Origin of the sequence: Mesorhizobium sp. CAU 1732 (genome assembly GCF_039888675.1) — a bacterium.
Taxonomy (GTDB): domain Bacteria; phylum Pseudomonadota; class Alphaproteobacteria; order Rhizobiales; family Rhizobiaceae; genus Aerobium.
This window is the reverse complement of record NZ_JBDQQR010000001.1, coordinates 1688173-1744455: the sequence shown is the minus strand read 5'-3', so window position 1 is coordinate 1744455 and position 56283 is coordinate 1688173. Positions and strand designations below refer to the sequence as shown.

58 protein-coding genes (2 of these 58 cut by a window edge) are annotated in these 56283 nt (G+C 63.8%); 28 read left to right on the top strand and 30 right to left on the bottom strand.

Annotation, left to right across the window (positions count from 1 at the left end):
- The 4 genes from fabF to fabD form a co-directional block, all read right to left on the bottom strand.
- Positions 1-624, bottom strand: partial view of a beta-ketoacyl-ACP synthase II gene (gene fabF / locus AAFN55_RS08535; protein WP_347798424.1) — the 5' portion only. Its footprint begins 636 nt before the window's first position; only the first 624 of its 1260 coding nucleotides appear in the window; the start codon lies at positions 622-624; its stop codon lies off the left edge, out of view.
- A 51-nt stretch (positions 625-675) separates the two neighbouring features.
- Positions 676-912 (bottom strand): acyl carrier protein, encoded by a 237-nt coding sequence (locus AAFN55_RS08530; protein ID WP_047143752.1) that lies wholly within the window; start codon positions 910-912, stop codon positions 676-678.
- A 235-nt stretch (positions 913-1147) separates the two neighbouring features.
- Positions 1148-1885 (bottom strand): 3-oxoacyl-[acyl-carrier-protein] reductase, encoded by a 738-nt coding sequence (gene fabG / locus AAFN55_RS08525; protein WP_347800222.1) that lies wholly within the window; start codon positions 1883-1885, stop codon positions 1148-1150.
- Positions 1886-1945: 60 nt separating this feature from the next.
- Complete coding sequence (gene fabD / locus AAFN55_RS08520) at positions 1946-2887, bottom strand: ACP S-malonyltransferase (RefSeq protein ID WP_347798423.1); 942 nt, start codon at positions 2885-2887, stop codon at positions 1946-1948.
- 187 nt (positions 2888-3074) lie between these two features.
- Here fabD and AAFN55_RS08515 point away from each other — a divergent pair, with 187 nt between their 5' ends.
- A complete protein-coding gene (locus AAFN55_RS08515) occupies positions 3075-5024 on the top strand; it encodes an LTA synthase family protein (RefSeq protein WP_347798422.1) in 1950 nt (649 codons plus the stop codon).
- A gap of 12 nt (positions 5025-5036) precedes the next feature.
- Here the strand turns inward: AAFN55_RS08515 and AAFN55_RS08510 are convergent, their stop codons facing one another.
- On the bottom strand, positions 5037-6590 hold the full coding sequence (locus tag AAFN55_RS08510) for a pilus assembly protein (protein WP_347798421.1): 1554 nt from the start codon (positions 6588-6590) through the stop codon (positions 5037-5039).
- Positions 6591-6992: 402 nt separating this feature from the next.
- Between AAFN55_RS08510 and rpsF the strand changes: the two genes are divergently transcribed.
- The 14 genes from rpsF (at position 6993) to AAFN55_RS08440 (ending at position 19752) form a co-directional block, all read left to right on the top strand.
- Positions 6993-7463 carry a 30S ribosomal protein S6 gene (gene rpsF, locus AAFN55_RS08505; protein WP_347798420.1) on the top strand — a complete coding sequence of 157 codons (471 nt, stop codon included), beginning with the start codon at positions 6993-6995 and terminating at the stop codon, positions 7461-7463.
- Complete coding sequence (rpsR, locus tag AAFN55_RS08500) at positions 7463-7711, top strand: 30S ribosomal protein S18 (protein WP_173190471.1); 249 nt, start codon at positions 7463-7465, stop codon at positions 7709-7711. The genes rpsF and rpsR overlap by 1 nt, the downstream gene beginning before the upstream one ends.
- Positions 7712-7915: 204 nt before the next feature.
- Positions 7916-8506 (top strand): 50S ribosomal protein L9, encoded by a 591-nt coding sequence (gene rplI, locus AAFN55_RS08495; protein ID WP_347798419.1) that lies wholly within the window; start codon positions 7916-7918, stop codon positions 8504-8506.
- 151 nt (positions 8507-8657) lie between these two features.
- Positions 8658-9938: a cyclopropane-fatty-acyl-phospholipid synthase family protein gene (locus AAFN55_RS08490; protein WP_347798418.1), complete on the top strand. Its 1281-nt coding sequence runs from the start codon at positions 8658-8660 to the stop codon at positions 9936-9938.
- 88 nt (positions 9939-10026) lie between these two features.
- A complete protein-coding gene (locus tag AAFN55_RS08485; RefSeq protein ID WP_347798417.1) occupies positions 10027-10350 on the top strand; it encodes a YnfA family protein in 324 nt (107 codons plus the stop codon).
- 1 nt (position 10351) lies between these two features.
- Positions 10352-11320 carry a small ribosomal subunit Rsm22 family protein gene (locus AAFN55_RS08480; RefSeq protein WP_347798416.1) on the top strand — a complete coding sequence of 323 codons (969 nt, stop codon included), beginning with the start codon at positions 10352-10354 and terminating at the stop codon, positions 11318-11320.
- A 259-nt stretch (positions 11321-11579) separates the two neighbouring features.
- Positions 11580-13070, top strand: coding sequence for a replicative DNA helicase (locus tag AAFN55_RS08475; protein ID WP_347798415.1), 1491 nt, complete (start codon positions 11580-11582; stop codon positions 13068-13070).
- A 1-nt stretch (position 13071) separates the two neighbouring features.
- Positions 13072-14256 (top strand): alanine racemase, encoded by a 1185-nt coding sequence (alr, locus tag AAFN55_RS08470; RefSeq protein ID WP_347798414.1) that lies wholly within the window; start codon positions 13072-13074, stop codon positions 14254-14256.
- 14 nt (positions 14257-14270) lie between these two features.
- The gene (locus AAFN55_RS08465; RefSeq protein ID WP_347798413.1) at positions 14271-14876 is read left to right on the top strand and encodes a hypothetical protein; all 606 of its coding nucleotides are present in this window, start codon (positions 14271-14273) and stop codon (positions 14874-14876) included.
- 18 nt (positions 14877-14894) lie between these two features.
- Positions 14895-16292 carry a DNA repair protein RadA gene (radA, locus tag AAFN55_RS08460; RefSeq protein WP_347798412.1) on the top strand — a complete coding sequence of 466 codons (1398 nt, stop codon included), beginning with the start codon at positions 14895-14897 and terminating at the stop codon, positions 16290-16292.
- 68 nt (positions 16293-16360) lie between these two features.
- Positions 16361-16900, top strand: coding sequence for a CvpA family protein (locus tag AAFN55_RS08455; RefSeq protein WP_347798411.1), 540 nt, complete (start codon positions 16361-16363; stop codon positions 16898-16900).
- A gap of 56 nt (positions 16901-16956) precedes the next feature.
- Positions 16957-18429 carry an amidophosphoribosyltransferase gene (purF, locus tag AAFN55_RS08450; RefSeq protein WP_347798410.1) on the top strand — a complete coding sequence of 491 codons (1473 nt, stop codon included), beginning with the start codon at positions 16957-16959 and terminating at the stop codon, positions 18427-18429.
- 21 nt (positions 18430-18450) lie between these two features.
- Positions 18451-19212 carry an SDR family NAD(P)-dependent oxidoreductase gene (locus AAFN55_RS08445; RefSeq protein ID WP_347798409.1) on the top strand — a complete coding sequence of 254 codons (762 nt, stop codon included), beginning with the start codon at positions 18451-18453 and terminating at the stop codon, positions 19210-19212.
- Between the two features lie 150 nt (positions 19213-19362).
- Entirely contained in the window at positions 19363-19752 is a 390-nt protein-coding gene (locus AAFN55_RS08440; RefSeq protein ID WP_347798408.1) for a hypothetical protein, read from the top strand.
- 25 nt (positions 19753-19777) lie between these two features.
- Here AAFN55_RS08440 and AAFN55_RS08435 read toward each other — a convergent pair whose 3' ends face one another.
- Positions 19778-20287, bottom strand: coding sequence for an OsmC family protein (locus tag AAFN55_RS08435; RefSeq protein WP_347798407.1), 510 nt, complete (start codon positions 20285-20287; stop codon positions 19778-19780).
- Positions 20288-20469: 182 nt separating this feature from the next.
- On the opposite strand from AAFN55_RS08435, the gene AAFN55_RS08430 reads away from it, so the two are divergent.
- Together AAFN55_RS08430 and AAFN55_RS08425 are read left to right on the top strand one after the other, a co-directional pair.
- Complete coding sequence (locus AAFN55_RS08430) at positions 20470-21357, top strand: DMT family transporter (protein WP_347798406.1); 888 nt, start codon at positions 20470-20472, stop codon at positions 21355-21357.
- A gap of 112 nt (positions 21358-21469) precedes the next feature.
- Entirely contained in the window at positions 21470-23692 is a 2223-nt protein-coding gene (locus AAFN55_RS08425) for an AMP-binding protein (protein ID WP_347798405.1), read from the top strand.
- Between the two features lie 3 nt (positions 23693-23695).
- Here AAFN55_RS08425 and pssA read toward each other — a convergent pair whose 3' ends face one another.
- From pssA to AAFN55_RS08400, 5 genes are all read right to left on the bottom strand, one after another.
- Positions 23696-24517 carry a CDP-diacylglycerol--serine O-phosphatidyltransferase gene (gene pssA, locus AAFN55_RS08420; RefSeq protein ID WP_347798404.1) on the bottom strand — a complete coding sequence of 274 codons (822 nt, stop codon included), beginning with the start codon at positions 24515-24517 and terminating at the stop codon, positions 23696-23698.
- Positions 24518-24521: 4 nt separating this feature from the next.
- Entirely contained in the window at positions 24522-25220 is a 699-nt protein-coding gene (locus AAFN55_RS08415) for a phosphatidylserine decarboxylase (RefSeq protein ID WP_347798403.1), read from the bottom strand.
- 97 nt (positions 25221-25317) lie between these two features.
- Entirely contained in the window at positions 25318-27204 is a 1887-nt protein-coding gene (locus AAFN55_RS08410; protein ID WP_347798402.1) for an ABC transporter ATP-binding protein/permease, read from the bottom strand.
- A gap of 24 nt (positions 27205-27228) precedes the next feature.
- Positions 27229-27582, bottom strand: a complete 354-nt coding sequence (locus AAFN55_RS08405; protein WP_347798401.1) for a metalloregulator ArsR/SmtB family transcription factor — start codon at positions 27580-27582, stop codon at positions 27229-27231.
- A 63-nt stretch (positions 27583-27645) separates the two neighbouring features.
- Entirely contained in the window at positions 27646-29343 is a 1698-nt protein-coding gene (locus AAFN55_RS08400; protein WP_347798400.1) for a LysM peptidoglycan-binding domain-containing protein, read from the bottom strand.
- A 111-nt stretch (positions 29344-29454) separates the two neighbouring features.
- Here AAFN55_RS08400 and AAFN55_RS08395 point away from each other — a divergent pair, with 111 nt between their 5' ends.
- Positions 29455-30066 (top strand): TIGR00730 family Rossman fold protein, encoded by a 612-nt coding sequence (locus tag AAFN55_RS08395; protein WP_347798399.1) that lies wholly within the window; start codon positions 29455-29457, stop codon positions 30064-30066.
- Positions 30067-30083: 17 nt separating this feature from the next.
- Here AAFN55_RS08395 and rarD read toward each other — a convergent pair whose 3' ends face one another.
- The 6 genes from rarD to cysS all read right to left on the bottom strand — a co-directional run bounded on the left by rarD (position 30084) and on the right by cysS (position 36196).
- A complete protein-coding gene (gene rarD, locus AAFN55_RS08390) occupies positions 30084-31007 on the bottom strand; it encodes an EamA family transporter RarD (RefSeq protein ID WP_347798398.1) in 924 nt (307 codons plus the stop codon).
- Between the two features lie 121 nt (positions 31008-31128).
- Entirely contained in the window at positions 31129-32742 is a 1614-nt protein-coding gene (cimA, locus tag AAFN55_RS08385) for a citramalate synthase (protein WP_347800221.1), read from the bottom strand.
- Positions 32736-33695 (bottom strand): prolyl aminopeptidase, encoded by a 960-nt coding sequence (gene pip, locus AAFN55_RS08380; RefSeq protein WP_347798397.1) that lies wholly within the window; start codon positions 33693-33695, stop codon positions 32736-32738. The genes cimA and pip overlap by 7 nt, the downstream gene beginning before the upstream one ends.
- Positions 33692-34183, bottom strand: a complete 492-nt coding sequence (locus tag AAFN55_RS08375) for a GFA family protein (RefSeq protein WP_347798396.1) — start codon at positions 34181-34183, stop codon at positions 33692-33694. Before AAFN55_RS08375 ends, pip begins: the two co-directional genes overlap by 4 nt.
- 95 nt (positions 34184-34278) lie before the next feature.
- Positions 34279-34662, bottom strand: a complete 384-nt coding sequence (locus AAFN55_RS08370) for a VOC family protein (protein ID WP_347798395.1) — start codon at positions 34660-34662, stop codon at positions 34279-34281.
- 100 nt (positions 34663-34762) lie between these two features.
- The gene (gene cysS, locus AAFN55_RS08365; RefSeq protein WP_347798394.1) at positions 34763-36196 is read right to left on the bottom strand and encodes a cysteine--tRNA ligase; all 1434 of its coding nucleotides are present in this window, start codon (positions 36194-36196) and stop codon (positions 34763-34765) included.
- Positions 36197-36463: 267 nt separating this feature from the next.
- Here cysS and AAFN55_RS08360 point away from each other — a divergent pair, with 267 nt between their 5' ends.
- Positions 36464-36739 carry a hypothetical protein gene (locus tag AAFN55_RS08360; protein ID WP_347798393.1) on the top strand — a complete coding sequence of 92 codons (276 nt, stop codon included), beginning with the start codon at positions 36464-36466 and terminating at the stop codon, positions 36737-36739.
- On the opposite strand, the gene AAFN55_RS08355 is transcribed toward AAFN55_RS08360, so the two are convergent.
- Both AAFN55_RS08355 and AAFN55_RS08350 read right to left on the bottom strand, forming a co-directional pair.
- Entirely contained in the window at positions 36725-37339 is a 615-nt protein-coding gene (locus AAFN55_RS08355; RefSeq protein ID WP_347798392.1) for a LysE/ArgO family amino acid transporter, read from the bottom strand. The genes AAFN55_RS08360 and AAFN55_RS08355 overlap by 15 nt on opposite strands.
- 76 nt (positions 37340-37415) lie before the next feature.
- A complete protein-coding gene (locus AAFN55_RS08350) occupies positions 37416-38171 on the bottom strand; it encodes an SOS response-associated peptidase (protein ID WP_347800220.1) in 756 nt (251 codons plus the stop codon).
- Positions 38172-38295: 124 nt separating this feature from the next.
- On the opposite strand from AAFN55_RS08350, the gene AAFN55_RS08345 reads away from it, so the two are divergent.
- From AAFN55_RS08345 to AAFN55_RS08330, 4 genes are all read left to right on the top strand, one after another.
- Positions 38296-38709: an NUDIX domain-containing protein gene (locus AAFN55_RS08345; protein WP_347798391.1), complete on the top strand. Its 414-nt coding sequence runs from the start codon at positions 38296-38298 to the stop codon at positions 38707-38709.
- Positions 38710-38761: 52 nt separating this feature from the next.
- A complete protein-coding gene (locus tag AAFN55_RS08340) occupies positions 38762-39142 on the top strand; it encodes a TIGR02301 family protein (protein ID WP_347798390.1) in 381 nt (126 codons plus the stop codon).
- Between the two features lie 164 nt (positions 39143-39306).
- The gene (locus AAFN55_RS08335) at positions 39307-39564 is read left to right on the top strand and encodes a hypothetical protein (RefSeq protein ID WP_347798389.1); all 258 of its coding nucleotides are present in this window, start codon (positions 39307-39309) and stop codon (positions 39562-39564) included.
- 105 nt (positions 39565-39669) lie between these two features.
- On the top strand, positions 39670-40536 hold the full coding sequence (locus AAFN55_RS08330; protein ID WP_347798388.1) for a hypothetical protein: 867 nt from the start codon (positions 39670-39672) through the stop codon (positions 40534-40536).
- A 135-nt stretch (positions 40537-40671) separates the two neighbouring features.
- On the opposite strand, the gene AAFN55_RS08325 is transcribed toward AAFN55_RS08330, so the two are convergent.
- Complete coding sequence (locus AAFN55_RS08325) at positions 40672-42003, bottom strand: dihydroorotase (protein ID WP_347798387.1); 1332 nt, start codon at positions 42001-42003, stop codon at positions 40672-40674.
- Positions 42004-42096: 93 nt separating this feature from the next.
- Here AAFN55_RS08325 and AAFN55_RS08320 point away from each other — a divergent pair, with 93 nt between their 5' ends.
- The 3 genes from AAFN55_RS08320 to AAFN55_RS08310 are packed head-to-tail and all read left to right on the top strand — an operon-like array spanning position 42097 to position 44370.
- A complete protein-coding gene (locus AAFN55_RS08320) occupies positions 42097-42963 on the top strand; it encodes a folate-binding protein YgfZ (protein ID WP_347798386.1) in 867 nt (288 codons plus the stop codon).
- Positions 42963-43574 carry an HD family hydrolase gene (locus tag AAFN55_RS08315; protein WP_347798385.1) on the top strand — a complete coding sequence of 204 codons (612 nt, stop codon included), beginning with the start codon at positions 42963-42965 and terminating at the stop codon, positions 43572-43574. The genes AAFN55_RS08320 and AAFN55_RS08315 overlap by 1 nt, the downstream gene beginning before the upstream one ends.
- A gap of 19 nt (positions 43575-43593) precedes the next feature.
- The gene (locus AAFN55_RS08310; protein WP_347798384.1) at positions 43594-44370 is read left to right on the top strand and encodes an SDR family oxidoreductase; all 777 of its coding nucleotides are present in this window, start codon (positions 43594-43596) and stop codon (positions 44368-44370) included.
- 10 nt (positions 44371-44380) lie between these two features.
- Here AAFN55_RS08310 and AAFN55_RS08305 read toward each other — a convergent pair whose 3' ends face one another.
- Complete coding sequence (locus AAFN55_RS08305; protein WP_347798383.1) at positions 44381-45844, bottom strand: RimK family protein; 1464 nt, start codon at positions 45842-45844, stop codon at positions 44381-44383.
- A complete protein-coding gene (locus AAFN55_RS08300) occupies positions 45841-46947 on the bottom strand; it encodes a GNAT family N-acetyltransferase/peptidase C39 family protein (RefSeq protein WP_347798382.1) in 1107 nt (368 codons plus the stop codon). The genes AAFN55_RS08305 and AAFN55_RS08300 overlap by 4 nt, the downstream gene beginning before the upstream one ends.
- 193 nt (positions 46948-47140) lie before the next feature.
- Between AAFN55_RS08300 and AAFN55_RS08295 the strand changes: the two genes are divergently transcribed.
- Both AAFN55_RS08295 and AAFN55_RS08290 read left to right on the top strand, forming a co-directional pair.
- Positions 47141-47593: a LysM domain-containing protein gene (locus AAFN55_RS08295; RefSeq protein WP_347798381.1), complete on the top strand. Its 453-nt coding sequence runs from the start codon at positions 47141-47143 to the stop codon at positions 47591-47593.
- 121 nt (positions 47594-47714) lie between these two features.
- Complete coding sequence (locus AAFN55_RS08290) at positions 47715-48947, top strand: MFS transporter (protein ID WP_347798380.1); 1233 nt, start codon at positions 47715-47717, stop codon at positions 48945-48947.
- Here AAFN55_RS08290 and AAFN55_RS08285 read toward each other — a convergent pair.
- The 8 genes from AAFN55_RS08285 to AAFN55_RS08250 form a co-directional block, all read right to left on the bottom strand.
- Entirely contained in the window at positions 48925-51672 is a 2748-nt protein-coding gene (locus AAFN55_RS08285; protein ID WP_347798379.1) for a DUF2339 domain-containing protein, read from the bottom strand. The two genes, AAFN55_RS08290 and AAFN55_RS08285, sit on opposite strands and share 23 nt — an antisense overlap.
- Before the next feature lie 63 nt (positions 51673-51735).
- A complete protein-coding gene (locus AAFN55_RS08280) occupies positions 51736-52251 on the bottom strand; it encodes a PaaI family thioesterase (protein WP_347798378.1) in 516 nt (171 codons plus the stop codon).
- The gene (recO, locus tag AAFN55_RS08275; RefSeq protein WP_347798377.1) at positions 52248-53003 is read right to left on the bottom strand and encodes a DNA repair protein RecO; all 756 of its coding nucleotides are present in this window, start codon (positions 53001-53003) and stop codon (positions 52248-52250) included. Before recO ends, AAFN55_RS08280 begins: the two co-directional genes overlap by 4 nt.
- A gap of 18 nt (positions 53004-53021) precedes the next feature.
- Positions 53022-53936 carry a GTPase Era gene (gene era / locus AAFN55_RS08270; protein ID WP_347798376.1) on the bottom strand — a complete coding sequence of 305 codons (915 nt, stop codon included), beginning with the start codon at positions 53934-53936 and terminating at the stop codon, positions 53022-53024.
- Complete coding sequence (rnc, locus tag AAFN55_RS08265; protein WP_347798375.1) at positions 53933-54652, bottom strand: ribonuclease III; 720 nt, start codon at positions 54650-54652, stop codon at positions 53933-53935. The genes era and rnc overlap by 4 nt, the downstream gene beginning before the upstream one ends.
- Before the next feature lie 76 nt (positions 54653-54728).
- Positions 54729-55475, bottom strand: a complete 747-nt coding sequence (gene lepB, locus AAFN55_RS08260) for a signal peptidase I (RefSeq protein ID WP_347798374.1) — start codon at positions 55473-55475, stop codon at positions 54729-54731.
- Between the two features lie 112 nt (positions 55476-55587).
- Positions 55588-55989, bottom strand: coding sequence for a holo-ACP synthase (gene acpS / locus AAFN55_RS08255; RefSeq protein WP_347798373.1), 402 nt, complete (start codon positions 55987-55989; stop codon positions 55588-55590).
- Between the two features lie 16 nt (positions 55990-56005).
- On the bottom strand, positions 56006-56283 hold the 3' end of the coding sequence (locus AAFN55_RS08250) for a bifunctional (p)ppGpp synthetase/guanosine-3',5'-bis(diphosphate) 3'-pyrophosphohydrolase (protein WP_347798372.1). 1951 nt of this gene lie beyond the right edge of the window; the window shows 278 of its 2229 coding nt (coding positions 1952-2229); its start codon lies off the right edge, out of view; the stop codon is at positions 56006-56008.

Genomic DNA, 56283 nt, shown 5'->3' with positions numbered 1-56283 from the left:
GAAACCCGCCATCGACAGCCGGGTGATCGGTGATTCCGCGCCGCCGGCAACCATGACGTCGGCATCGCCGAATATGATCAGGCGAGCGGCATCGCCGATGGCGTGCGCGCCCGTCGAACACGCAGTCACGACCGCATGGTTCGGACCCTTGAGCCCGTGCCGGATCGACACCTGCCCCGATACGAGATTGATGATGTTGCCTGGAATGAAGAAGGGACTGATCCGACGAGGACCTTTCTCCTTCAGGATGATCGCGTTTTCCGCGATCCCGTCGATGCCGCCGATGCCGGAGCCGATCATCACGCCGGTGGCGTTCTGGTCTTCTGCGGTGGTCGGATGCCAGCCGGCATCCTCAAGCGCCATTTCGGCGGCGGCGACGCCATAGATGATGTAGTCGCCAACCTTACGCTGATCCTTCGGCTCCATGAAGCGGTCCGGATCGAAGGCGTTTTCCCCGCCATCACGGGGAATGACGTTGGCGATCTTCGCGGGAAGATCGTCAACCTCGAATGTGCCGATGCGCCGCGCGGCGCTCTCCCCGGCCAACAGTTTGCTCCAGGCATGCTCGACGCCAACGCCGAAAGGCGAAAGCAGTCCCATGCCGGTCACGACGACACGTCTCATGGATTGCATCTTGGTTTTGCTGCTGTTCTAGGGATGCCGCGCGGCCAAAGATCAGGCCGACGCCTTGTCGATGTACTTGACCGCGTCACCAACGGTCAGGATCGTCTCGGCAGCATCGTCAGGGATCTCGACGCCGAATTCTTCTTCGAACGCCATGACGAGCTCGACGGTGTCGAGGCTGTCTGCGCCCAGGTCGTCGATAAAGCTCGCGCCTTCGGTGACCTTGTCGGCATCAACGCCCAGATGCTCGACAACGATTTTCTTGACGCGTTCTGCGGTATCGCTCATTTGCAAACCCTCGACTTAATGTTGTTCGATCTTCGTTAGCGGCCCGATTGCCGCTAATCAAGCTGAAAGATGGCGGTGTCGGCGCTGAGAAACCGGTGAATACCGCATTGGTTCCGACCGTTGCCGGCCACACGAAGAAACCGGCGAAAACTTCACGAAATCTCCGTTTCGCGGGCCGGATTACACGAAAAGCTGCCGCGCTCCAAGGCGAAAAAGCCTTTGATGCGCATCATCCTCAGATCATGGCCATACCGCCATTGACGTGCAAGGTCTGTCCCGTGACGTAACCGGCACCATTGGACGACAGATACACGACTGCCGCGGCAATGTCGTCGCTGGTGCCCATTTTCTTCATCGGGATGGCGCCCATGATCGCCTCCTTCTGCTTGTCGTTGAGTTTTTCGGTCATGGCCGATTCGATAAATCCGGGCGCGACACAATTCACCGTGATGTTGCGCGTGGCGATTTCCTGGGCAAGCGACTTCGACAAGCCGATCATGCCGGCCTTCGAGGCGCAGTAGTTCGCCTGGCCGGGGTTGCCCGTCACGCCGACGACCGACGTGATGTTGACGATACGGCCGAAACGGCGGCGCATCATCGGATGCGTCAGCTCGCGCGTGAGCCTGAACACCGCGCCCAGATTGACTTCCAGCACGGAATCCCAGTCCTCGTCTGACATGCGGACGAACAGCCCGTCGCGGGTGATGCCCGCATTGTTGACGAGGATGTCGACGCCCTCGAGATCGGCCTCGGCCTTCTGACCGAGCGCCTTGACCTCGGCGCGGTCGGACAGATTGGCGGGAAACAGCTTCACGCGATCGCCGAGCTCGCCGGCAAGCGTTTCCAGCTTCTCGACCCGCGTGCCGTGCAGGCCGACAGTCGCGCCAGCGGCATGAAGCGCGCGCGCTACCGCCTCGCCGATGCCACCTGTCGCGCCGGTCACGAGCGCCTTGCGGCCAGTCAGATCAAACATTGTCATTGTCCCTTCCGGAAAGAGAACGCCCTTCACACGGGCGGGGTCGGAAACCGCCCTTTATACAAGAGCAGCAAGCGCAGCGTCGATGTCCGCCGGCGTGCCGACATTCATGGTCGCGATGTTGCGATCGATACGCCGGGCCAGACCCGACAGGACCTTGCCCGAACCCACTTCGTACAGTGTGGTCACGCCATTGGCGCCGAACCATTCGACCGTCTCGCGCCAACGCACGCGGCCTGTCACCTGCTCGACCAGCCGCGCCGCGATCTCCTCGGGATCGGTCACGGGTGCGACGGTGACGTTGGCGACGACCGGCACGATGGGTGCGTGCTTGGCGACATTGGCCAGCGCCTCGCGCATGGCGTCGGCTGCCGGCTGCATCAACGCGGAATGGAAGGGGGCGGATACGGACAGCATCAGCGCGCGCTTCGCGCCTTTTTCGGTGCAGATGCGGGCGGCATGCTCGACGGCGGGTTTCGCGCCGGAAATCACGAGCTGGCCGCCGCCATTGTCGTTCGCGATCTGGCAGACCGAGCCCTTGCCGGCCTCGGCACATGCCTCTTCCACGTCCGCCTGCTCCAGCCCGATGATTGCCGCCATGGCGCCCTCGCCGACAGGAACCGCAGCCTGCATGGCGTTGCCGCGAATCCGCAGGAGGCGCGCCGTGTCAGCGATGGAGAACGTGCCGGCTGCGGCCAGCGCGGAATATTCGCCGAGCGAATGGCCGGCCACGTAGGCGACCTTGTCCTTGAGCGAGAAATCCCGGGCCTCCAGAACGCGGATCGCGGCAAGCGACACCGCCATCAGCGCCGGCTGGGCGTTGGCCGTGAGCGTGAGTTCGTCCTCGGGACCATCCCACATGAGGGCGGAAAGCTTCTGGCCGAGGGCGTCATCGACCTCGGAAAAGACCGCGCGAGCCTCGGGAAACGCGTCCGCGAGGTCCTTGCCCATTCCCACGGCCTGGCTGCCCTGACCGGGAAAGGTGAAAGCGATCGACATGGCTCACTCCGTGTTTCTCGTAGCGGGCAGCGTTTGGCGCAAGCACGGCTGGAGGTCAAGCCCGGGGCGATGACGCAACGTGGACGACTGCAACGCAATATCATTATGCGGCAAAGCAACCTTCTGGCCTTGATGACAGTTATATGACAGTTAGACGACAACCCATCATCAAATCCGGAACGCGGCATTGAACGATCTGGCAGTCGCATCTACGACGGTCGTGAAGACCGGTAACGTCGCCCAAAGCGAGGCCCGATCCGTCGATCGATGGTTCCGCGCGCCGGTTCTCTATATTGCCGTCATGGTCACCGCATCCGCGCTGATCGTGTTTCTCGCGGAGTGCGTGCTTCGCGGCTCGGTCGGTCAGGCAACGGCATTCATGGTCGATATCAGCCGTCCCGGACTGACGACCGTCGCACTTCTGTCGCTTGCCATGATTGCGATCGATGCCCTGATGCGCAGGTCGTTCCAGGCTATTTTGGTGGTCGCTCCGATCATCATCGCGCTGGCCTGGGTCGGGCGCGAAAAGGCGTTCTACCTCGGCGATCCGCCCTACCCGACAGATTTCCTCTATGCCCGCCAGATCGTGGAACTGCTGCCGTTGATGCTGGTCGAGCGGCCGCTGACGGCTGTCCTGATCGTCCTGGCGGCTCTTCTTCTGGGTGGCGCGCTCTTTCTTCTATGGCGTTGGTCGAAGCGCCTCCAGCGCATCACGCTCAGCGGCCGTGCAGCAAGACTGGCGATCTCCATCCCGGCGCTGGCGTTTTTCGCCGCCGAGATGGACTATGCGAGCCATTCGAACCTGCGCGACAGCCTGAAAATCTCGCCGATGATGTGGGACCAGAAGGCGAATTATCGTCACAACGGCCTCGTCATGGCGTTCGCGCTCAACGTGCCGATGGCCTATGTCGCGCCGCCGGTGGGATATGCCGCAAGCACCATGAACCGCATCGATACGCCGGTATCGGGAACCTATGTGCCGTATACGCAGCCGGACATCATCATGGTGATGAGCGAATCCTTCTGGGATCCGACGCGCCTTCCCGGCGTGACGCTGACGCCCGATCCGATCGCCTTCACGCGCTCGATCCAGTCCGGCCACGTCTTTTCACCGGAGTTCGGCGGCATGACCGCGAATGTCGAGTTCGAGGCGCTGACCGGTTTTTCGAACGCGCTGCTGCCGTATGGCAGCATTCCGTACCAGCAATATGTGCGGCGCGACACGCCTTCGCTCGCGAGCTTCCTGAAAGAGGAAGGCTATTCGACGCTGGCCGTTCATCCGTTCCAGAGCTGGTTCTGGAATCGCGGACCGGTCTACAAATCATTCGGCTTCGACCGCTTCGTGTCGGAAGAGAACATGCCGGCGCTGGACAAGCGCGGGCGGCTGGCATCCGACGCTGCCCTGACGGAACTGATCATCGAGGAGGTCGAGGCATCGACCGACCCGATGTTCCTCTTCGCCGTGACGCTGCAGAACCACGGGCCGTATGAGGCGGGCCGCTATCCCGATGAGCGCATCGAGGTGGAGAGCAAGGCGCTGCCGGCCGCCCGCGCGGCGATCCATACTTTCTCGGAAGGCATGATGGATTCCGACCAGTCGCTGGAACGGCTGATCAAATGGGCGGAAAAGCGCGAGCGCGAGACGATCGTGGTGTATTTCGGCGATCATTTGCCGCCGCTCGGGCCGACCTATGTCGCAACCGGTTTTCTGGAACGCAACGTCGGCGACCGCATCGCCGGGGCGGAACGCCTGCGCGAGCAGCGCGAAACGCCGCTGGTGATGTGGTCGAACCGGCGCGGGCAGATCGATATCGGGACCGTGAGCCCGTCGCTCCTGCCGTTCCACCTGCTGCGCACGGCGGGCATGGAACATCCCTACTACACCGGCTTCCTTGGTAGTCTCCGCGACCATTACCGCGTTATCGACCGCCATATCGTCATCAGGCCGAGCGGCTATGGCGTCGAGGGATGGACCCGGCAAAAGCGCATCGACCCGCTGCTGCGCGACTACCGCATGATCCAGTACGACATGATGTTCGGCGAGCAGCATGCGCGGGACAAATTCTTCCCGGACCCGTCGACACCAGCGCTGATCGCGCGGCCGGGCGGGCAATTCTCGTCGCCCGCCCCGCTTTGATCCGGTGTCTCGTCAGTTGGTGACGTAGAGCTTGGCGATACGCGCTGCGATCTTCTTGAACACGCCGTCGAGTTGGGAGACGTCGTTCGTCGGGTAGTAGTGATCAGGCGTCGTGGCGCATTTCGTATAGAGGTTGCGGTTCGCCTGCGTGTCTGCACCCAATAGCACGGTGAACACCTCCACCTGCTTCGCCTTCAGCGATGTGCACGCGTCGAGCGTCCAGGTGTTCACCTTCGTCAGCGCCTTGTTGCGGTCGATATCGACGCGGCCGCTGTCGACGAAGCTGTATGCGCCGTAGTCGGACTTGTTGTAGTTCTGGCTGCTCGCGCCGAAGACGGTGTTCTCGCCATCTGTGAAAACGACGACAAACTTGGAATTGTTCTCGGAGTTGAACGGCGCGCCGTCGGTGTAGGGCTCTTCCGGCGACAGCACGCGGTGAGACCACATCAGGCCTTCAGACACGTTCGTGCCGGAGCCTTCCCAGTAGATCATCTTGCCGATTTCGGTCTTGAGTTCGGCGAAGTCCGACGTCAGCGGAACGATCGGTGTCGGGCAGGCATAGTTGGGACCGGACGAACGCGAGACGTTTTCGCGGATCGTGCTCGCCGTCGCAGGCACGTAGCGGGCGATGGATTTCGTCTTGGCCTGATCATTCTTCCCGAACGAATCATTGAGATAGGAGTTGTTCCACGCCGTGCTCGAGTTGGGCGAAACCTCGTTCTTGCCCGGATTGTCCGGCGCGAAATACGGCACGAACAGCGTGTCCGGAACGGTAACGTCCGGTGCGGTGTCGGTCAGGTTGTAAGGTGCGGCGCGCGCTTCGACGCAGCCTTTCCAGCCGATCGTATCCAGTGTCTCGCCGCTGCCCTTCAGGCGTCGGAAAAGCTCGGTGTGCGCCCAAGGCTTATTGTTCCGCGAGTCTTTATCGAAGTTCGCACCGCTATATTGCGCACCATAGGATTTGAATTCCCTGACGGCCGGGTCCCATCTCGAATCGATCCAGCTCTCCTTGAACCCCTTGCCCCTGACGTTGACCGCCGTGACGAACGGCACCAAAGCCGCCTTCACGACGCGCTTGGGATTGGAATCGGGCGAGTGGGCGAGCGCGAGAATGTCGACCAGCGAGGTCGCCGCCTTGCGAAGCTCGGCCATGCGCGCGGCGCCCATCGAGCCGGTGTTGTCGAGCGCCAGCACGACTTCGAGGTCGTTGCGCGATTCATAGGCGCTCGCGGTCACCTTGATGCGACGGGCCCCACCGAACAGCAGGCCGAACTGCAGTTCGACATCCGCGACCGCAAGGCCTTCGGTGCTGATGTAGTTCAGCCCGGTGTCGATCTCGATGTTGGCCGTGACGTTGGCGAGCGTCGGCTCGCCGGCGATGTTGGCCGCCAGGAAATCCTGGAATACCTGCTCTCGGGAGGTTGCCTTGTCGTTGATGCGCGAGGCCGCGAGCACGGCCGCATCGACGGCGTTCTGCAGCTTTGATTGCGCTTTCGTCATCGAGGCGAAATCCACGGCCAGCCCGACCGCGCCGAGCACGGCGGGCAGCATGAGCGCGAACATCATCGCGAAGTTTCCGCTCCGAGAGCGCCAGAAGCTGCGAAAGACCATGTTACTTACCCCCAGAGAAGTATCGGTCACATTGACTCTTGCGCATGAAGAATTGATTGAGCGAGACACTGCAATTTTTAACGATCGCGCGAATGGCGGCGTTCGCTTGCGTTATCGTCAGAAACCTGTATAGACCCCGCCAATCTGCCGGTTCCAGCTGGGGGCTGAACGGAGGGCCGTGCGTTTCCTTTAGGGGAAGCACGCGTGTGAGGACAAAAGGTCTTCCGCCTCCCGTGTCTCCGCTCTCGACCGTCTCGACGTGCTCCCTTTCTTCGCCCGCCATCAAGCGGGACAAGAGAAGTTGCAGAGGCTTTAGCCGCCGGGACCGGACAGTGAAACGAAGAAAGGCAAGACAATATGGCTCTTTACGAACATGTGTTCCTTGCCCGCCAGGACCTTTCGCAGCAGCAGGTCGAGGCCCTTGTCGAACAGTACAAGGGTGTCGTCGAAGCTGGTGGTGGTTCCTTCGGCCGGGTCGAGAACTGGGGACTGAAGTCCCTCACCTACCGCATCAACAAGAACCGCAAGGCGCATTACACGCTCATCGACATCACGGCTCCGGCCGCTGCCGTCCATGAGATGGAGCGCCAGATGGGCCTGTCGGAAGACGTCCTGCGCTTCATGACCATCAAGGTCGAGGCACATGAGGAAGGCGCTTCGGCCATGATGCAGAAGCGCGACGACCGTGAGCGCGAAGGCCGCTTCGGCGATCGTCCGCGTTTCGGCGATCGTGAGAGGGGCGACCGTGGTGATCGTGGCGACCGTGGCGGTGACCGCGATCGCGGCCCGCGCCGGCCGCGCGAACAGGCTGAAGGAGCTGCAGAATAATGGTCGACATCAACCAGATCCCGACCCGGCGTCCGTTCCATCGCCGTCGCAAGACCTGCCCCTTCTCGGGCGCAAACGCACCGCGCATCGACTACAAGGACGTGCGTCTGCTGCAGCGCTACATTTCCGAGCGCGGCAAGATCGTGCCGTCGCGCATCACGGCCGTCAGCCAGAAGAAGCAGCGCGAGCTCGCCAAGGCGATCAAGCGCGCACGTTTCCTCGGCCTTCTGCCCTACGTGGTGAAGTAAGCATTTCGGCGGGGCGGCTTGTCCGCCCCTCCTCGCTCCAGCGCGACGGGCGCGCCGGCGACGACGACGAACACTCCCGAGTTGGGCTTTCAGCCCTAACTGCCGCAACCGGCAGGACAGCGACCCCGGCACAACCGCCGCATCAGTCCTGACCTGCCCGATATTCGACTGCCGGCCATGCCGGCGAGAACAAGGATCAGGACAATGGACGTCATTCTCCTCGAACGCATTGCCCGTCTTGGCCAGCTTGGCGACACCGTCAAGGTGAAGGACGGTTTCGCACGCAACTTCCTGCTGCCCAAGGGCAAGGCACTGCGCGCCAACGAAGCCAACAAGAAGAAGTTCGAAGGCCAGCGCTCGCAGCTCGAAGCCCGCAACCTCGAGCGCAAGTCGGAAGCCGCCGCGGTCGCAGAGACGCTCGACGGCAAGAGCTTCATTGTCGTCCGTTCGGCCGGCGAAACCGGCCAGCTCTACGGTTCGGTCTCCTCGCGCGACATTTCGGACCTGCTGACGGCAGAGGGCTTCTCGGTCGGTCGCAACCAGGTCGAGCTGAACCAGCCGATCAAGACGATCGGCCTGACCAACGTCGCCATTTCGCTCCACCCGGAAGTCGAAGCGACGATCACGCTGAACATCGCCCGCACCGCCGATGAGGCAGAGCGCCAGGCAGCCGGCGAGAAGCTCGATTCGGCCGAAGCGATCTACGGCGACGACATCAACGAGAACGCCCGCCCCGACGCTTTCTTCGATCCGAACGAAGATGGTTTCGACGGGGAAGACGAAGAGCAGGCTTAATTACCACTCGCACGTCAGTTTTTGTTCAAGATGCCCGGTCGCTCAGCGGCCGGGCATTTTTCGTTTTGGCCCAACACATCGCACCAACAGGGAACTTATCTGCCTGTCGCCGCTTGAGCTAAGTTAGGCCCACAACATGCAGGCCCACGACATGAACAGATTGCTTCAAGGCGTCGTCGGGCGGCTTGTCCGCACCGGCAATCTGCAAATAACCGACCCGGACGGCATCGTTGCCGTGTTCGGTGACGGGAGCGGCCCACCGGTCCATGTGCGTCTGCGGACGCACCACGCGCAGCGCGCCATCACCTTCGATCCCATGCTGGCTCTGCCGGAAGCATACATGAATGGCGAGATCGACATCGTCGAAGGCGACGTGCTCGACCTTCTGCGCGTCGTCTACCAGAATATGGGACCAACCGGCATCGAGGCGGCATGGACCAAGGCGCTGGAAAGCGCGCGTGTCGTCTTTCGCAGGCTCCAGCAGGTCAACACGGCGGCGCGCTCCAGGCGCAATGTCCAGCATCACTACGACCTGTCGCGCGAGTTCTATCGGCTCTTCCTCGACGAGGACATGCAGTATTCCTGTGCCTATTTCGAGCGGCCGGACATGACGCTGGAAGCCGCGCAACTCGCCAAGAAGCGCCACCTCGCCGCCAAGCTCAACCTGAAGCCAGGCCAGCAGGTGCTCGACATCGGTTCGGGTTGGGGCGGGCTGGGGCTCTATCTCGCACGGACGTTCGATGTCGATGTACTCGGCGTGACACTCTCGACCGAGCAACACGCCGTCGCCACCGACAGGGCGCATGAGGAAGGCCTGCAAAGCCACGCCCATTTCGAGATCAGGGACTATCGCGACCTCCAGGAGCGTTTCGACAGGATCGTATCGGTCGGAATGTTCGAGCATGTCGGCGTGAACCACTACCACGCCTTTTTCGAGCGTTGCGCGGCACTGCTCAAGCCGGACGGCGTGATGGTGCTCCACGCGATCGGCCGCGCGGGGCCGCCGACCGCGACCAACGCGTTCATCCGCAAGCACATCTTCCCCGGCGGCTACATTCCGGCACTTTCCGAAGTTCTTCCGCATATCGAGCGCGCGGGACTGATGGTGACGGATATCGAGATTCTCCGGCTTCACTACGCCGAGACCCTGAAGCATTGGCGCGAACGCTTCCTGGCCAACCGGGACAAGGTGGTCGAGATTTACGACGAGCGCTTCGCGCGCATGTGGGAGTTCTATCTCGCCGGCTCGGAATCCGCATTCCGGTGGCAGGATTTGATGGTGTTCCAGATACAGCTATCGCTGAAGAACGACGTGCTGCCTCTAACCCGAGACTATATCGGCAAGTGCGAGAAGGCGATCGCCCTGCACGAAATCGGCCATATGGCAGACCGGGTCCGCAAGCCGAGCCGCAAGGTCAGGGATCGCAACTGACGTTCCTTCGTCGCGTCAGGCGGCGGGTGCTTGATTTGGCGGCCAAGGCGGGAAACAAGGGGTGACCCGTTTCCATCAAGAGGCCGTCATGACCCTGCCCGTCTTCATCGCGGCCGCACTCGCCGAGATCGCAGGCTGCTTTGCGTTCTGGGCATGGTGGCGCCTCGACAAATCCGCGCTATGGCTGATCCCCGGCGTCATGAGCCTCATCGCATTCGCGTGGCTGCTGACGCTCGCGGAGACGGACGCTGCCGGTCGCGCTTATGCGGCCTATGGCGGGATTTATATCTGCGCGTCGCTCGTATGGCTCTGGGTTGCGGAAGGCGTGCGGCCCGATCGCTTCGACGTGACGGGAGCCGCGATCTGCCTTGTCGGGGCAGGCGTCATCCTTCTCGCGCCGAGGGCAGCCTGAGATGGAGCTGCCGGCAGCGCTGCGGCAGGGCGTCGACCGGATTCTCGACGGGGTGCCGCTCGCCGAGATCAGGAAGGCCGCGCGGACACTGTCCGATCGCTACCGGGCGGAGGTGCGCGATGGGCGGCTGCACATGGCGGCGGACCTGTCGGTCCACGCCTATCTCGCCGCGAGACTGCCCGCGACCTATGCCGCCGTTCACGCAAGCCTGGATGCGGCACACGAAGCCGCCCCTGATTTCACGCCGCGCACGCTGCTCGACGTCGGCTCGGGACCCGGCACCGCTCTGTGGGGCGCCGCCGATGTCTGGCCCGGCCTTGAGCAGGCGACGCTGCTGGAGGCCAGCGATCCGGCCCGGCGCGTCGGCAAGTCGCTTTCCACCGCGCTGCCCGGGATCGCGACGGGCTGGCTTGCCGGTGACGTCACCATCGACATGCGTGGGCTGCAACCGCACGACCTCGTCACCTGCGCCTATGTGCTGGACGAGATCGCGCCGGCAGCCTTGCCGACGCTGATCGACCGGCTGTGGCAACTTACGACAGGCATGCTGGTCGTCGTCGAACCCGGAACGCCGGCGGGCTGGCGGCGCATCGTCGATGTGCGCAGCCGTCTCATCGATTCGGGCGCCAACGTCGCAGCACCCTGCCCGCACCACGCGCCGTGCCCCCTCACCCCGCCCGACTGGTGCCATTTCGCGCAGCGCGTGGCCCGCTCGCGTGTGCATCGGCTGGCGAAGGATGCGGATGTGCCCTGGGAGGACGAGAAGTTCATCCATCTGGCCGCAACGCGCGCTCCCCTGTCTGACCGGGCCTCACGTGTTCTCTCACCGCCACGAGCCGGTTCGGGCAAGGTGCAGTTGAAGCTTTGCCGGGCTGACGGCACGGTCTCCGAACAGCTTTTCACCAAGCGCGACGGGCAGTCCTTCAAGACGGCACGCCGTCTCGACTGGGGCGACACATTCGCGGAATAGCTACGAGTTCCGCATATTCGCGTTTTGTTCTCGGCCGAGATCGCGCTAGACTCGCATTGCGATTCGGGTCAACCGCTATTGCGACGATCAGCAGGCTGCTCCTGTGGACGAGTGTGAATCATGGGTCTGGCGGCCCTGCTCCCGGTTTAAATGACGCTTTGCCCTTGAATGGCGGGCTCATCGGTCTAGGAGAGGTTCAGGGTATCACCGCCGGGGATTGTTCGCGTAATCCGGCCCAATTTGACGATCTGGAACCGGCATGGCTGAAGCAGTCCGCAAGCTCAATTCGGCGGAAACCCCGCTCTATCGCGAAGCGCCCAACAACATCGAGGCGGAGCAGGCGCTGCTCGGCGCGGTGCTCGTCAACAATGACGCTTTCTACCGCGTCTCCGACTTTTTGAAGTCGAGCCATTTCTACGAGCCGCTGCACCGCAAGATCTACGACGTGCTGGCCGAGCTGATCCGGATGGGCAAGATGGCCAATCCGGTGACGATCAAGACCTTCCTGCCGGCCGACGAGAAGGTCGGGGACATGACGGTGGCGCAATATCTCGCGCGCCTTGCGGCAGAGGCGGTCACGGTCATCAACGCGGCCGATTATGGCCGTGCCATCTACGACCTCGCGACGCGCCGGGCGCTGATCACGGTCGGCGAGGACATGGTCAACATCGCCTATGACGCGCCCGTCGACATGGCCCCGTCGGAGCAGATCGAGGACGCGGAGCGCCGCCTGTTCGAACTGGCCGAAACCGGCCGCTACGATGGCGGATTCGAGAGCTTCAGCGATGCGGTGAAGACCGCGATCGACATGGCAAGCGCCGCCTATATGCGCGACGGTCATCTGTCAGGCATCGCGACCAACCTGCACGATCTCGACAAGCGCATGGGCGGCCTTCAATCGTCGGACTTGATCGTGCTGGCGGGTCGCCCCGGCATGGGCAAGACGTCGCTTGCGACCAACATCGCCTTCAACATCGCCAACGCCTATGAGCCTGCGCAGCAGGCGGACGGGTCGTTCAAGGCCAAGAATGGCGGCGTCGTCGGGTTCTTCTCGCTCGAAATGTCGGCCGAGCAGCTCGCCACGCGTATCATTTCCGAGCAGGCGGAAATCCCCTCCTCCAAGATCCGTCGCGGCGACATGACGGAATCGGATTTCGAGAAACTGGTGGTCTGCACCCAGACGCTTCAGAAAATCCCGCTCTTCATCGATTCGACCGGTGGTATTTCGATCGCGCAGCTCGCGGCGCGGTCGCGACGCCTCAAGCGCCAGCGCGGCCTCGACGTGCTCGTGATCGACTATATCCAGCTCATGCAGGGATCGAGCGCGAAATCCTCGCAGAACCGCGTCCAGGAAATCACCGAGATCACCACCGGTCTCAAGGCCTTGGCGAAGGAACTCAACGTTCCGATCATCGCGCTGTCGCAGCTCTCCCGTCAGGTCGAGAACCGCGAGGACAAGCGCCCGCAGCTTTCCGATCTTCGCGAATCGGGCTCGATCGAGCAGGACGCCGACGTGGTGCTGTTCGTCTATCGCGAGGAGTATTACCTGAAGAACAAGGAGCCGAAGCCCGGCACCGACGAATACATCAAATGGGAAGGCGAGATGAACGAGGCCAAGGGCAAGGCCGAGTGCATCATCGCCAAGCAGCGTCACGGCCCGACCGGCACCGTTTCGCTCGCCTTTACCGGCGAGTTCACGCGCTTCTCCGACCTGGCGGAAGAACACCACCTCCCCGAACGGTTCGAGTAGATTGTCCGGCTGGATTCCCCTCTCGGTCGATGCGACCCATGGCGGCGCTGATCCCCGGCTTGCCGGCGGCAGGCTGACGATCGATCTCGCAGCGCTTGCCGAGAATTACCACCTTCTTTCCCGAATGGCCGCACCGGCCCGGGTGGCGGGCGTCGTCAAGGCCGATGGCTACGGGCTCGGGGTTGGGCCGGTCGCGCAGACCCTTTGGCGCGAGGGTTGCCGGGAGTTTTTCGTGGCTCTTCCCGAGGAGGGCATCGCGCTCAGAAGCGTTCTGCCGGATGCCACGATCTACGTGCTCAACGGGCTCTTCGGCGCGGAGGCTGTCCCCGCTTATGTGGCGCACCGGCTCACCCCGGTTCTCGGATCGTCATCCGACATCGCCTCCTGGGAGGCATTCGGGTGGGATGGCGATGTTCCGCGCCCCTGCGCGATTCACGTCGACACCGGCATGAACCGGCTCGGCCTGACTTCCGACGAAGCGCTTCGGTTCATTCAGGAAAATGCGCTGACCGGTGCGGTCACGCCGCTCCTGCTGATGAGCCATCTCGCCTGCGCCGACACGCCCGACCATCCGCTCAACCTGCGGCAACGCGAATCGTTTCAGGCGGTTAGGGCCGCTTTCGCAAGCGTCGAATCAAGTCTGGCGAATTCGGCCGGCATCTTTCTCGACAGCGCCTTCGCGTTCGATCTCGTGCGCCCCGGTATCGCGCTCTATGGCGGGTCACCGGCCAGCGCGGCGCTCAATCCCATGCAGCCAGTCGTGACTGCAGAGGCCCGCGTGGTGCAGGTCCGACATGCGAAGGCCGGGGAGACGGTGAGCTACGGCGCGCACGAAACCCTTCGCCGCGATTCGCTGCTCGCGGTCACCTCGATCGGTTACGCCGACGGGTATCACCGCGCCGGGTCATCGGCAGGCGTGCCGCTTCGTGACACCTCCGCGCCTGCCGCGGAGGGCTTCATCCACGGCAAGCGGGTACCGGTCACGGGCCGCATCACGATGGACATGACCATCTTCGACGTCACCGATCTCGGCGCGGGCGCGGTCGCCATCGGCGATCATATCGAGCTGTTCGGTCGCAACGTGCCCATCGACGAAGCCGCTGCCGCGACGGGAACGATCGCCTATGAACTCCTGACGAGCCTGGGTCGGCGATACCATCGGCGGTATGTGGGATTCTCCGAGTGAGTCACGGAATCGCAATGAACCTTTCCAAGCTCTTTCAGAAGGTGAAGCACAATAGCTATCGCCCATCGAAACGGGAGCATGAACAAATTGAAGCCTTTCTGAGAGACGAGAGCAGTCACCTCGATATCGATGCTCATACCGCTATCTATATATTTTGTCTGACTTCTCCTGCGACTGAAACAAACATAATTCTCATCCGGCGCTTCCTTTCCGAGGATGCCGACGATTATGTCCGCGCAGCCGCCATCGTGGGCTTGTTTGTCTTTTGGGAAGTGTCATCCTCTGATCTGAGAGAGCAGCTTCTCAAGATGCTCGAAGGCGCACGGGATAGTATTGAGTCCGATTCTGCTGCCGCATTAATGCGCGCGGGCACCAGAACAGCGATTATCAATGGCCAAGCTGGTTTCTCCGCCGCATGTGGCGCTTTGCTCGAAGCTGCCTACGAAAGAATGATCCGGTCCGAGAATAACGAAGATCGGTTTTTCATTTCCTTCTGCGGCAACATTTATAATTCGTGGGAGCGCAACAACGGGAAGCCAATCAGCTACATTTCAACTGTCGATGAAGCTCTCGAAATTTACCACGACCGGGACAATTACCTCCCCCGCTTAGTTAGTTAGATAGAAGCGTTCTGAGCCATGGCTAAGTCCCGCACCCAGTTCATCTGCCAGGCCTGTGGCACCGCGCATACGCGCTGGGCGGGCAAGTGCGACGCGTGCGGCGAGTGGAACACGCTGGTGGAGGAAGGCACGGCCGGCGGGATCGGCAGTGGACCCGCCTCGGCGCGCAACGTCCGCAAGGGGCGGCCTGTCACGCTCACGACGCTGTCCGGCGAGATCGAGGAGGCGCCGCGCATCGTCTCGGGAATCGGCGAACTGGACCGGGCGACGGGCGGCGGCTTCGTGCGCGGCTCGGCGCTGCTCATCGGCGGCGACCCCGGCATCGGCAAATCGACGCTGTTGACACAGGCGGCCGCGGCACTCGCGTCGCGCGGCCATCGCATCGTCTACGTCTCGGGCGAGGAGGCGGTCGCGCAAATCCGGCTGCGCGCGCAAAGGCTCGGCGCGGCCGACACGCCCGTCGAACTCGCGGCCGAAACCAATGTCGAGGACATTCTGGCGACGATCGGCGAAGGCAAGCGCCCCGACCTCGTCATTCTCGATTCGATCCAGACGTTGTGGACGGACATGGCCGATTCCGCCCCGGGCACAGTGACGCAGGTGCGCGCCTCGGCGCAGGCGATGATCCGCTACGCCAAATCGACCGGAGCCGCGATCGTGCTAGTCGGCCACGTGACCAAGGACGGCCAGATCGCCGGTCCCCGCGTCGTCGAGCACATGGTCGACGGCGTGCTCTATTTCGAGGGCGAAGGCGGGCACCACTACCGCATCCTGCGCACCGTCAAGAACCGTTTCGGGCCGACCGACGAGATCGGCGTGTTCGAGATGTCGGACAAGGGTCTGCGCGAAGTCGCCAATCCATCGGAGCTTTTCCTTGGCGAGCGCAGCACCAAGGCGCCCGGTGCTGCGGTTTTCGCGGGCATCGAAGGCACGCGGCCCGTGCTGGTCGAGATCCAGGCGCTGGTCGCCCCCTCGCCGCTCGGGACGCCGCGCCGCGCGGTGGTCGGCTGGGATTCGCCCCGGCTCTCGATGGTGCTCGCGGTCCTCGAGGCGCATTGCGGCGTGCGGTTCGCCCAGCACGACGTCTATCTCAACGTCGCGGGCGGCTATCGCATTTCGGAGCCGGCTGCCGATCTTGCGGTGGCTGCGGCACTGGTTTCATCGCTCACCGGACTTGCCCTTCCGGCAGATTGCGTCTATTTCGGCGAAATCAGTCTTTCGGGCGCGATCAGGCCCGTTGCGCATGCGCAACAACGCCTGAAAGAGGCGGAAAAACTGGGTTTCGGTCAGGCAGTCATGCCGAAATCGAGCGAAGAACAGAACGGCGGAATTCAGGCGCGAGCCTTCCAGCCTTCGACGCTCGCGGACCTGGTCGTACGGATTGCCGGCTCGAAGGGGCGAGCCGTCGAAGACTGAGGCCGGGGAAACCCGGGGACGATGCGAGGCAAAGGCCAACGCCGATGCCGCACTGGAGTGGAGCCTGAATGCCCATCACCTTGCTTGACGGAATTCTCGTCGGCTTCACCCTCGTTTCCGCAATGCTGGCCATGGTGCGCGGCTTTTCCCGCGAAATCCTCTCGATCGCCTCGTGGGCGGCAGCGGCTGTCGCGGCGTTTTTCCTCTATCCCGTTGTACTTCCCTATGTGCAACCCTATGTGGACAGCGCGCAGTTGCAGATCGCTGCATCGGCAGCCTTGGTATTTTTCGTCGCGCTGATCATCGTGACCATCATCACGATGAAGGTCGCCGATTTCATCATCGATTCCAGGGTCGGCGCGCTGGATCGGACGCTGGGCTTCCTCTACGGCGCCGCACGCGGCATCCTGGTGGTTGCCGTGGGTCTGTTGTTCTTCTCCTGGCTCGTGGGATCGAACCCGCCGGCCTGGATCGCGGAGGCGAAGTCGCTGCCGCTTCTCGAAGGCGTCGGGAATTGGCTTGAGGGCATCCTGCCGGACGATCCGGAGAACTCGATCCTCGACCAGCTTCGGCCGGACGACGACACGGAAGCGCAACCGCAGAATTGATCTCGCGCTAAGCAAGCGCGGGCGAAACCGAAAACACAATCGAAGGGCGTAGCCAGATGGCAGACGCAGACGATACCCCGTTTTCTTCCGATGGCGACGACCGTTTTCATGACGAATGCGGCGTCTTCGGCATTTTCGGCAGGCAGGACGCAGCCGCGATCGTGACGCTCGGGCTTCACGCCCTGCAGCATCGCGGCCAGGAGGCTGCCGGCATCGTCTCCTATGACGGCTCGCAGTTCCACGTCGAACGCCATGTCGGCCTGATCGGCGATACCTTCACCAAACAGGCCGTGATCGACAGGCTGAAGGGTACGCGCTCCATCGGCCACACGCGTTACGCGACGACGGGCGGCGCCGGCCTGCGCAACGTGCAGCCGCTTTTCGCCGAGCTTGCCGATGGCGGCATCGCGGTCGCGCATAACGGCAACCTCACCAATGCGATGACCGTGCAGCGTACCTTGCAGAAGCAGGGTTCGATCTTCACCTCCACCTCGGACACCGAGACGATCCTGCATCTGGTGGCGACGAGCCGCGAGAAGGACATCAATTCGCGCTTCATCGAGGCGGTTCGCCAGCTCGAAGGCGCGTTCTCGCTGGTCGCGCTCACCGCCAAGAAGATGATCGGCTGCCGCGACCCGCTGGGCATTCGCCCGCTGGTGCTCGGCGATCTCGACGGCGCGTGGATCCTCGCGTCGGAGACGTGCGCGCTCGACATCATCGGCGCGCGTTTCGTCCGCGATCTGAAGCCCGGCGAGATGGTCGTCGTCACCACCAAGGGCATCGAAAGCTTCTTCCCGTTCGAACCGCAGAAGTCCCGTTTCTGCGTCTTCGAATACGTCTATTTCGCCCGGCCGGATTCGTCCGTCGAGGGCCGCAACGTCTACGAAGTCCGCAAGCAGATCGGCATGGAACTGGCGCGCGAAAGCCCGGTCGAGGCGGATATCGTCGTGCCTGTGCCGGATTCGGGCACGCCGGCCGCAATCGGCTTCAGCCAGGCCGCGAACCTGCCGTTCGAGCTCGGTATCATCCGCAACCATTATGTCGGGCGCACCTTCATTTCACCCGGCGATTCGATCCGCCACATGGGCGTGCGCCTCAAGCACAACGCCAACCGCCGCATGATCGAGGGCAAGCGCGTCGTTCTGGTGGACGATTCGATCGTGCGCGGCACGACTTCGCAGAAGATCGTGCAAATGGTGCGCGATGCCGGCGCCAAGGAAGTGCATATGCGCATCGCATCGCCACCGACGCGCGCCTCGTGCTTCTACGGCGTCGATACGCCGGAAAAATCGAAGCTGCTCGCCTCGCGCATGTCGATAGAGGAGATGGCCGAGTTCATCCGCGTGGATTCGCTGGGCTTCCTGTCGATCGACGGCCTCTACCGCGCCGTGGGCGAGGTCGCGCGCGACAATGACCAGCCGCAATTCTGCGATGCCTGCTTCACCGGCCAGTATCCGACCCGCCTGCTCGACCTCGAAGGCACGGACAATGTCCGCACGCTGTCGGTTCTTGCAGCCGGCGGCCAGTAGATGCTTCCACACAGGACCAGCATGACCCTTCCCTTCGATCTCACCGGCCGCGTGGCCGTCGTCACCGGCGCGTCGCGCGGCATCGGCTACTTCATCGCGAAGGAACTGGCGGCCGCGGGCGCGCATGTCGTCGCCGTCGCGCGCACCGTGGGCGGGCTCGAAGAGCTGGACGACGAGATCAAGCAGGAGAACGCCAGGACCGGCAAGGGCGAAGCCACGCTCGTGCCGCTCGATCTGGCCGACATGGCGGGCATCGATCGTCTGGGCGGCGCGATCCACGAGCGCTGGGGCAAGCTCGACATCCTCGTCGCCAATGCAGGCATTTTGGGCGTCATCGCACCGCTCGGCCACGTCGAGGCCAAGGTGTTCGAGAAGGTGATGCTCCTCAACGTGACGTCCATGTGGCGGCTGATCCGCTCGGTCGATCCCTTGCTGCGCCTGTCGGATGCCGGCCGCGCGATCCTCCTGTCGTCCGGCGCGGCCCACTCGGCACGCGCCTATTGGGGTCCGTATGCCGCCTCCAAGGCGGCTGTCGAGGCCATGGGACGGTCTTGGGCGGACGAGACGAGGCAGTTGCCGCTGCGCATCAACAGCGTCAATCCCGGCGCGACACGGACGGCCATGCGGGCTCAGGCGATGCCGGGCGAAGACCCGAAGACCCTGCCGCACCCCTCCGAGATCGCGCTGCGCATCGCGACGCTTGCGGATCCGGCATTGACGGAAACCGGGCTGATCTTCGACGCCACTAGCGAACGGTTCCTGACCTACAGGATGCCGGAATAATCCCGCGAACCACCGGCCTCCCGTCTCCGGCGCGCAACAGCATCGCGTTTTTGTGACACACCTGCCATCCCTGCGGCCGCCCAAATCTCGACGGTATCGTGGTGGTATGCTACTGATTATCGCAGACTTCGTACTCGCGGGACGTGCATCATGAACAGACCAGCGCTCAATCTGCTTGCAGGCGTCGCCATTGCGGGGTTCGTGGCCGTCGCGCCCGCTCAGGCGGACGTGTTCAGTTCCCAGACGTTCAGCGGCGATGCAGCGACCTCGGACGCGCTTCCCGGCGTCAATCTCAATGCAGCCCCCGGTTCGCCGCTCAACGGCAATTGCGTCGAGACCGACATGCCGTCCTTTCACACGCGCAGCAACAGCCTTTCAGGCGGAAGCCGCGCGACCGAATGCAGCTTCGGCAACTTCTCGATCACGACCACGAACGGCGCATCGCCCAATTTCGGCTACGACAACACGTATGGCGGAAACCCGCCGCCGTGGATGCAGGGCTGGCACGGCGACAGGGGTGACAGGCGCGGTCGCAGATAGGGTTGCTTACGGGCGTTGACGCCCGCTACGCCGCGCTCGCCGTCACCGACAATTCCGGCTTCGTGTTGATGGTCTGGAAGACCACGCAATAACGCTCCGTCAGCTTGAGCAGCGTGTCGATGCGCTCCTGGGGCTCGTCCGTGTCGAGATTGAACGCGAGGCGAATGGAGCGGAAGCCGACCGGTGCGTCCTTTGCGACGCCCAGCGTGCCGCGGAAATCGAGATCACCTTCGGCTTCGACAGTCGCGCCGCCCAGCTTGAATTCGAGCGCCGTGGCGACCGCCTTCAACGTCACGCCAGCACATGCGACGAGCGCCTCGAGCAGCATGTCTCCCGAACACAGCTCAAGGCCCGAGCCACCCGTTGCCGGGTGGAGGCCCGCAACCGCGATCGCCCTGCCCGTCTCGACCTTGCACGCGATCGACTGATCGTCGATCGAACCATGTGCCCGCAGCGTGATCAGCGCCTTCTCAGCGTCGTCGCGATAGGCATCTTTCACCGGTGCCTGCATGGCCTTGAGTGCGGCAGCGTCCATTGTGCATCTCCCTGTCTCGTCTCTTCGCCGACATAGCAGATCGGCAACGGCCGGCAAATGCCGAATGGCTGGCTTCACCGAACAGCGCGGCTGGTGTAGCGCAACGGCGAGCGGCACGGACGATGATCTGCCGGCCAGCGAATCGTGAGGGCGCAACGCTGCGCGCCCGCCAGGAACATCCAATGTCCAACATCACCGCGCAGGATGCGACCGACCGCGTGATGGGCGGCATTCTGTTGACGAGCCTCGCCTACTTCCTGTTTTCGATGCACGACGCGGTCGTCAAGCTGCTCGTGACCTCGTTCGCCGTCTGGCAGGTGCTGTTCTTTCGAGCGATCACCATCCTCGCAGGCTGCCTGATTGCCGGTGGACCTCGCATCTTTGCGGAAGCGGCCGCATCGCCGATCGCGGGCAAGATGCTCCTCCGGTCGGTGATCATCCTGGCCGCGTGGTACGCCTACTACACGGCCGCAAAGGACCTTCAACTCGCAGAGCTGACGACGATCTACTTCGCCGCGCCGGTCATCATCACCGTCATGTCCATTCCGATGCTCGGCGAAAAGGTGCCGCCACTGCGCTGGGTGGCTGTCCTGACCGGCTTCGCCGGCGTCTTCATCGCGTGCGATCCCGTCGGCATCGGCCTGACCGTGCCGGTGTTGCTCGTTCTGGCCGCCGCATTTCTCTGGTCTCTGTCGATCATCCTGCTGCGCATGGTCGCGATGCGCGAGAAGACGCTTGTCCAGATGGCGCTCAACAACGCGTATTTCCTCGTTGCCACCGGTATCGGCCTCACCTTCACATGGGTTACGCCGAGCCTGTGGGAATTCTCGCTCCTGATGGCGGCGGGTATCCTCGGCGGCTTTGCCCAGTTCGCGCTTTTCGAAGGCATGAAACGCGCGCCGGTCTCCATCATCGCGCCCTTCGAATACACGTCGCTCATATGGGCTTTCCTGCTTGGATGGCTGATCTGGCAGGACATACCGAAGCCTGAAGTGTTCTGGGGCGCAGCCCTCATCATGGGCGCTGGACTGATCATCATTTTCGGCGAACGCAAGCGACGCCCCGGCTGACAGACTCAAAAGTTACCGCGTCGCCGCAATTGACCTGCGCGCTGCATGCGCTACCCTTGCCTCCTCGAGCGGCCGGCAAGAGCCGAGGCGGACGACTTGCTGGGAGGTGCCCATGATCCTGGCCGGAATGATCATTGCCGGTGTCCTTGTCGCTTGGCTGGGCTTCGCAGCCTGGCTTGCCTACGCGCAGGAACTCTCGTTCCGACACGCGTTCTTTCACGCGCCGCTGGCTGCGATCTGGCGGGTTGACGCCAGCGCGCTGCGCAACGCGAGCGCTGTCCGTTCCGTGATCTACGTGGTGTCGCATCAATCGCGGCTCGATCCCGCGCTCATGCTCGGCCTGCTTCCGACCGATACGCTGCACCTTCTGGACAATCGCTCGGCGAAGGCCATGTGGCTGGAGCCGTGGCGCGAACTTGCGCGAACGATCGCGTTCAATCCCGAGCACGTCTTCGTCAGCCGCAGGCTGGTGCGCATCCTGCGCGGTGGCGGGCGGCTGTGCGTCTACCTGCCGCCGGATACAGAGCCGGATACGCGGACGTTCCGCCTGTATCGCGCGGTCGCGCGCATCGCGCTCAAGGCCGACGCGAAGGTCGTCCCGGTCTACGTATCGGGCGCGCGCCATCTTCCGCTGTCCCTGACGCCGTCCGAGGATGCGCCCCGGCGTATGCTGCAGCGTCTCAAGGTTCATGCCCTGGAGCCGCTGACCATCACGGAACTGTTGACGCGCAGCGGCCCATCGGCAAGCACAGCCTCCAACGCCCTGTTCGACAGGGTGGCGGAGGCGCGCTTCTCGGCAACCGATCCCCGGCTGACGCTCTTCCGTGCGCTGTCGCGCGCGGCGCGGCTTCACGGCATGTCGCGCACCATTCTGGACGATGCGACGGGTGCTGCCATGAGCTACCGCAGCCTGCTGACCAGCATCCGGGCTCTCGCGGACCGCTTCGCCTCGACGGGTGCCGCGGGCGATGCCGTGGGCCTGCTCCTGCCCAATGCCGCGCCGACCGTCGCGACATTCTTCGCGCTGCAATCGGCAGGGCGCATCGCCGCCATGCTCAACTACACCGCCGGTCCCGCCGCCATGGGCCAGGCCGTGCGTGTCGGCGACCTGAGGCTGGTCGTCTCTTCACGGGCATTCATCCAGAAGGCACAACTCGCGGACGAGATCACAGCCTGCGAGGCGGCGGGCGCGAAAATCCTGTGGCTGGAAGATCTGCGCGACAGCGTTTCGACATTCGACAAGGTGGCGGCGGCGATCTGGTGCCTGCGACCCGTCATCCGCGGCAAGAGCGAGGACGCAGCCGTGATGCTGTTCACCTCCGGCTCCGAAGGCACGCCGAAGGCGGTGATGCTCTCGCATCGCAATGTCGTCGCCAACACGGCGCAGATCGAGACCCGCATTGCCTTCTCACCCACCGACACCCTCTTCAACGTGCTGCCGGTCTTCCACGCGTTCGGCATGACGGGCGGTATGGTTCTGCCGCTCCTCCATGGCGTGCGGCTGTTCCTCTATCTGTCGCCACTCCACTACAAGCAGATTCCGGAACTCGCCTCGAAGGTGCGCCCCACGATCCTGTTCGGCACGGACACGTTTCTGGCGGCTTACGCCCGCACGGCCGACGATGGCGACTTTTCCAGCGTGCGGCTGATCGTTGCCGGCGCGGAAGCGGTGCGGGCCGATACGCGCCGCGCCTGGCGCGAGCGCTTCGGGGCGGACATCGTCGAAGGCTATGGCATGACCGAGACGTCTCCCGTCGTCGCGGTCAATTCGGCCACGCACGGCCGCCACGGCACCGTGGGCCGCCTCCTGCCGGGCATCCGGGCGAGGCTTGAGCCTGTCGAGGGCCTCGAGGACACCGGCCGCCTGTCGATCAGCGGTCCGAACGTGATGCTCGGCTACCGTGTTCAGGACCGCCCCCGCGAGATCACCGCGCCGGCCGGCGGCTGGCACGACAGCGGCGACATCGCGGCTTTCGACAAGGACGGGTTCCTGACGATCCGTGGACGCGCCAAGCGCTTCGCCAAGATCGCGGGCGAGATGGTGTCTCTGGGGGCGGTCGAGATGCTGGCGCACGCACTCTGGCCCGACGACAAGCATGCCGCCATCGCGCTGCCCGACGAGCGCAAGGGCGAGCGTGTCGTGCTGATCACGACGGCCGAGGTCGATCGCGGCGCACTTCGAACGTTTGCGCGCAAGAACGGCTATTCCGAACTCGCCCTTCCCGCTGCGATCATCACTGTCGAAGACATTCCCGTTCTCGGAACGGGCAAGACGGACTATTTCGGCGTGTCGCGGATCGCCGCAGACCCGAACAGCGTCAGCCAGGCAGCCTGAATTCTACGGTGCTTCGTCCGTGGCAGGTTCGATCTGCGCGGCTTCCTTCGCCTCGCGCTTCGAATAGGCGCGGACACCCCACGGAAGAACCAACAGATACGCGATCGCGCTCAAGGCCATCGTGTACCATGTGTAGCTGAACAGCAGCGCCACATAGAGCACGACGCCCAGCATCGCCGGCATGACGATGTCGCGGCGGATGCGCGCGCCGCTCGACTTGCCGGAATAGACCGGCAGGCGGCTCACCATCAGAAGGGCGATCGCCACGACGAAGCCGCTGGCGATGAACGCGCTCGTCGTGTTGAGGGGAACGCCAAGGAAGCCCAGATAGACGGGCAGGAGCACGAGAAGCGCGCCCGCCGGCGCCGGCACGCCGACGAAATAGTCGGCCTTCCAGGCGGGACGGTCGGGATCTTCCAGCATAACGTTGAAGCGCGCGAGGCGCAGGCAGCAGGCGATCGCGAAGAGAAGTGCTGCGATCCAGCCGAACGCGCCGGCATTGTCCAGAATGTAGACGTAGAGCACCAGCGCGGGGGCGACGCCGAAATTGACGACGTCGGCCAGCGAATCCATCTGCGCGCCGAATTTCGACGATGCCTTGAGCATGCGGGCAACGCGGCCGTCGACCGCATCGAGAAGCGCGGCGGTCAGCACCATCGCCACGGCGATTTCGAAGCGAAGCTCGAACGCAAGCCTGATGCCCGACAGACCCGCGCAGATCGCCAGAATGGTGATCAAATTGGGCAGGAGCAGCCGGAGCGGGATTTCGCGCAAGCGCGGCTCACGTCGCGTTCCATTCGGCTCGTAGGGTGGAAACGGTGCCATCCGCTCAGGATATCCTGACCAGCGGCGATACCGCGTGAGCGCCGAACTCGGCGATGATGGTCTCGCCTGCAACCGAAGTCTGGCCAAGCGCCACCTTCGGGGTCGCCCCCTCGGGCAGATAGACGTCGACGCGCGATCCGAAGCGGATCAGGCCGAAGCGTTCGCCGACACCGATGTCGTTGCCTGCCTCGGTCCAGCAGACGATGCGGCGCGCGACCAGTCCCGCAACCTGAACGGCCGCGACCTTGCCATGCGGGCTATCGATGACGAGGCCGTTGCGCTCGTTTTCGACGCTTGCCTTGTCGAGTTCGGCGTTCAAGAACTTTCCGGCGCGATGTTCGATCGTCGTGATGCGGCCCCGCACCGGCGAACGGTTCACGTGGCAGGAAAAGACATTCATGAAAACCGAGATGCGGGTCATCTCGGTGGAGCCGAGCCCCAGTTCGCGCGGCGGGACGGCGGGTCCGACCGCCGAGACGATGCCATCGGCGGGGCTCACGACGAGCCGGTCGTCGACAGGCGTGATGCGCTGCGGGTCGCGGAAGAAATAGGCGCACCAAGCGGTCAGGATCAGCCCGATCCAGAACAGGTGCGTCGAGAAGATGCCAAGCACGATGGTCACGCCGGCAAAGGCCGCAATGAAGGGGTATCCCTCCCGATTGATCGGCACGAAAGCGTTCTTGATCGTGTCAGCCAGACTCATGTCTCTTCCTACTTCTGTCGAGGGGCCTGATTACAGAAAAGCCGCCTCCACCGCAACGCGAACCGGTTCATAGGCTCTTTCGCCGTCTTTCGGAAATCTAACCGATCTCAGGCGTCCTGCGCCTCACCACGACACCCAGCTCGTCGTCCTCGCGGGCACGGCGCAGCGTTTCTTCGGCTTCCGTCGCCTCGCGCTGGCGATCCCACATAGCGGCGTAGAGGCCACGGGCGGCGAGCAGTTGCGAATGACGGCCGCGCTCGGCGATCTGGCCGTCCTTGAGCACGATGATCTCGTCGGCGGCGATCACCGTCGAGAGCCGGTGCGCGATGACGAGCGTCGTGCGGCCGCGGCTGACCAGATCGAGCGCCGACTGGATTTCCTGCTCGGTGTGCGTATCCAGCGCCGAGGTGGCTTCGTCGAGCATCAGGATGGGCGGCGCCTTCAGGATGGTCCGTGCGATCGCGACGCGCTGCTTTTCGCCACCCGACAGTTTCAGCCCGCGCTCGCCGACCATCGACTTGTAGCCGTCGGGCAGGCGCTTGATGAACTCGCCGATCTGCGCCAGATCGGCCGCCTGCTGCACGTCCTCCTCGCTCGCGGACGGGCGTCCGTAGCGGATGTTGTAGGCGATGGTGTCGTTGAAGAGCACCGTGTCCTGTGGAACCATGCCGATCGAGGCGCGCAGGCTCTCCTGCGTCACGTCGCGAACATCCTGCCCGTCGATGCGGATCGTGCCCGACTGGATATCGTAGAAGCGGAACAAAAGCCGCGAGATGGTGGATTTGCCGGCGCCCGAGGGACCGACGATCGCAACGGTCTTGCCCGCAGGCACCTCGAACGACACACCCTTCAGGATCGGCCGGCTCGGATCATACGAAAAATGCACGTCATCGAAAGACACGGTTCCCTGCGGCACGACAAGTGCCTTGGCGTCCGGCTTGTCCGAAACCTCTTCCTTCACGTCGAGGAGGTCGAACATCTGCTCGATGTCGGTCAGTCCCTGCCTGATCTCGCGATAGATGAAGCCGATGAAGTTGAGCGGCACCGAAAGCTGCATCAGCATCGCGTTGACGAAGACGAAGTCGCCGATCGTGTGCGTGCCGCGCGAAACCTCCCAGGCCGACATCGCCATCACCGCCGCCATGCCGATGCCGAAGATGACGCCCTGGCCGAAGTTCAGCCAACCGAGCGAGGTCCAGGTCTTGGTCGCGGCTTCTTCGTAGCGCGCCATCGAGCGGTCGAAGCGGGTGGCCTCGAGCTTCTCATTGTTGAAATACTTCACCGTCTCGTAGTTGAGCAGCGAATCGATCGCCTTGGTGTTGGCGTCGGTGTCGCTGTCGTTCATCTCCCGGCGGATCGAGATGCGCCAGTCGCTCGCCCAGACGGTGAACCACGTATAGAGCAGCACCGTCGCGGCGATGATGGCGACGTAGATCCAGCCATAGGCGACCGCGAAAATCACGGCAGTCAGCGCGAATTCGAGGATCGTGGGCAGCGTGTTCAGGACCGTGAAACGGACGATCGTCTCGATGCCCTTCACGCCGCGCTCGATGACGCGCGACAGGCCGCCGGTGCGGCGCTCCAGGTGGAAACGCAGCGACAGATTGTGCATGTGCACGAAGGTTCGGTAGCCGAGCTGGCGCACCGCGTGCTGGCCGACACGCGCAAACAGTGCGTCCCGGAGCTGGTTGAAACCGAGCTGGATGATCCGCACGGCATTGTAGGCGAGGACCAGCATCACCGGTCCAATCAGGATCAGCGGGATGTAGTCCGGGGCGGAGAGCTCGCCGGTCAGCGCATCGGTCGCCCATTTGAAGAAATAGGGCACCAGCACGAGAATGAGCTTGGCGATGACGAGGAATATGGTCGCCCAGACCACCCGCATCCTGAGATCGGCACGATCGGCCGGCCACATATAGGGCCACAGGTTGCGCAGCGTACTGACGAGTGAGCCGGAATCGGCGGATACGGTCTTGTCGGCCAAAGTCTTGGTCCTGAAATGTGTTGGTCAGCCCGACGCGCGGCCTGACGGGGCAGCGCAGCAGCAATCGACCAGACTGCCGAGAGCGCCCGACACCCCGGCAAGAGCATCGCGGTCGAGCGAATACATGGAGCGCTGACGCTCCGGCGTGTAGCGGATCAGCCCCGCCGCCAACAGCACCTTGAGATGCTGTGAGACGGTCGACTGCGCGAGATTCATGCGGCTCACGACATCCTTGTTGCAGCAGGCGGCGCGTTCGGCGAGATGCTGGATAATCTCGATCCGTGCAGGATGGGCAAGCGCCGACAGCCGCTCGGCAATGAGCTTGCGGTCATCGGCGTCGAACGGACCGGGTTTGCTGACGGGTGGCTGACAGTTCATCGTTCATCGTCGATATACGATGAATGCCCCCAAAGCAACGGGTTCAAGCCGAACTGAGCGATTCTACTGGTTGACGGCTGCCGCGCCCGTCCCGGGAAGCACCGACTGCTCGCCGATCGCCTCCATGTCGGCCTCCTCGCCCTCCGCCGTCTCACGCGGGACGCTGAAGACCTGGCCCGGCCAGATTCTGTCCGGATTGCGGATCTGATCCTGATTGGCGAGGTAGATGGTCGAATAGCGCACGCCCATGCCGTAGACGCGGCGCGAAATACGCCAGAGCGAATCGCCACGGCGAATGATCACAGCGCCATCGACACGCTGGAGTTTTGGCGCGGTCAATCCGTCGTCATTGCCGCCCGCTTCGGGCGCTGCGGCGATTTCGGTATCCGTTTCGGACTGGGCTTCATCGCCGGCGGCTGCCGGTGCGGCGGGCTGATTGGCCGGCGCGGGTTGCTGCGCGTCGGGAGCCGATGCGATATCCTCGCTCGCTGTCGGAGCCGCTTGCGTATCCGAAGAAGCGGCAGGCGGTGCGCCGGCGGCAACGTCTTGCTGGGTGTCCCCGGCTGACTGCGCTGCCGACCCATCGGTTACGCCATTCGCTGCCGGTTGCGGCTGTGCGGGCGCCGCGACGGCGGCGATCGATTCACCCGGCTCACGCTCGAATGGAACTGCCGCGCGGGAAATGACGGTGCCGTCCGCGTCGAGAAGATCGGCACGAATCACGTAATTGCCGACCGCGAGGTCGCGCTGTGCCTCAACCAGAAAACGTCCGCCCTCCGATGCGCGTGCATCGCCGAGAAAGATTTCATCGGCATAGACGCGGACCGTACGGCCGGGCTCGGCTACACCGGCGACGAAGATAGTGCCGCCTTCGATCTCGACCGCCTCGACAACCACCACGGAGCCCGTTGCGGGTTGTTGTTCGCTTGACGTGACATTATCACCTGCGGGCGGTGCGGCGGCCACTTGAGCTTCACCGGACGTCGATGCGTCAGGACCTGTGCCTGTTTCAGCCGACGCTGCATCTTGCCCGGTCGAGGCACCGGCAGTCGCAGCGGGTGGCGTTTCGCCCTGCCCGCCCTGCGCAGGCTGCGGTGACGCGGCACTTGCACCAGCGCCGGCAGCGCCAGCGGCGTCGCCCGTCGCCTCGGGAACGGTGATGAGTTGCGCCGGAGCGCCCGGCTGCTCGACCATCGCCAGAACCTGCCCATCGGTGGTTTCCGGTACGGAGACGATCGCGGTTTCGGTGGAGACGGCGGTATCGCTGTCGGGCGACGTCGCACGCAAGGCGAGTTGGTAGTCGCCCGGCTTCAACGGTTCGTCCAGAACGGCGACGAAATCGCCGTCCGCGTTCGCCTCGGCCTTCGCAATGACCTTGTCGCCCTCGAGGATCTCGATTTGCGCACCCGCAGCGCCCTTGCCCGCGATGACGACGGAGCCATCCGGTTCGACGCGAAGCAGATCGAAGGTGGGCGGGGTGAGACGCGCCTGCTTGTCGGTCGTCGAGGGATCGCCGGGAAGCGGAACCTCGCCTTCGGCAGCGGGCGGCGCGGCAGCCTCGTCCCCGGCGGGCGACTCATCTTGAGCGGGAGCCGGTTGAGAAGCAGCGGCCGGTGCTTCCGCTGGCGTTTGCGGAGCCGATGCGACCACGGCTGGACCACGTCCAAGCCACGGATCGAGCAGGCCCGTCATATAGGCAGTGCCGGCCGCAGCCGTCACACCACCGATCACGAACAGAAGCGCCTTGACCCAAGCAACCATAATTTGGTCCTTCCCACCCTTTTCCTGCGTCTAGCGCGTTTTATAGGTGGCTACAACAAAAAGCCCTTGAGACGCTTGACCCGCGCAGGCCGGCCATACACCAATCGACGCATGAACAAGATTCGATCCATCTGCGTCTATTGCGGGTCTTCGCCCGGCCGCAGCGACGTCTACGTCAATACAGGCTACGCACTTGGCCGCGCCATCGGCGATGCCGGCCTTCGCCTCGTCTATGGAGGCGGCACCAAAGGTATCATGGGCGCAGTCGCCAGGGGGACCATGGAGGCCGGCGGCAAGGTCACCGGCATCATCCCGCGCTTCCTGATGAGCAAGGAGGCGACGGAAGCGGCCCTGGGGCGTCTCGACGACCTCATCGTCACCGACGACATGCACCAGCGCAAACACACGATGTTCGAGAAATCCGACGCCTTTGTGGCGCTTCCGGGCGGCATCGGCACGTTGGAAGAGATCGTCGAGATCATGACCTGGGCGCAACTCGGCCGCCACCGCAAGCCCATCGTCTTCGCCAATATCGGCGGGTTCTGGGATCCGATGCTGACGCTTCTCGACCACATGCGCGCCGAGGGCTTCGTTCACACCGGCCATCTGGTGCAGCCGATCGTGGTCGACACAGCGCTTGCGATCGTCCCGGCCATCCTCGCCGAGGCGGCTTCCGACGGAACGCCGTCGGAAGGCGACCCCAAGGTCATCACCAAGCTTTAGGCTTTTCGCGCGGGCGTTTATGCGGCCTTGCGGGCGAAGAACTTCGACCACGTATAAAGCGCAAGCGCGATCCAGATCAGCGCGAAGGCGATGAGCCGTGCCGTACCGAATGGCTCGTCGAACACGAACACCGCCAGGAAGGCGACCATCGTCGGCGCGATGTACTGCATGATGCCTATGGTCGAAATGCGCAGCAACTTCGCTCCAAAGGCGTAGAGGATCAGCGGGATCGCGGTGACCGGTCCTGCCAACATCAGCAGGCCGACATTTCCGCCGTCGCCGAGGAAGTGCCCCTCGCCGCGCGACCACAGCCACATGACATAGGCAAGCGCGATCGGCGCGATGATCATCACTTCGAGGAAAAAGCCCTGGCTTGGGCCGATCGGCAGGGTCTTCCGCAGATAGCCATAGGCTGCGAACGAAAACGCGAGCACCAGCGACACCCATGGCAGGCCGCCCTGCTCTATCGTGAGGATCAGCACCGCGGCGATGGCCAGCCCGATGGCGATCATCTGCATGCGATCGAGACGCTCTCCGAGAAAGAGAGCGCCGAGCGCCACGGTGACGAGCGGGTTGATGTAGTAGCCGAGCGCGGTCTCGACCGTGCGATCGACCGCGATCGCCCAGACATAGACGCCCCAGTTCACAGAGATGATGGCGGCCGTCACCGCCGCCATCGCCATCGTCCGGGGCGAGCGGATCGCCTGGCGGATGTCGGCTGTGCGGCCGAGAACCAGCAGCACGATTCCGGCGATCGGGATCGACCACAGGACGCGATGCGCCAGCACTTCCATGGCGGGAATATGCGCCGCCGCCTTCATGTAAAGCGGCAGCAATCCCCACAGGAGATAGGCGGAGAGCGCGAACAGGAAGCCCCGCGTCGCCTCCTTGTCGGTCGGTTCGCCGCCGACTGTCTGCGTTGGAGCTGGTCTATCCTGCATTGCGCGCAGCCTTCCCTGTGCGGTTATGCGCCGACCGCATTCGCCGCGTCGTAACGCGGGCATGGCGCATCCACCATCGCAATTTTCTGATCGATCGATCGTTTTTGGTTGATCGACCGCTCTATTCCGCCGCCAGGATCGCGACCTCGCGGTTCCTGACCAGCTTGTAGACGATCGAGTCCATCAGCGCCTGAAACGACGCGTCGATGATGTTTTCCGACACGCCCACGGTCCACCAGCGCGCGCCCGTCGCGTCGTGCGATTCGATCAGCACGCGGGTTATCGCCGCCGTGCCGCCATTGAGGATACGCACCTTGAAATCGACCAGCGTCAGATCCGCTATCTCGTCCTGGAATTTGCCCAGATCCTTGCGCAGCGCGATGTCGAGCGCGTTTATCGGGCCGTCTCCCTCGGCGACCGACATGCGCTCCTCGCCATCGACCACCACCTTGACGATCGCCTCCGAGACGGTCTTGAGGCTGCCATTGGCGTCGAAACGGCGCTCGACCATGCAGCGGAACGAGGTGACGTCGAAGAAGGACGGCACCGCGCCCAGCGTGCGGCGCGCCAGGAGCTCGAAACTCGCATCCGCACCCTCATAGGCATAGCCCTGCGCCTCGCGCTCCTTGACCAGCGAAATCAGCGTGTCGAGGCGCGGATCGTCCTTGGCCACCGCGATGCCGCGTCGTTTCAACTCGGCGATGAAGTTCGACTTGCCGCCCTGGTCCGACACCATCACCTTGCGCGTGTTGCCGATCGTTTCCGGCGGCACATGCTCGTAGGTCTGCGGCTCCTTCAGGAGCGCGGAGGCGTGGATGCCGGCCTTGGTGGCAAACGCCGAGCCGCCGACATAGGGCGCCTGATGGTTGGGCGCGCGGTTGAGCAATTCATCGAACTGGTGCGACAGCCGCGAGATCCCCTCCAGCGCCTCGGCGGAGATGCCGGTCTCGAAGCGATCGGCGAAGGCCGGCTTCAGCATCAGCGTCGGGATGATGGAGATCAGGTTTGCATTACCGCAGCGCTCGCCGATGCCGTTCAGCGTGCCCTGCACCTGACGCACGCCGGCGTCGATCGCGGCCAGCGAATTGGCGACCGCCTGGCCCGTGTCGTCATGCGCGTGGATGCCCAGATGGTCGCCCGGGATCCCATGCGCGATCACCGCCGCCACGATGTCGCGGACTTCCGGAGGTTGTGTGCCGCCATTGGTGTCGCACAGCACGACCCAGCGCGCGCCGGCCTCGTAGGCGGTTCGAACGCAGGCCAGCGCATAGGCGGGGTTGGCCTTGTAGCCGTCGAAGAAATGCTCGCAATCGACCATCGCCTCTTTGCCGGCGGCGATTGCGGCTTTCACCGAGGCCGAGATCGATTCCAGGTTTTCCTCGTTGGTGCAGCCGAGCGCGACGCGGACATGGTAGTCCCAGCTCTTGGCGACGAAGCAGACCGCATCCGTCTCCGACTGGACGAGCGCCGCCAGACCCGGATCGTTCGATGCCGAGACGCCTGCGCGCTTGGTCATGCCGAAGGCGACGAATTTCGACCGCGTGGTGCGTTTTTCCTCGAAGAACGCCGTGTCCGTCGGATTCGCACCGGGGTAGCCGCCCTCGACATAATCCATGCCGAAGCGGTCGAGCATGTCCGCGATGACGATCTTGTCCTCGACCGAGAAGTCGATGCCCGGCGTCTGCTGGCCGTCGCGCAGCGTGGTGTCGAAGAGGTAGATGCGTTGTTTCACAATCCCGCCCCCGCAAACCTGTCCGTCGCGTAGATCAGTCGGTCCAGTATCCCCGGCTCCGAATAGGCATGCCCCGCCCCTTCGACGAGAAAGAACTCCGCATCCGGCCAGCCCTTGTGAAGTTGCCAGGCATATTTCACGGGGCACGGCATGTCGTAGCGGCCATGCACGATGACGCCCGGAATGCCGGCGAGCTTTCCGGCATCGCGCAGCAACTGTCCCTCTTCCAGCCAGCCGCCATGCATGAAGAAGTGGTTCTCGATGCGTGCAAACGCGAGCGCGAAATGGTCGTCGCCGAACTTGTCGCTTGTGTCCGGCTGCGGCATGAGCGTAATCGTCCGGCCTTCCCAGAGGCTCCACGCCCTTGCCGCCTCAATCTGCGCCGCACGATCTTCGCCGGTCAGGCGCTTGTGGTAGGCGGCCATCATGTCGTCGCGCTCGGCCTCGGGGATCGGCGCAAGGAACCGCTCCCATTTATCGGGGAACATTTCGGACACGCCAAACTGATAGTACCAGTCGAGCTCAGCCTTCTTCAGCGTATAGATGCCGCGCACGACCAGCTCGCTCACCCGGTTCGCATGCGTCTGCGCATAAGCGAGCGCCAACGTCGAGCCCCAACTGCCGCCGAAGACCAGCCATGTGTCCACGCCAATCATTTCGCGCAGCCGCTCGATATCAGCGACCAGATGCCACGTGGTGTTTGCGTCGAGTTCGGCATGCGGCGTCGAGCGACCGCAACCGCGTTGGTCAAACAGCATCACGTCGTATCGCGCTGGATCGAACAGCCGCCGGTACGCGGGAGATATGCCGCCGCCCGGACCGCCGTGCAGGAACACCGCAGGCTTGGCGCCCTTCGTGCCGACCCGCTCCCAATAGATGACGTGGCCGTCGCCGACGTCGAGCGTGCCGGTCTCGTAGGGTTCGATCTCGGGATAGAGCGTACGCAAATCGGTCATGATCGTCCTTCTGGCGGCCATTGGTCGGTGTCGTGGTCGGGATGCTGGAAGCTCTCCATCTCATGCAGATACGGAGCGCTCTCCCTGTCGGCTTCCGTCTCCTCGCCCGGAAGGTCCGGAAGCGCATCCGCATAGGGAAGCTTCGCCTCGATGCCCCACTGGATGACTGGCGCGATCTCTTCTGGGTGGTCGAAGGCGCCGATGGCCAGCGCGATGCCGTCCGGCGCCTCGAATGTCAGCGGCGTGCCGCAGTCGGCGCAGAAGCCGCGCTGTACATGGTTGGACGATTGAAAACGCTTCGGTTCGCCGCGGGTCCATTCAAGGCCGCCTTCCGGCACGGTCGCCAGCGGCGCATAGAAATTGCCGAACGCTTTCTGGCACATGCGACAATGGCATATGGACGGCTTGTCCAGCGGCCCCTCGACGCGGAACCGCACCGCGCCGCACTGGCAGCCGCCGATGTAGACGGGCTTGTTGTCGAGGCTCATGACGCGGAGACCTTGTGCCGGACGGGCCTGCGAACATGATTGAGCGAGCGCCGGCACCTTGTTGTCTTGATTTGGCTTTTGCTCATCGCTTCCTCCTATTCGGGCCGATGGCAGACGGCTTCGATGTTGTTGCCGTCGGGATCGAGCACGAACGCGCCGTAATAATCGGCATGGTAGTGCGGGCGCAGGCCTGGCGCGCCATTGTCCGCGCCGCCGGCGGCCAGCGCCGATTTGTAGAACGCGTCGACATCCGTGCGCGACTGCGCAGTGAAGGCGACGTGGCGGCCCGGACCGGGCTCGCCGCCCTCGCGCAACCAGAAGACCGGCTTGTCGCGGCCGTAGCCCACGACCTGCTTGCCGCCGGTGAATTCGGTCGGGACCTGCATCAGCATCGAACCGCCCAACGCGCCGAATGCCGCGTCATAGAAGGACTTCGATCGTGCGTAATCGGAAACGGCTATGCCGGTATGGTCGATCATGGATGCTCCTCCTGTTGCACAAGTGATCTCCCCGCCGCCGCGGCCTGAGATGCGGCATCCGCAGCCGCGAGACCGGCGACCGCTGAAACAGCCACCACCCTCACCGCTTCACCTCCCAGGTCGTGACACGCTCGCCGGTGGTCGGGTCCTTGCCGTCGTTGAGTTGGATGCCCTGGGCCAAAAGCTCGTCGCGGATGCGGTCGGCTTCCGCCCAATTTTTGGCGGCAATGAAGGCGAGGCGCTGGGCGACGACCGATGCGACGTCGATATCCGTTTCCAGTTCCGAGAGGTCGATGCCGATCAGATCGGCCGCGGCCATCAGTTCGCCGGCGGGCAGGTCGGCAGAGTTCATCAGCTTCAGATACTCGGACATATCCAGATCATCACCGAGGGCCGCGACGAACACCGATGATATCGCCGCCGATTTCTGACCCGACGCCCGTCTGCGCCACTTCACGATCAGCGCTTCCGCCTCCTCCAGTTTCCTGAGCGAAAAGTCGATCGGCTCGCGATAGTGCGTCATCAGCATGGCAAGCCGCAGCACTTCGCCCGGCCATGCGCGGCCGCCGAACGTTTTCGTGTTCAGAAGCTCGTCGATCGTGACGAAATTGCCGTCCGACTTCGCCATCTTGCGGCCTTCGACCTGCAGGAAGCCGTTGTGCATCCAGATGTTGGCCATGCGATCGGTTCCGAGCGCGCAGCAGGACTGCGCGATCTCGTTCTCGTGGTGCGGGAAGACGAGATCGATGCCGCCGCCATGGATGTCGAACATGTTCTTCGTCGGATCGTCGCATGTGAGGCCGCCGCCGAACGGCTCGAGCAGCTTCGCCATCGACATGGCCGAGCATTCGATGTGCCAGCCGGGACGGCCGAGCCCTTCGATGCCCGCGGGCGACGGCCAGCCGGGATCGCCCGGTTTCGACGGCTTCCACAGCACGAAATCCATCTCGTCGCGCTTGTAGGACGCCACGTCGACGCGTGCGCCGGCGAGCATCTCGTCGAAAGGACGCCGCGACAGCGCGCCGTAGCGCGGTCCCCTGCGCGTGTTCATTGCCGATGGCGAGAACAGGACGTGTCCCTCGGCCACATAGGCGACGCCCTGGGCGACGAGTTTGTCGATCATCGCGACCATGCCGTCGATATGCTCGGTGGCGCGCGGCTGGCTGTCCGGCTCGAGGCAGCCCAGCGCCTTCACATCGGCCTGGAACTGCCGGTCGGTCGCCCCGGTGACCTTGCGGATCGCCTCGTTGAGCGGCAGGTCAGGGAAATCGCGGGCGGCGCGCGCGTTGATCTTGTCGTCCACGTCCGTGATGTTGCGGACATAGGTGACGTGCTCCGCACCATAGACATGGCGCAGCAGCCGGTAGAGCACATCGAAAACGATGACCGGCCGCGCATTGCCGATATGGGCGTAGTCGTAGACCGTCGGCCCGCAGACATACATGCGCACATTCGTTTCATCGATCGGCGTAAACGGCTCCTTGTCACGCGTCAGCGTGTTGTAGAGCCGAAGCTGCGGTCCCGCGTCAGACAAACAATCTCTCCCTGGCCTGCTGGCCGGGGCGTTTTTCGTATCTGTCGATTGAGCGAAAACGGCCGGACCAGCGAGTGCGCTAGCCGATAATGCAGATGCCGATAATGGCGAATGGCGTTTTCATGGCTCGCTTTATCGCGCTCCGCCGATTTGCCGTCAAGGTGGCGCGTGTTGCTCTCCTGCAACGCTTCGTCGTTGCCCTTGGGCAACAGGCCCCATTGAATAGGATTTGATTAAACATGTTTGAGAATATCGAGGTGTAAACCCATGGAATGGCCCGATGCGGACCATGTTTCGGTCGAATTCGGCCACCATCTCATAGGCATGTTCAACACGAACCCCGACATCCGGGACCCAAAGGCCAAGATCATGAACCGCAGCACCGAGCACCCTGCACTCGTCGCCGAACGCGAACGCGCCCAGCGCGCCCAGTATGCCGCACTCACCGCGCATTACGGTGAGATCGGCTCGGCTGCGCTGCTTGCCGCACTGATCTGCGCACAGCAGAAGCGCGACACGGACGTCGCGTCAAAGGCTGCTTAAGAGGCTCACGCCGATCGCGGCCATGACGAGCCCGATCGCGACGTCGAGCATGCGCCACGCAGCCGGTCGCGCAAAGACCGGCTGGAGAAGCCTCGCGCCGTAGCCAAGGCCGAAAAACCAGACGAATGACGCCACGACGGCGCCCGCGCCGTAGGCGATCCGGGCGTGTCCCTCGAACTGGGCCGACAGTGAGCCAAGCAGGACCACTGTGTCGAGATAGACATGCGGGTTCAGGAAGGTGAAGGCGAGGCACGCCGCGATCGCGGATCGCAGATCGCCCTTCCCCTTAGAGGCGGCGTGCATGGCTTGCGGGCGCAGAGCCCGCCTGAATGCGATGACCGCATAGGTGAAGAGGAACGCCGCGCCACCGACGGTCACGACCGTGATCAGCGTCGGCGACTGCGAAATCAGCGTGCCGAGCCCGGCCACACCCGCCACGATCAGCAGCGCATCCGACATTGCGCAGATCAGGCACAGCACGAAAACATGCTGTCGCAGCAGGCCCTGGCGCAGGATGAACGCGTTTTGCGCGCCGATCGCGATGATCAGCGACAAGCCGAGCAGGAAACCGGAGAGAAGTGGCGTCGCGAGTGGATGCATCGGGATCTGCCGTCGCATGAGTGAGCTTGGGGCCGCAATAGTCCAGGCGCGCCTTTGCTATGGCCGGCGACCGCTTTCAGAACAGCTTCATCTGTGCCGGCTCATCCGGCGTGTCCACGAATTCGTCGGGGATGTCCTTCAACGCGACCCGTTGTTGTATCTCCGGGCTGGTGTTGGCCACCTTGTTGACCAGATCGGACACGGGGATCGCCTCGAAGAACCCCTCCTCCACGGGTTGCACGAGGTCGGCCACGTCGCGAGGCTCCTGGGTCACGCAATCCAGCCAGCGTTCGTAGTTTTCCGGCTTGATGACGACCGGCATGCGGTCGTGAATCGATGCGAATTCCGGGTTGGCGTCCGTCGTCAGGATCGCAGCGGTGTCGATTTCGGACCCGCCCGGCTCGGACCAGGTTTCCATCAGCGCGCCAAACGCAACGGGCCGCCCGTCGCGCGGGCGCACCCAATAGGCCTGCGACTGGCGCTTGCCGAAGCGCTTCCACTCATAGAAGCCGGACGCAGGGATCAGCGCGCGCCGGTGGCGCATGGCATTGCGGAAAGACGCCTTCTCGGATGCCGTCTCCGACCTCGCATTGATCATCAGCGGCATCTGGGACGGGTCCTTTGCCCAGCCGGGAATGAACCCCCAACGCGCCAGAAAGGCTTGTCGCGAAGGGATGTTGGCTCCGGGCTCACGCGCCGGTCCCGCCATGCAAACGAGAATCGGCTGCGTCGGCGCGATGTTGTAGCGCGGCGGAAACGGCTCGACCCCGGCCAGGCCGAATTCGTCTTCCAGCCCTTCCGGCTTGTGAATGAGAGCAAACCGCCCGCACATTGTCTCTCGAAGCTCCGACATTCAAGTTCACCAGTTTGGGGATTCGCGCCTGTCAGTTCAACGGGACGTCGCCGCAAATACAGTGTATTTCGCACTGTATTGGGGATCTGAACGCAAGCGATCGATGAGCAAACCAGTCCGGGCCGTATCCGCCGCTATCTATCATGAAGGCCGTTTCCTGCTGGTCAGGCGGGGCCGCGCGCCGGCGCTCGGGCTGTATGCCTTTCCGGGCGGGAGGGTCGAGGCGGGCGAAACGCTGGAAGAGGCCGTGCGCCGCGAGGTGATGGAAGAAACGTCGGCCACGATCGACGGCGTGCGTCACCTCGTCGATCTCGATCTTGCCTCGGAAACCGCGACCGGGACGGTCGAGTTCGTCCTGAGCGTCCATGCGGCCAGTTTCAGCGGCGGTACGATCCAGGCCGGGGACGATGCCGATGCGGTGGCATGGTTCAGCCTCGATGACATGGCGCATCTGCCGCTCGCCGGCTCCGTCCTGAAGATCGCGCGCGACATCGCCTCAGGCAGGACCGACCGCTGATGCTCCGAATCCTGCCTTGCGGACGCCAGAATCCTGCCCGAAGAGTGCCCGCATGAAGAGAGCACGCCCGCTTGCTGCATCGGTTCTGGTCGCCGCCTTGATGGCAGGCGCTCAACCCACCATTGCGGCCGAATCGCCGTTCGAAGGGCAACTCGTCCGACTGGCCGAGGTGCTGGGGTCGCTGCACTATCTGCGCAATCTCTGTGGCGAGGACAGCCGCACGTGGCGAGACCGCATGCAGGCCCTTCTGGAGGCGGAAAACCCGGACGAGGCAAGGCGCACGCGGTTCGTCGCCAGCTTCAATCGCGGCTATCGCAGCTATGAGGGCACCTATTCAAGCTGCACCGAATCGGCGATCGAGGCGATCAATCGCTTCGTGCGTGAGGGCGAGGCGCTGACCCGGGATACCGCGTCGCGTTTCGGCAATCAGTAAACGTAACCCCTTGACCCATATGGCTGCGTAGGGTTGCGTTAACTTTTAAATAATTGCGGCGGTGCACGCCGCATTTCCTGTGCTAGAAGCCTTAATGGGACCTTAAAGGGAATCTGCGCGTCGGCGACTATTTTGCCGGCGCCAGCGGACACGGGTGGATCGAAATGGATCGAGGCATCAGCGACATCGACGTGCTGATTCGTGAAGAAAAGCGGTTGTCGGCTGTCGAAAGCTACGAGGACGCATGGGCCGAGGGGCGTGCGGCGGGCATCGAGCCCGACATCATGGCCGAGGCCGCGATCGCGACCGCGCTGGGCGAACTCATGCGCTCGAACAGCGAAGCGTCGGCGCTTGCGATGCTCGAGCGCATGCGCGAACGGCTGATCGCCGGCGAACTCGATCCGGAACTGATGGTGCATTGACCTGCGACGCATGCGCGCTGCACCGGTAACGTCTCGCGAGATACGGTTTTTGCTCTATAGTGAGCCCACACTCAGGCTGGCACTCTGCGAGGGAGCGACGGCACGATGATGGCCAAGGTCAGCCACATCCATTTCAGGTTCGGACTGCGCATGGCGGCTGCACTTCTGGCGGCCACGGTCGCGCTTGCGCCGCTGAAGGCCTTCGCCCTGAGCGAAATCCCGCGCGAGGACGTGCCTCTCCCGGACGACCAGGACGGACCCGACAGGATCGAGCGCGAGCAATTGCCGCCACTCGCGCCAAACACCGGCAATGCACCTGCAGTCGATGAAGAGACGGGCACGGATATCGAGACCGACGAAGAGGCCGAGCCTCCCGCCGACGAGAGCGAAACGGTCGCTCCGCCTCCGGTCGAGACACAGGTGCCCCTGCCCGATCCCGTGGTGATCCCGCGCGACCCCGCTCCGTCCGACTCCGTCGAGCCGGGCGAAGAGGCGGACGTCCCCGTTCCCGATATCCTCTATGACGTCGAGATGCTGCCCGAACCGGTGCGGCGCATGCGAACCCTGATCATGGACGCGTGCATGACCGGCGATATCGAGCAGCTTCGGCCGCTGATCTCCGTCGGCGAAGATGGCACCCAATTGTCATTTGCCAGCATTTCCGGCGACCCGATCGAATTCCTGAAGAACCTCTCGGGAGACGACGAAGGCCAGGAAATCCTCGCGATCCTCTACGAGGTGCTTGCGGCGGGCTTCGTCCATGTCGATGAAGGCACGGCGAGCGAGGCCTATGTCTGGCCCTACTTCTTCGCCGTTCCGCTACAGGAACTGGACAAGCGCCAGCGCGTCGAGCTGTTCAAGATCGTCACCGCAGGCGACTACGAAGACATGAAAAGCTTCGGCGCCTACATCTTCTACCGCGTGGGCATTTCGCCGGAAGGCCGCTGGGTGTTCTTCGTCGCGGGGGATTGATGGGCAGCAGGATAGGACAATAAGACAATAGGACAGCGGTCTCACACCGTCCTTTGCGTCAAGTGTCCACGTCAGAAGCGCTAAGCCTTTCCCTAATGCCGTACTGCCCTATTCCCTTACTCCCCTAAACCGCCCCTAATCCGGCAGTGATTCCGAGAACAGCACCGGCTCACCGAGCGATGGTATAGCGATTTCGCCGTCCCACATGACCCTGTTGCCACGCACGATCGTGCCTACAGGCCAGCCGGTGACCTCGCGCCCGTCATAGGGCGTCCAGCCGGCCTTCGAGCCGGCCTGCGCGTTGGTGATCGTCTCGCGCCGTTTCATGTCGACGATGGTGAAATCCGCGTCATAGCCGGCCGCGATGCGTCCCTTGCGGGCGATGCCGAAGATGCGGCCGGGGCCGTGGCTCGACAGGTCGACGAAGCGCTCGAGCGTCAGACGTCCCGCATTCACATGGTCGAGCATGATCGGCACCAGCGTCTGCACGCCGGTCATGCCCGATGGCGACGCTGGATAGGGTTTTGCTTTCTCCTCCAGCGTATGCGGCGCATGGTCGGAGCCCAGCACGTCCACGATGCCGTCGCCGATGCCCCGCCAGACGCCGTCGCGATGGCGCGCGTCACGCACCGGCGGGTTCATCTGGATGAGCGTGCCGAGCGTCGCATAGTCGTCCGACGACAGGGTCAGGTGGTGCGGAGTGGCCTCGCAGGTCGCGACGTCCTTGTGATGCTCCAGAAACGCGATCTCTTCGGCGGTCGAGATGTGGAGCACGTGAATGCGCGCGCGCGCCATGCGGGCGATGCGAACGAGGCGTTCGGTACATTGCAGGGCAGCAACCTCGTCGCGCCACACCGGATGTGAGGACGGGTCGCCCTCGACGCGCTCGCCCATGCGCTCGCGCAGACGGAACTCGTCTTCGGAATGGAAGGCCGAGCGGCGGCGCGTGTTGCGCAGGATTTCGAACACGCCCTCATCGTCCTCGACGAGCAGGTCGCCGGTGGACGAGCCCATGAAGACCTTGATGCCGGCAGCGCCGGGAAGCCGCTCGAATTCGTGCACGAGATGCGCGTTGTCGCGCGTGCCGCCGACCCAGAAGGCGAAGTCGCAATGCATGCGGTGGGTGCCGCGCGCGACCTTGTCGGCGAGTGCTGCCTCGCTCGTTGTCAGCGGGTTGGTGTTCGGCATCTCGAAAACCGAGGTCACGCCGCCGAGCACCGCCGCGCGTGAACCCGTCTCCAGATCTTCCTTGTGTTCGAGGCCCGGCTCGCGAAAATGAACCTGGCTGTCGATGACGCCCGGCAGGACGTGCAGACCGGTGCAATCGATCGTCTCGCCGGCACTCGCTGGCGAGAGATCGCCCAGTGCGGCGATCCGGCCAGCAATGATTCCGACGTCGCGAATGCCCGCGCCATCGTGGTTCACGACGGTGCCGCCCTTTAGAACGAGATCGAATATCCGTGTCATGAGCCTCTCCTGTCGTGTCGTCAGGCCTTGCCCGCGCCTTCGGCGGGGCTTACGTAATGACCCCGTCAAAAGCAAGTTCGGACGAAGCCTCCCATGCCGACAACACAGCTTTCAGACCGCGCCGTCATCCTCATCGACGGACCGGACGCAGAGCATTTCCTGCAGAACATTCTCACGACCGACCTCGATGCGCTCGGCGCTCAGGAGGCCAAACCGGGCGCCTTACTGACGCCGCAAGGCAAGATCCTGTTCGATTTCGTCATCTCGCGAAACGGAGCGACCGGATTCCGCCTCGACAGCCGGGCGGAAATCGGGGACGATTTTATACGGCGGCTGGCCATGTATCGGCTTCGCGCGAAGGTCGAGATTTCCAAGGCGGAACAACAGCTTGTCGCCGCGCGCTGGGATTTCGATTCAGTTGCTTCACGGCCGGAATCAATCTGGCTCACCGACAGCCGCTTTCCCGCCGGGGCAAAAGTCGAGCGCGGCTATGGCGAGGCATTTGCGGCGACGGATGCGACCGAGGCCGACTGGACGGCGTTGCGCGTCGCACACGGCATCGTGGAAAGCGGGAGCGATTACGCGCTCAGCGACGCCTTCCCGCATGACGTGCTGTTCGACGAGATCGGCGGCGTCGGGCTTCGCAAGGGCTGTTATGTCGGCCAGGAAGTCGTGTCGCGCATGCAGCATCGCGGCACCGCGCGGCGGCGCGTCATGCTGGTGTCGGCCGGAACCGATCTGCCGCCAGGCGGCACGGATGTACGGGCAAACGACCGGTCCATCGGTACGCTCGGCAGCGCGGCCGGCGGAAACGGCCTTGCCATCATGCGTATCGACCGGGTGAAGGACGCACTCGCTGCCGGACACGCGATCACCGCCGATGGCGTGCCGGTCACGCTCTCCATTCCGCCCTGGGCGCGGTACACTTTCCCCGTAGACGCCGCTGCCGGAGACGCGTGATGGCCGACAGGGCGTCGGCCCCTCCCCGCGCATGGCAACGGATGCTGTCGGGTCGGCGGCTCGACCTGCTCGACCCCTCGCCGCTCGACGTCGAGATTTCCGATATCGCGCACGGGCTAGCGCGCGTGGCGCGCTGGAACGGCCAGACCGGCGGCGACCACGCCTATTCCGTGGCGCAACATTCGATCCTGGTGGAGGACATTTTTGTCGTGCTGGAGCCCTCGGCGACACCCGAGATGCGGCTTGCCGCGCTGCTTCACGATGCGCCCGAATACGTCATCGGCGACATGATCTCGCCCTTCAAGGCGGTGGTCGGCGGTGGTTACAAGCAGGTCGAGACGCGGCTTCAGCACGCGATCCATGTGCGATTCTCGCTTCCGGCGGAGATTTCTCAAAAGCTCAAGGCATCGATCAAGCGCGCGGACCAGATCGCGGCATGGTTCGAAGCGACGCGGCTGGCTGGCTTCTCGGAAGCGGAAGCGGCCAAATTCTTCGGCAAGCCGCGTAACTTCGTGCCGGACGCGCTCGATCTGGAAAGCCGACCGGCGAAAACGGTGCAGAAGGCGTTTCTGCAACGCTTTGCCGCGCTCGAAAAACTTCGCGGACGCTAGAATTTCAGGGAGAGACGAGATGGATTTGGGACTTCGCGGCAAGGTGGTGCTGGTGACGGGCGGCTCGAAGGGCATCGGCTTTGCCTGCGCCCGGGCCTTTCAGGCGGAAGGCGCGCGCGTCGCCATCGTCTCGCGATCCCTCGACAACATCGAGAAAGCGCGCGGGGCCATTCCCGGCGCGTTCGGCTTCACCGCCGATCTCACCAACGAGGCGGATGCGGCGCGCATCGTGCATGCCGTCGAGGCAGACCTCGGGCCGATCGACGTCCTCGTGAACAGCGCGGGCGCGGCGAAACGCACCCCGCCGGACGACCTGTCGCCCGCCACCTATCGCGCGGCGATGGACGCCAAGTATTTCTCCTACATCAACGTGATCGACCCGGTGGTGAAAAGCATGGCGGCGCGCGGAACGGGCGTCATCGTCAACGTGATCGGCAATGGCGGCAAGGTCGCCTCACCCGTTCACGTCGCGGGCGGCGCGGCCAACGCCGCGCTGATGCTCGTCACCGCCGGGCTCGCCACGGCCTATGCGGACAAAGGCGTGCGGATCGTCGCCGTCAATCCCGGCCTGACGCAGACGGACCGCGTGTCCGAGGGCCTGAAGGCCGATGCGAAGCTCGCATCCGTCTCCGAGGACGAGGCCCGTCAGCGCAGCATCGCGAAAATCCCGTTGGGGCGCATGGCCGATCCGGAGGAGATCGCCAATGCGGTCCTGTTCCTCGCAAGCGGCAAAGCGAGCTACATCACAGGCGTGTCGATCAGTATGGACGGCGCAGCATCGCCTGTGATCGTCTAAGGCGCAGACGCTACCGCCCCGCCTTCTCCAGCCGGTCTAGGAACCACTGGGTAAGCCTCACCCAGACTTCGTCCTTCTCGCCAACATCCTCGCAGCCATGGTCGAGGTTGGGGTTGTCGTTGACCTCGATCACGTAGACGCCGTCGGCTGTTTCCTTGAGGTCGACACCGTAGAGCCCGTCGCCGATGCAACGCGCCGCGCGCACTGCCGTCTCGACCACATCGGCGGGCGCCTGCTTCAGCGTGAACGGCTTGAAGCCGCCCTCGTCCGGCTTGCCGCCGCGATCGTGATTGACGATCTGCCAGTGCTTTTTCGCCATCAGGTAATGGACGGCGAAGAGCGGCTGGCCGCCGAGCACGCCGATGCGCCAGTCATAGTCCGTCGGCACGTATTTCTGCGCGATGAGAAGGTCGGAGTCCTCCAGCCACTTGGTCGCCAGCGTCTTCAGCTCGGCGAAGTTCGCGGCCTTCTTCACGCCGCGCGAAAACGCGCTGTCGGGGATCTTGAGCACCAGCGGGAAGCCCAGCGTGTCGGCTGCCAGTTGCAGGTCCGCCGTGCCGGCGATCATCACGGTCGGCGGGACCGGCACCTTGTTGGCCGCCATCAGTTCGTTGAGATAGACCTTGTTGGTACAGCGGATCATCGACAGCGGGTCATCGATGACGGGCATGCCCTCCTGCTGCGCGCGGCGCGCGAACCGATAGGTGTGGTTCGAGATCGACGTCGTTTCGCGGATGAACAGAGCGTCGTAATTGGCGAGCTTGGCAAGGTCCTTCTTCGCGATCGGCTCGACCTCGACGCCCATCTTCTCGGCGATCCGCGACCAGTGGCGCAGCGAGGCGATGGAGGATGGCGGCAGTTCTTCCTTGGCATCGACCAGCGTCGCGAAGGTGTAGCGAGCCGGGGTACGGGTCTTCGTGTCGCGCCATTCGCGGTTGGTGTAGGCGGCGAGCGCGTCGACGAAGCGCGCCTCCTCGTCGTCCTTCATGCGCGCGAGCGGCAGGAAGCCAATCTTGGCGATCGCCGCCCAGCCGTTTGCGTCCTTGATGGTGACTTCGAGCGCGGGCGCGCGAAACCAGTCGAAGAGCAACCGCGCAAACCGATCCCACGCCTTGGACGGCCCGATGCCGAAGAACACCGATATATGCGACGGGAACTGGCCGCCGAGATCCTTGCGCAGCCGGTTCATTGCCTGTTCGAGCTCGGGAAGTGCCGCCTCGTAGAGCTTCTTTTCCGACAGGTCGATCATCGTCTCAACGGTCGGGATCACGCGGTGGCCGCGCGATGACGCCAGCAGCGAAGCATAGTAGCCACGGCTCTGATAGGCGTAATTGTTCGACAGGTTGATGACCTTCGGCCGCTGTCCCTTGAACAGCGCCGGATGGGTCAGATAATCCCTGTTCGTGATGATCTTGTGCGGCGTGGCGGCAGGATCGAGATCGTTCTGCCGGCCGGTCAGGATGACCCAGGTCATGAGGTGTGCTTTTTCCCGAGGATGACGGCGCTGCGAAGGCCGGGGCGGCCGAACTGCGCCATGCGCATGAAGATGTCGTAGGGGATGGGTATGTTGGCCGCGTCGGCCATCGTCTCGCCGTGCTCGTCCTCGACCCAGGGGTCGTGGATGATGAGATGCTCGCCGTCATCGCCGACCACCAGCACCCAATGCGGCACCTTCTTGCCGAACATCACGAAGCCGCTGATGAGGGTCACGACCAATTTGTTCTCCGACACGGCCGCCTGGATGTCTTCGAGCCCGAAGGCGCGATAGGCGACCGGTATTCCGTAGCGCTCGGCACGAGAACGAAAGTCGACCTGCGCAAGTTCCATCACCCTGCGCTTCTCGACGCTGCGCACGGATTGCAGGAACAGCGCGCCGTGAAACGACACGATGATTTCCGCCGCCAGCCCATGCTCATAGGCGGCAACCGCAAGACCGAACGGCTCGCAGCCGCCGGGACCGGACATCATGAAAACAGTCGTCGCTTCCCGCCAGAGCCGGATTTCCATCACGGGATCAGGCACGAAGTCAGGCTCGAAATACGCCTTCGCCATCATGAGGCAGCATGGGCCGCAGGAAAAATCGACCGTCTGCTCGTAATAGGGCACTGGCGTCGCCGCCGGGTGATCGCCGCGCAGGAGCTTTTCCATGCGCAGCGCGGCTGCGCCGTCGTGATAATAGGCGTCCTCGCGGCCGATCCGCCGGTAGCCGTTTTTCTGATAGAGCGCGATGGCGCGCCCATTTTCCTCGCGTACTTCGAGGCGCAGCAGCAATCGCGCCGCATCGAAGGCCGCCACTTCGGCCGCTTCGAGCAGCGCGCGGCCGACGCCGGTTCGCCCGGGATCGGCATCCACCGCGATCGAATAGAGGCGCGCGACACCGCTGCCTTCACGATAGAGCACCATGCAGTAGCCGACGATCAGCCCGTTGATCTCGGCGACGATCGTATCTGCGGTCTCGCGCTCGATAAGCTGACGGAAGGAGCGGCGTGATATGCGATCATGCTCGAAGGCGCGGTTTTCGATCGCGACGAGGCGGTCGATATCGGTGGCGCGGGCCGGTCGGAGATGAGGTGCCATGCGGAGAGGATGACCTGCAAACATGAAGGCCGGAACCCCTCATCGAGGGATGCCTGCGTGTCGCCTTCCTCCGCGCAAGCTGAAATCCGCTAACGCTCCCGAATTAAGGCCGAATTGTGACTTGACGGTCGGCGCACGCGAGCAGCAGCATGCCCGCCTTACTTTCGCTGGGCTTTTCGGATCAGAAAGGGTGATGGCAACGTTCAGGGCGATCATCGGGGTTTTCGTGGCTGGATTCGTGTGCGCGCCATTGTCGGCGTATGCAGCGTGCCCAAGCCGCATCGGCATCGAGTATGGCGACACGCTGGGTTCCATCGCGCGTGCGTGCGGCATCAGCGTTGAGACGCTGCGGCAGGCCAATCCTGGGCTGAGCCCGGTCAATCTTCAGGCGGGAACGTTCATAGCGGTGCCACGGCCCGCTTTGCCCTCCCGGCAGATCACCATCGGACAACCGACTGTGCCGATCATGCCGCCGCTGGTTCCTCCGTCCGTCGGCGGCAACTCGCCCACGGTGATCCTGCCGCCGCAGCCAGCGCCGATCCCGCAGCAACACATCCTGCGCGGCTTCGGCGACCAGCCCGGCCAGTTGCCGCTGCCGCCCGGCCACGCGCCGCAGATACCCGGTTTCCCGCCGCCGCTGTTTTGAGCAGGCGCCTCCGGCAGATCGTTCAAGCTTCAACAAAATTGAACGATCGATCCGTTCTATTGATTGTCCCTCATGGCACGATTGGACTAAAGGTGATGATCCAAGTTCGGGGATCCCTGCCATGTCACAGTCCGCCGCCACTCCCGCCGTTTCGCGGATTCCATGGCTCCTGATCATCTGCGGCTGCCTGATCGCGGCTCTGACCTTCGGTCCACGCTCGGCGATGGGTTTCTTCCAGCTCCCGATGCTGGCTGAAAAGGGCTGGGATCGCACCACCTTCGGCCTCGCGATGGCGATCCAGAACCTGGCATGGGGCATCGGGACGCCGATCTTCGGCGCACTCGCCGACAAATACGGCACATGGCGTGTGCTGTCCCTCTCCGGTTTCATGTATTGCGCGGGCCTCGTGATGATGGCGATGGCGACAACGCCCGGCATGCTGCACATCGGCGGCGGCGTTCTCGTCGGGCTCGGCGTCGCGTCGGGCTCGTTCGGCATCGTCCTGGCCGCGTTCGCGCGTAACGTCTCGCCGGAAAACCGCAGCTTCGTCTTCGGCCTCGGCACCGCTGCCGGCTCGGCCGGCATGTTCATCTTCGCCCCCCTGAGCCAGGGCCTGATTTCCAATTACGGCTGGTACGACACGCTGGTCATCATGAGCGTGATGATGCTCATCATCCCCGTTCTCGCGATTCCGCTGCGCGGAAACTCATCCAGCGGCCTCAAGCAGGTGACCTATCAGCAGACGGCTGGCGAAGCACTGCGAGAAGCGCTTGCGCATCGCAGCTACGTCCTCCTATTTTCAGGCTTTTTCGTTTGCGGTTTCCAGGTCGCGTTCATTACCGCGCACTTCCCGGCCTACATTTCCGACATCGGCATCGACGCCCGCTACGCCGTGATCGCGCTTTCGCTGATCGGCTTCTTCAACATCATCGGATCGCTGTCGGCCGGCGTGATCGGCCAGCGCTATTCCAAGCCGATGTTTCTGGTCTGGATCTATCTCGGGCGCTCGATCCTCGTCACCGCGTTTTTGCTGTTGCCGCAGACGCCGGCCACCGTCGTGACGTTCTCGATCATCATGGGACTGCTGTGGCTGTCGACCGTGCCGCCGACGAATGCGCTCGTCGCGATCATGTTCGGCACGAGGCATCTCGGCCTGCTCGGCGGCATCATCTTCTTCTCGCACCAGATCGGCTCATTCCTTGGCGTCTGGCTCGGTGGCTACCTCTACGACCAGTTCGGCAGCTACGATCCGGTCTGGTGGCTGGGCGTTGTCCTCGGCCTGTTCGCCGCGGCGGTGCATTGGCCGATCAAGGAACAGCCGGTCGAGCGGCCTACGCTTCAGCCGGCGGAGTAGCCACCTCCTTCGCCGCCTCGCTCACCAGCATGCGCTGATAGAACATGCCGATGCCGATGAGCACGACGCCGAGCCCCATGAAGGACAGGGCGCGCAGCACGCCTTCCAGCCCGCTCATGTCGAAGACGAACACCTTGGCGACCGCGATCACCACGAGGCCGGCGGAGGCGAGGCGCAGCACACGTGATCTCAGCCGCACGCCCGCAACCAAAATGGCGACGCCGAGCGCCAGCCACACCGCAGAATAGGTGTAGTTCTCCAGCCCGGTCATGCCCTTCCAGGCACCGATGAACTCGCCCTGGAAGATGCGGCGCACCGACAGCGACACGTAGGCGAACGCAAGAGCGGCGGCACCCACCGCCAGCATCGAGACGTACCAGCCCGGCCGCTTGCCGCGCGCGTAGAGCGCAACGGCCGCCATCGCGATCGCCGGCAGCAGATAGCCAAGCAGGATCAGGTTGATGACGGGAATCGTGCCGGTCGAATCGTTGGTGGCAAGCGGGTTCAGGTCGATAAAATGCGTCGTCGCGATCGTGAAGACGGACAAGACGCCGGCAATCATCGAGCCATAGCGGAAGACCGGGCTCGGCGAGCGAACGTCGAGTGCGAGCAGGATGCCACCCGCCCCGATCATGATGAGCGTGTAGATCGACTGCTCGGCCAGGAACGGCTCGCCTGCGTCGATGACGCCGCCATTCATGGCGTGGCGCACGAGCATGGCGACACCCAGAAGCGTGAACAGCGCGGCGAGCGTCTCCATGATCAGCCTCGGGCGACCGCCCGTCGTGCGTTGCAACTGCCAGGCGGCATAGGCGAATGCGAGCGCCGGAAGGAGATAGCCGGGTAAGAGCGCGTTGAAGACCGGTGTCGTCCCGAGACGATCCCAACCGGCGATGGTCGGTTCGAACGCCACACGCACCAGCACGATCGCGGCGAAGCCGGCCGAGAGCCAGCCGAGGGCGCGGTAACTGCGGAACCGCGTCACGGCAGCGGGCAGTGCCGCCGCGAGCCCGGTCAGAACGGTCGTCCACACGGGGCCGAAGCCCGCCAGCAACACATAGGCGAGCGACAGCGCCGCACCCGCCAGCGAGAAGGAGACCGCCCATCCGCCGCGCAGAGGCGGCGTTTCCGCCCGTGCCGTGGCTTCCCCGCCTGCGGCGAGCGCCAGAGCCAGCACGAGGCCGATCCCCGCATAGCGCCAGTCGATATCGAGGTTGCCGGAGGTGAGCCATACTGTGAACAGGACGGCAAAGGGAACGGCGGCGGCCCAGAAGGACCACATCGCCGCGCGGTATCGCTGGGACCCGACGATCTGCCGCGCCATCAGCAGTCCGCCAACGAGAAAGAGCACCGCCAGCGCGACCGCATAGATGAAGAACGCATTCCCGAAGCCGAGCCACGCCCCGTCGAAGGAGAACGATCCACCCCACAGCTCGACGACGTAACTACCGGTCGCGATGTCGCAAATCTGTGAGAGGACGAGCGCCGTGCCGGCTGCGTGGAGCAGCGGGGTTGCCGGCCGTCGCCAGGCAGCGGTGGCGAGCATTGCCACGAACAGCAAGAACGACCAGAGCGGCACCGCGCCGACGACGCTCACCTGCCCGATACCGATCGACGCCACGACGCCGACCGCCGTGAAGAAGGCGACCAGTCCGGCGAAGATGCCTGAGGCGACCGACGGAGCGTCGGTCCTGCCTTCGTCGCCTTCTGCTGCCCCCCTCAGCCATATGCCGCCAAGCACTGCGAGGCCCGCAAGTTGCAGGACGATCACCGGCAGTGGCACGATGTCCCGCGATGCGACGATGTAGAGAAGGCTCCAGAGACCTGCGCCGATATAGCTTGCCGTGGACAGGAAGCGCCAGCGGCGAAGCGAAGCGATGGCAATTGATGCGCATAGCACGATCGCCAGATAGATGAAGAGCGACCAGGGGTTGGGCGCCGCGGAGGCGACGAGCGCGGGCGTCAAATACGAGCCAAGCAAGCCTAGTCCCGCGAGCGCCTGCCCATGGATCAAGGCCACGCCGATCGTCGCGAGACCGACCAGTCCAAGCAGCGCGAAGGCTGCTGCGGGGCCGATGAAACCGTAGATGCCGTGAGCGGCGAAGATCGCCCCGAACAGCACGAAGGCTGCCGCAGCCGTCAGGATTGACGGGATATAGGCGCTGTCGATGCCGCCTATCGGGCTCGCAAAACCACGACGGCGTGCGATTTCGCCCGCCCCAGCCAGAGCCACACCGAAGACCGCTGCAAAGATCAGGCGGACGCCGGGGCCGAAAATACCGGCTTCGATGGAGTAGCGCACAAGGAAAATGCCACCGAGCGCCAGCGCGATTCCGCCGACCCAGACTGCCCAGCGGGTTCCAAGCGCCGTTTCGATGTCCGCATTGCCCGCCGCTTTCGTCGGCAGCACATAAGGAAGCTCGCTCGTCTCGGCCCGTTCCGACGCCGCACGCGCGGCCTGAGCCCATGGCCCGACGGTTTCCGCGTCTTCTTCTTCCGCGTCGGGATCGGGCTCCGGCGTCCATGCCGCTTCCGGCTGCGTCAGCGGCTCGACAGCCGGTTCCGCCTGCGCTTGAACCGTCTCCTCGATCGCAGGGGATACCGGCCGCGACAGCATTTCGCGGCTCAGCTTGACGACCTCGCTTTCGAGCCGCTTGAGCTTTTGGCCCTGTCGATAGACCACAATCATCGTCACGACGAACGCGATCGCCAGAAGTTCGTACATCCCGATTCCCCTCATACCGCGCCGCTATGCAATCTGCGGTTACGGCGGTGTGCTGCCGAAGTATTAGGCGGAAACGGGCCTCAAAGGAAAGATGGCACATGTCTCGGTGCCGAATGCCAGCAACTTGCCGTTGCCGTCGAGCAGGCGCGCCTCGGACACGGCAAGCGTCCTGCCCTTGTGCACGACCTTGCCTTCGCACGTCACCTCACCGGTCTTCGGCGTGATCGGCCTGATGTAGTTGAGCTTCATTTCGGCGGTCGAATAGGCCTCGCCCCGGTCGAGCAAGGTGTGAACGCAGCAGCCGAGCGCGGAGTCCATGATGGTCGCCGCCCAGCCGCCGTGGACGCCGCCAAGCGGATTGAGATGCCGATCGCTCGGCAGCCCGCGAAACACCGCCCTTCCCTCCGATGCCTCGACGAGCACGAAGTTCATGCGCGCGGCGATGCTGGGTGCGGGATACTCGCCCGAGATGACGCGCTGGAGAAGCTGGAGGCCGGTGAACTCCATGATGTCGGCCGGCGGTATGCTCCCAAGCCCCAGCCGCGATACGTGACCGGGAAACAGTTCCACTTCGCTCATGCGGCATTCTCTCCATTGTCCGCGTTGAAGACGTGCTTGCGCAAGGCGGCGAGAAAGCCGGCCCGCGCTTCAGGGGGCTCCATGCCGCGTGGTTCGTAGACGTGGCGGGTGAAGAAATAGGCGGTGAGCCGGAACGCGTCCTCCATCGCAGCCGGATCGCCGCGAATGCCGGACCCGTGCTTGAGGAAGGCCGGCAGGGCCAGCATCTTGTCGGCCCATGGCGCTCCCGCCTCGCGCGAGACGGCGCGGCCCGATTTCGGAGACACGTAGATCAGGTCTTCGCGCCGGCCGGTGGCGGCGCATTGCGACAAATCGAGGCCGAAGCCAAGCTCGTCCAGGATCAGCAATTCGAAACGCACGACGAGTTCGGCGGCGGACGACGCGTCCTCCAGATGCCGGATCAAGAGGTCCAGCGTCTCGAACAGCGTTTCATGCGGGTCGCGTTCCGGCAGGAGGCGCAGATGCGAGGCGATCGTCTGCAGACCGTAGACGGCACAGGCGCTGTCGAACAACCGCGCGGCGCGGAGCTCCAGCGCCTCGACCTGATACATGCCGAGATGCTCGTCGAGGCGCGCGCGCCAGATCAGGTCCACGCGGTTTCCGGGCTGAAGCACGGGCTGCATGCGGCGCGACCGGCCGCCGCGAACCAGACCCAGATGCCGGCCATGCGCGCGCGTCATCACCTCGAGGATGACGCTTGTCTCGCCATGCTTCCTCGTGCCGAGGATGATGCCTTCGTCACGCCATTCCATTGTTCAGTGTTGAACGGTTCAGGACGGGAACTCAAGTCCCATTTCGCGATAGCGCTCGGGATCGTTGCCCCAGTTCTCGCGCACCTTCACGAACAGGAACAGATGCACTTTCTGTTCGAGGATATCGCCGATCTCCTTGCGGGCCGCCTGCCCGATCGAGCGGATCGTCTCGCCCTTATGGCCGAGCACGATCTTCTTCTGGCTGTCGCGCTCGACATAGATGACCTGCTCGATGCGCACCGAGCCGTCTGTCTTCTCCTCCCAATTCTCGGTCTCGATGTGAGACGAGTAGGGAAGTTCCTGATGCAGGCGCAAATAGAGCTTCTCGCGCGTGATTTCGGCGGCGAGCTGGCGCATCGGCAGGTCGGAAATCTGATCTTCCGGGTAGAACCACGGCCCTTCCGGCAGGCGCTTGGAGAGAAACTCGAGCAAATCCTTGCAACCCGAGCCTGTCAGCGCCGAGACCATGAAGGTCTTCTCGAACTCGGCCTTCTCGTTTGCCTCGGCCGTCAGCTTCAACAGAGCCTCGGGATTCACCCGGTCGACCTTGTTGAGCACCAGCACCTTCGGCTGGCGAACGCCGGACAGGTATTCGAGGATCGTCTCGGCGTCGCCCCGGATACCGCGTTCGGCATCGATCAGCACCAGCACGACGTCCGCATCCTTCGCGCCGCCCCATGCGGTCTTGACCATGGCCTTGTCGAGCGTGCGGCGTGGCTTGAAGATGCCGGGGGTGTCGACGAGAACGATCTGCGTCGTGTCGTGGGTGGCGATGCCGCGCACCATGGCGCGCGTCGTCTGCACCTTGTGCGTGACGATCGAGACCTTGCTGCCGACAAGCTGATTGACCAGTGTCGACTTGCCGGCATTGGGTGCGCCGATCAGCGCCACGAAACCCGCTCGCGTGCCGGGGCTTTCAACCGTGTCGCTCATTGTGCGTTCGTCTCCTTTTGCCAGACGCCCTCGCGAAGGAGGATCGCCGTGGCTGCTGCCTGCTCGGCTTCCCGCTTGGACCGGCCGGAGCCGACCGCGGATTTGAGATCGCCGATACGAACGGAGACCTCGAAGACAGGATCATGATCCGGCCCTTCGCGCTTGTCGACGGTATAGATCGGCGAGGCCTTGGCCACCTGATGCGCCCATTCCTGCAGTTCGGTCTTCGGATCGCGCCTTGCGGCGGTCGGCGCTTTCGAGCGCCCCTCCCAATGCCGCGCGATGAAGCGCCGCGCCGCTTCGAGCCCGCCCTCCAGATAGACGGCGGCGATCAGCGCTTCCATCACGTCGGCGCGCAAATTGACCCGCTTGCGCCCAGTGAGCGTGCGCAGTTCGCTGCCGGCGACGATAAACTCGGACAATCCGACCTCGTCGGCGATCTCGGCCAGCGTTTCGGCATTGACCAGCGCATTGAGCCGCAGCGACAACTCGCCTTCCGGCGCGCTCGGATTGGCTTCGAACACCATCTGCGCAACCACGAGCCCGAGCACCCGATCGCCTAAGAATTCCAGGCGCTGGTAGTCGGAACCGTCCGAGACGCGCGCGCTCGCGTGTGTCAGCGCCCGCAACAGCAATTCCATGTCGGAGAAGGCAAAGCCCGTGATCGCCTCGATGGCGTCCGCGAGCTGCTTGCCCTTGATTGGCTTTGTGGGCATCACGCCATAACCGTGCTGTCTCTTTGCTCACGCATCGGATTTGTCCAAAAACCGGATTCCACTTTTTGGTCCGGTGCTATCTCACCATCGAGAACAGGCGCGACGGACGCATCAGCGACGGCCACTTCCACACTTCGAGCGGGCTTGCGCTGCCGGCGATCGAGAAGAAGATGATGTTGGCGCGGCCGACCAGGTTTTCCTCCGGCACGAAGCCGAAGACGCGGCTGTCGCTCGAATTGTCGCGGTTGTCGCCCATCATGAAGTAATGGCCTTCGGGCACGACGAATTCGCGCGTGTCGTCGCTGATCGAATTCGGCGTCAGGTCCAGCGTGTCGTAGGACACGCCATTGGGCAGCGTCTCGCGATAAACCTCGACCGGGCGGTTGACCTCGGTAATGTCGGGATTGTTGATCTCGCCCACCTTCTCGCGCGGCACCGCCTCGCCATTGATGAAGAGCTGGCCGGCGCGCATCTGCACCGTGTCGCCCGGCAGGCCGATCACGCGCTTGATGTAATCCAGCGCGGGGTTTGGCGGGAACTTGAAGACCGCAACGTCGCCGCGCTCGGGAGCACTGTCGAAAAAGCGGCCGGAAAAGAGATCAGGCGACAAAGGAAGCGAATGGCGCGAATAGCCGTAGGCCCATTTGGTGACGAACAGATAGTCGCCCTCGAGCAATGTCGGGCGCATCGACCCCGACGGGATCGAGAAGGGCTGGAACAGGAAAGTCCGGATGACGAGCGCGAGCAGCAGCGCCTGAACGATGACGCTGACGGTCTCGCCAAGGCCACCGGATTTTTTCTGCGATTTGTCGCTCACGCTCATGTCGTCCTAATCATTGAGTGGCGTTCGTCTTAACGAACTGCGCTGCACGGAGCAACGCATTGCTGAGGGCCAATCAGCGCAGTGTGGCCGATGTTCGGCGGAAAGCGGAAATTCACGCGAAGGGTCTGGCCTCTATGATCACAAAGGCTTGCGCCAAGGGATAATCGTCGGTGATGGTTAGATGCACGAAGCCCTCGTGCCCCGCCGGCAGGAGCGTCGCGAGACGCCTTGCCGCGCCACCGGTCAGTTCCATCGTCGGCTTGCCGCCCGGGAGGTTGACCACGCCCATGTCGCGCCAGAACACGCCATGCGATATGCCGCTGCCGAGCGCCTTGGAACATGCTTCCTTGGCGGCGAACCGCTTGGCGTAGGAGGCTGCGCGCTCCTTGCGCCGTTCCGACTTGGCCTGCTCGATATCGGTGAAGACACGCGCGATGAACCGTTCGGGGTGCCGCTCCAGCGTCTTTTCGATACGCCTGATATCGATCAGGTCGCTGCCGATTCCAACGATCATGAGTGCTGCCCGCTTATCATCCGTTCACACGTTTCGCTTCGCTCACGCTCGAATTGTCCTTGAGTTGCGAGAGCAGCATGTTGAGATGCTTCAGGTCCCAGACTTCGAGGTCGAAGACCATTTCCGTGAAATCGGGCGCGGTGCGCACCATCGACAGCGTATGGATGTTCGCGTCATTTGCGGCAATCGTCTGCGCTATCGAGGCCAGCGACCCCGGCTCGTTGATGGCTGTCACCGAGACGCGGGCCGGAAACCGTTCTTTGCGCTCGTCGTCGATGTCCCAGCGAACGTCGA

Coding starts and splice junctions, on each gene's coding strand:
- AAFN55_RS08325 (WP_347798387.1), bottom strand. CDS start 42,003: ATGACACGGATATTCGATCTCGTTCTAAAGGGCGGCACCGTCGTGAAC.
- pip (WP_347798397.1), bottom strand. CDS start 33,695: ATGACCGATTTGCGTACGCTCTATCCCGAGATCGAACCCTACGAGACC.
- AAFN55_RS08485 (WP_347798417.1), top strand. CDS start 10,027: ATGACCCTGCCCGTCTTCATCGCGGCCGCACTCGCCGAGATCGCAGGC.
- AAFN55_RS08430 (WP_347798406.1), top strand. CDS start 20,470: ATGTCCAACATCACCGCGCAGGATGCGACCGACCGCGTGATGGGCGGC.
- AAFN55_RS08345 (WP_347798391.1), top strand. CDS start 38,296: ATGAGCAAACCAGTCCGGGCCGTATCCGCCGCTATCTATCATGAAGGC.
- lepB (WP_347798374.1), bottom strand. CDS start 55,475: ATGAGCGTGAGCGACAAATCGCAGAAAAAATCCGGTGGCCTTGGCGAG.
- AAFN55_RS08285 (WP_347798379.1), bottom strand. CDS start 51,672: ATGTACGAACTTCTGGCGATCGCGTTCGTCGTGACGATGATTGTGGTC.
- AAFN55_RS08300 (WP_347798382.1), bottom strand. CDS start 46,947: ATGGCACCTCATCTCCGACCGGCCCGCGCCACCGATATCGACCGCCTC.
- AAFN55_RS08320 (WP_347798386.1), top strand. CDS start 42,097: ATGCCGACAACACAGCTTTCAGACCGCGCCGTCATCCTCATCGACGGA.
- rnc (WP_347798375.1), bottom strand. CDS start 54,652: ATGCCCACAAAGCCAATCAAGGGCAAGCAGCTCGCGGACGCCATCGAG.
- rpsR (WP_173190471.1), top strand. CDS start 7,463: ATGGTCGACATCAACCAGATCCCGACCCGGCGTCCGTTCCATCGCCGT.
- AAFN55_RS08375 (WP_347798396.1), bottom strand. CDS start 34,183: ATGAGCCTCGACAACAAGCCCGTCTACATCGGCGGCTGCCAGTGCGGC.
- rarD (WP_347798398.1), bottom strand. CDS start 31,007: ATGCAGGATAGACCAGCTCCAACGCAGACAGTCGGCGGCGAACCGACC.
- AAFN55_RS08480 (WP_347798416.1), top strand. CDS start 10,352: ATGGAGCTGCCGGCAGCGCTGCGGCAGGGCGTCGACCGGATTCTCGAC.
- AAFN55_RS08405 (WP_347798401.1), bottom strand. CDS start 27,582: ATGAACTGTCAGCCACCCGTCAGCAAACCCGGTCCGTTCGACGCCGAT.
- rpsF (WP_347798420.1), top strand. CDS start 6,993: ATGGCTCTTTACGAACATGTGTTCCTTGCCCGCCAGGACCTTTCGCAG.
- AAFN55_RS08395 (WP_347798399.1), top strand. CDS start 29,455: ATGAACAAGATTCGATCCATCTGCGTCTATTGCGGGTCTTCGCCCGGC.
- AAFN55_RS08455 (WP_347798411.1), top strand. CDS start 16,361: ATGCCCATCACCTTGCTTGACGGAATTCTCGTCGGCTTCACCCTCGTT.
- era (WP_347798376.1), bottom strand. CDS start 53,936: ATGAGCGACACGGTTGAAAGCCCCGGCACGCGAGCGGGTTTCGTGGCG.
- pssA (WP_347798404.1), bottom strand. CDS start 24,517: ATGGCACCGTTTCCACCCTACGAGCCGAATGGAACGCGACGTGAGCCG.
- AAFN55_RS08335 (WP_347798389.1), top strand. CDS start 39,307: ATGGATCGAGGCATCAGCGACATCGACGTGCTGATTCGTGAAGAAAAG.
- AAFN55_RS08440 (WP_347798408.1), top strand. CDS start 19,363: ATGAACAGACCAGCGCTCAATCTGCTTGCAGGCGTCGCCATTGCGGGG.
- AAFN55_RS08465 (WP_347798413.1), top strand. CDS start 14,271: ATGAACCTTTCCAAGCTCTTTCAGAAGGTGAAGCACAATAGCTATCGC.
- AAFN55_RS08400 (WP_347798400.1), bottom strand. CDS start 29,343: ATGGTTGCTTGGGTCAAGGCGCTTCTGTTCGTGATCGGTGGTGTGACG.
- AAFN55_RS08295 (WP_347798381.1), top strand. CDS start 47,141: ATGGCAACGTTCAGGGCGATCATCGGGGTTTTCGTGGCTGGATTCGTG.
- AAFN55_RS08415 (WP_347798403.1), bottom strand. CDS start 25,220: ATGAGTCTGGCTGACACGATCAAGAACGCTTTCGTGCCGATCAATCGG.
- AAFN55_RS08310 (WP_347798384.1), top strand. CDS start 43,594: ATGGATTTGGGACTTCGCGGCAAGGTGGTGCTGGTGACGGGCGGCTCG.
- AAFN55_RS08290 (WP_347798380.1), top strand. CDS start 47,715: ATGTCACAGTCCGCCGCCACTCCCGCCGTTTCGCGGATTCCATGGCTC.
- AAFN55_RS08490 (WP_347798418.1), top strand. CDS start 8,658: ATGAACAGATTGCTTCAAGGCGTCGTCGGGCGGCTTGTCCGCACCGGC.
- AAFN55_RS08475 (WP_347798415.1), top strand. CDS start 11,580: ATGGCTGAAGCAGTCCGCAAGCTCAATTCGGCGGAAACCCCGCTCTAT.
- AAFN55_RS08305 (WP_347798383.1), bottom strand. CDS start 45,844: ATGACCTGGGTCATCCTGACCGGCCGGCAGAACGATCTCGATCCTGCC.
- AAFN55_RS08425 (WP_347798405.1), top strand. CDS start 21,470: ATGATCCTGGCCGGAATGATCATTGCCGGTGTCCTTGTCGCTTGGCTG.
- AAFN55_RS08510 (WP_347798421.1), bottom strand. CDS start 6,590: ATGATGTTCGCGCTCATGCTGCCCGCCGTGCTCGGCGCGGTCGGGCTG.
- AAFN55_RS08435 (WP_347798407.1), bottom strand. CDS start 20,287: ATGGACGCTGCCGCACTCAAGGCCATGCAGGCACCGGTGAAAGATGCC.
- AAFN55_RS08530 (WP_047143752.1), bottom strand. CDS start 912: ATGAGCGATACCGCAGAACGCGTCAAGAAAATCGTTGTCGAGCATCTG.
- rplI (WP_347798419.1), top strand. CDS start 7,916: ATGGACGTCATTCTCCTCGAACGCATTGCCCGTCTTGGCCAGCTTGGC.
- recO (WP_347798377.1), bottom strand. CDS start 53,003: ATGGAATGGCGTGACGAAGGCATCATCCTCGGCACGAGGAAGCATGGC.
- fabG (WP_347800222.1), bottom strand. CDS start 1,885: ATGTTTGATCTGACTGGCCGCAAGGCGCTCGTGACCGGCGCGACAGGT.
- AAFN55_RS08280 (WP_347798378.1), bottom strand. CDS start 52,251: ATGAGCGAAGTGGAACTGTTTCCCGGTCACGTATCGCGGCTGGGGCTT.
- AAFN55_RS08370 (WP_347798395.1), bottom strand. CDS start 34,662: ATGATCGACCATACCGGCATAGCCGTTTCCGATTACGCACGATCGAAG.
- AAFN55_RS08350 (WP_347800220.1), bottom strand. CDS start 38,171: ATGTGCGGGCGGTTTGCTCTCATTCACAAGCCGGAAGGGCTGGAAGAC.
- AAFN55_RS08340 (WP_347798390.1), top strand. CDS start 38,762: ATGAAGAGAGCACGCCCGCTTGCTGCATCGGTTCTGGTCGCCGCCTTG.
- radA (WP_347798412.1), top strand. CDS start 14,895: ATGGCTAAGTCCCGCACCCAGTTCATCTGCCAGGCCTGTGGCACCGCG.
- acpS (WP_347798373.1), bottom strand. CDS start 55,989: ATGATCGTTGGAATCGGCAGCGACCTGATCGATATCAGGCGTATCGAA.
- AAFN55_RS08355 (WP_347798392.1), bottom strand. CDS start 37,339: ATGCATCCACTCGCGACGCCACTTCTCTCCGGTTTCCTGCTCGGCTTG.
- AAFN55_RS08445 (WP_347798409.1), top strand. CDS start 18,451: ATGACCCTTCCCTTCGATCTCACCGGCCGCGTGGCCGTCGTCACCGGC.
- purF (WP_347798410.1), top strand. CDS start 16,957: ATGGCAGACGCAGACGATACCCCGTTTTCTTCCGATGGCGACGACCGT.
- fabD (WP_347798423.1), bottom strand. CDS start 2,887: ATGTCGATCGCTTTCACCTTTCCCGGTCAGGGCAGCCAGGCCGTGGGA.
- AAFN55_RS08360 (WP_347798393.1), top strand. CDS start 36,464: ATGGAATGGCCCGATGCGGACCATGTTTCGGTCGAATTCGGCCACCAT.
- AAFN55_RS08330 (WP_347798388.1), top strand. CDS start 39,670: ATGATGGCCAAGGTCAGCCACATCCATTTCAGGTTCGGACTGCGCATG.
- AAFN55_RS08315 (WP_347798385.1), top strand. CDS start 42,963: ATGGCCGACAGGGCGTCGGCCCCTCCCCGCGCATGGCAACGGATGCTG.